Origin of the sequence: Bradyrhizobium genosp. SA-4 str. CB756 (assembly GCF_000473125.1) — a bacterium.
Taxonomy (GTDB): domain Bacteria; phylum Pseudomonadota; class Alphaproteobacteria; order Rhizobiales; family Xanthobacteraceae; genus Bradyrhizobium; species Bradyrhizobium arachidis.
Genome location: NZ_KI421499.1, coordinates 508098 through 564005, shown reverse-complemented (window position 1 = coordinate 564005; position 55908 = coordinate 508098). Strand labels below are relative to the sequence as shown.

Here is a 55908-nt window from a genome sequence, read left to right as displayed (position 1 = left end):
CGGAGCAGCGCGAGGCGGTGGAGACGCTGGACGGTCCGGTCCTGGTGCTGGCCGGCGCCGGCACCGGCAAGACGCGCGTGCTGACGACGCGCATCGCCCACATCCTGAGCCAGGGCCGCGCCCGGCCCGCCGAGATCCTGTCGGTGACCTTCACCAACAAGGCCGCGCGCGAGATGAAGCACCGGCTCGGCCAGATGCTCGGCCATGCCGTGGAAGGCATGCCATGGCTCGGCACCTTCCACTCCATCGGCGGGCGCATCCTGCGCTTCCATGCCGAGCTGGCGCAGCTCAAGTCGAACTTCACGGTGCTCGATGTCGACGACCAGGTACGGCTGCTCAAGCAGCTGCTCCAGGCCGAGAACATCGACGACAAGCGCTGGCCCGCACGCATGCTCGCCGGCCTGATCGACGGCTGGAAGAACCGCGGCCTGATGCCCTCGCAGGTCCCCTCGGGCGAGGCCGCTGTCTTCGCCAACGGCAAGGGCGGCAAGCTCTATGCGAGCTATCAGGAGCGGCTGAAGATCTTGAATGCCGCCGATTTCGGCGACCTGCTGCTGGAGAACATCCGCATCTTCCGCGAGCACCCGGATATCTTGCGGCAGTACCAGCAGCGCTTCAAATTCATCCTGGTGGACGAGTATCAGGATACGAACGTCGCACAGTATCTGTGGCTGCGGCTCTTGTCGCAGGCGCCTTCTTTCACCTCTCCCCGCGTGCGGGGAGAGGTTGCATCGCGAAGCGATGCGGGTGAGGGGGACTCTCCGCAGACCGAGCTCGTGGAGACTCCCCCTCATCCCGACCTTCTCCCCGCAAGCGGGGAGAAGGAGAAGACGAAAAACATCTGCTGCGTCGGTGACGATGACCAGTCGATCTATGGCTGGCGCGGCGCCGAGGTCGACAACATCCTGCGCTTCGAGCACGATTTCCCGGGCGCAAAAGTCATTCGCCTCGAGCGCAACTACCGCTCGACCGGTCACATCCTTGCCGCCGCCTCCCATCTGATCGCGCACAATGAAGGCCGGCTCGGCAAGACGCTGCGCACCGAGGACCAGGACGGCGAGAAGGTCACGGTGACGGGCTCGTGGGATTCCGAAGAGGAAGCCCGCGGCATCGGCGAGGAGATCGAGCAGATCCAGCGCAAGGGCGAGAAGCTCAACGAGATCGCGATCCTGGTGCGCGCCTCCTACCAGATGCGCGAATTCGAAGACCGCTTCGTCACGCTCGGCCTGCCCTATCGCGTCATCGGCGGCCCGCGCTTCTATGAGCGCGCCGAAATCCGCGACGCGCTGGCTTACTTGCGCGTCATCAACTCGCCGGCCGACGACCTCGCTTTCGAGCGCATCGTCAACGTGCCTAAGCGCGGGCTCGGCGACGCCACCATTCAGATGCTGCACGACCACGCCCGCAAGCGCCGCATCCCGCTGTTCGAGGCGGCGCGCGCGGTGGTCGAGACCGACGAGCTGAAGCCGAAGGCGCGCGGAAGCTTGCGCGACGTCGTCGCCCAGTTCGACCGCTGGCGCGCCCAGCGCGAGGTCACCTCGCACACCGAGCTGGCGCAGATCGTGCTCGACGAGAGCGGCTACACCGAGATGTGGCAGAAGGACCGTTCGGCCGATGCCGCCGGCCGGCTCGAGAACCTCAAGGAGTTGGTGCGCTCGATGGAGGAGTTCGAGAACCTGCAAGGGTTCCTGGAGCACATCTCGCTGGTGATGGACCGCGAGGGCGGCGCCGAGGACGACGCGGTGTCGCTGATGACGCTGCACTCGGCGAAGGGCCTCGAATTCGACAACGTGTTCCTGCCCGGCTGGGAAGAAGGCCTGTTCCCGAGCCAGCGCACGCTGGACGAACAGGGCCGCGCCGGCCTCGAAGAGGAACGCCGGCTCGGCCATGTCGGCCTCACCCGCGCCCGCCGCCGCGCCATGATCTATTTCGCCACCAATCGCCGGATCCACGGCACCTGGTCGACCACGATCCCGTCGCGCTTCCTCGACGAATTGCCCGCGGCCAATGTCGAGATCACGGAATCCAAGGGCGGCTCGGCCTGGGGCGGCGCCGGTGGCTATGGCGCCTCGCGCTTCGACGACATGGAGGCGTTCGGCTCCAGCTATTCGACGCCGGGCTGGCAGCGCGCCCAGGCCAACCGCAACCGTGGCGGCGGCCGCACTGGCGGCAGCCAAAGCGGCGGCTTCGAGGAAGAGACCGCGTCGTTCTCGTCCGCCTCGTCATCCGGCCCCGATTTCGGCAGCTTCTCCTCGCGCCGCCGCGGCCCCCTCACGATCGAGGGCGAGCTGGTCGCCAAATCGACCGGCACGACCTCGGAATTCTCGCTCGAAGACCGCGTCTTCCACCAGAAATTCGGCTACGGCCACGTCACCAAGATCGACGGCAACAAGCTCACCATCGCCTTCGACAAGGCCGGCGAGAAGAAGGTCGTGGACAGCTTTGTGCAGAGGGCGTGAGACCCTTGCACACAAGGCCATCCACTCAGCCGTTCAGGATGTTGGCGCCCTGGTCGTAAATCAGCTGGTCGACGTGCCCGGCACCCGGCGCAATTTCGAGCCGCCAGCCCAGCGCCACATCGAGGCTGCTGGCGAGCTTCGTGCAGTGTTCGAAATGCCAGAGACCACGCGCGAGGCGGTGAGGCCCCTGGGCCATCGCCTCGTCCCAGCGCGGCAGGTCGTGAGCATCAGGGTCGTTGTCGGCATCGCCCAGCAGGATGACGAGCGAGCGCCCCAGATATTTCTGTAAATGACTTGGGCTGAGGCCAATCCCTCCCATGCCGTCGGGATAATCCTTGGCGAGATTCGGCAGCATGTAGCATCCGCAATTGGCGGCAACGGCAAGGTCGACCGAAGCGGCCTCGTTGAGCGCGAGATAGCGCAGGACGAACTGAGCCCCCGCGGAATTGCCGAACAGTCCGAAGGTCTCCCGGCTGGACCCGATCGCATCCCGGACATAGTGAAACAGCCGGTCGATGACCCCGAAATTCCAATGATCGCGCGGCTGGACCGTATTGTCCGGCGGCGGGAGTCGCACGCCACCGAAATTGTATGCGGGGATGCCCGGGAACTGCTCGGGATCGAACTCCGGCACCAGCACGATTTGCCCGTTGCGCTCGGCCTGAGGAGCGAGCAGATCGCGAAACGCCGCGGCAGCGCGATCGACGCCATGCATCGCCACGATAATGCGTGTGTGCGCATTGCGCGATCGGGGGCAGAACGAAAAGACTCGCATCGTGCGTGGCGAGGGGACGGCACCATCATCACAAAACACGAATGAGCCGGCGCCTTCAGCCAGAGTCAATTTGGTCAATTGCTTGCCTCCTGAGATGCGGTATTCATAATTGAACGAAACCGGGCGGCACAACCATCGAGGCCACCAGTCCTGCCATGCCTCACTACGTCGCCATCATCGAAGACGCCGGTCCGGACGACGCCGTCAGCCTGTGGTTTCCCGATCTGCCCGGCTGCATTTCCGGCGGCGATGATGCCGACGAGGCCCTGGAGAATGCGCCCGAGGCGCTCGCCTTCTATGCGCAGGAGCTGATTGAGGACGGCCGCGAGCTTCCCCCGCCGAGAACGCTGGACGAACTCAAGGCCGATCCGGAGTTCGCCGAGGACCTCAGGAAACACACGGCCGTCCTGATCGAATGGCCACCCCTCACTGAGGCCACGGAGTGAGGACTGTTCGCCGCACTCGCCGGACTCTCGACCGTTCCGGGGCGAACAGCCCTTGACCACCGCGAACTTCCCCGTATCAGATGCACATATGGTCCGGGGCTCCATCACACTGATCTTGCTGGCATTGGGGATGCCGTCGCTTGCGGCGGCGGAGACCATGAGCTTTGGCGATTCGATCGGAAAGCTGGCGGCGAGCTGCGGCGCCGAAATCGTCGCCAATTGCCGCGGCGTCAACCCGGATTCGACCCGGCTGAAGGAGTGCCTGTCGCGCAACCGCGACGTGCTCTCCCAGCAATGCGCGAGTGACTATCTCAGCGTCTTCGACGCCATCCAGAAACGCATCGCCGCGCGCGTCACCGTGGCGAACGCCTGCCAGCGCGAGATCGTCAAGGTCTGCGGCGGCTCGACCAAGGAGACCAGCAAGTCGGTCCCCTGCCTGGTCTCGACGCCCAAGGGCATCAGCAACAACTGCCTGAAGGCCGTCGACGACGCGGGGTATCGCTGATGCGCGCGCCCTGGCTCTCCACCGCCGGAATCGGCATCGCGCTCGGTCTCGCCTTGCTCGCGGACCCAGCCCACGCGCAGACGGCGGCAGCGCCGACCCGCGACGACATCGTCGCCAAGCTCAACCATTTCGAGGAGGCGCCCGAGGTTGATCTCCCTGCGCTGAAGCAGCAGGTGATGGAGCGCGCCAAGGCCAGGATCAAGAACGATCCGGGTCCGGTGAACCGGCCGCCGATCGCGCCCGATCTCGCCAAGCTGCCCGCCTTCAATGCGCAGATCCAGTTCGACGCCGACACGCCGATCATCCAGCCGGCGTCCTACCAGACCGTCGGCCGCATCGCCGACGCGCTGGTTCATTCCTCGTTGCTGCCCTACACCTTCCTGATCGTCGGCCATGTCGAATCCAACCAGAAGACCCGCGAGGCCAACGCGATCCTGAGCCAGCGCCGGGCGGATGCAATCCGCGACGTGCTGGTGAACACGTTCAAGATATCGACCAAGCGACTGCATCCGATCGGCCTCGGCGAGGAGCAGTTTCTCGACCGGGCCAAGCCGACCTCGGCGGTGAACGGCCAGCTGCAAATCCTGACCTTCGCCAAGGTGCCGGAGGAAGCGCCCGCGCATCCGGCGGCAGCGCCTGCGCCTGCGGCGAAAAAGCCCGCCAAGAAGCGCTGAGGATGCACCTCTCGGCGCCTGGCGGAACCCCTTGAAGTTCTTCCGTTTTGTGACCTGTCTCACAGCGCGACAACACGGTTTTGCGCGACGATAGGGCCGGTTTGTGCACCGCCCTGTCAGGTGCTATAGCCTGTTCTCGCCCTTCCCAACCCCACGATGCACGAGACCGAGATGGCCAGTTATTTTCAACGCCAACTGGCGGACTACGTCGAATATCATCGCGATCCCTGGAACTGCGCGATGCACGTGGTCGGTATCCTGCTGCTGTTCACCGGCGCCGTGCTGCCGCTGACTCTCGTGCATTTCTCCGTGTTTGGGGTCGAGGTGAGCCTGGCGGTGATCCTGGCACTGCCGGTGCTGGTCTACTGGCTGATGCTGGACGCCGGGATCGGGCTCGGCATCCTCGCCGCGATGATCGTGCTGCTTTCGGTCGCAACCGCGATCGGCAATCAGGTCTCGATCGTCATGATGTGGTCGATTTTTGCGGCGCTGATCGGCTTTGGCGTCGCATCCCAGATCGTCGGCCACAAGGTTTTCGAGGAACGGCAGCCGTCGATGGTGGACCATCCCACGCATTTCCTGCTTGGACCGATGTTTGTCATGGCGAAATTGTTCATTGCATTGGGCTTCCGTCGCGACCTTGCCGCGATTCTGGCGCCTGTTCCGGCCAATTCCCTTTCAACCCGATAGCTCTAGAAGCGAAACGGCAAACCTTCTGCATGGCTCTCGTACTGGTTACCGGTGGCAGCGGCTTCATCGGACATCACCTCGTAGAAGCGCTCCGCGCCCGTGGGCAGCGGGTACGCGTTCTCGATGTCCGTGCGCCGGCCGCGGCGAACGCCGACGTTGAATATGTCCATGGCTCGGTGCTGGACGGCGCCGCGGTCGACGCTGCCGTCGCGGGCGTCGATCAGGTCTATCACCTCGCCGGCCTGCCCGGCATGTGGGTTGCCAACAAGCAGGATTTTCACGACGTCAATTGCCGCGGCACCGAGGTGGTGCTCGCAGCCGCGATGAAGCGCGGCGTGTCGCGCTTCCTGCACTGCTCGACGGAATCGATCCTGTTCCCCTATTCCGACCTGGGCGGCATTGCCGCCGAGGAGGCGCTGCAGCCGGCCGATGCGATGCCCGGCGCCTATACGCGCTCGAAGTCGCTCGCCGAGCATTTTGCGGCGAAGGCCGCAGCCAGCGGCTTCCCGCTGGTCATCGGCACGCCGACCATGCCGATCGGCGCCGCCGACCACAATCTGACGCCGCCGACCGCGATGCTCTGGTACTTCCTCCAGAAGAAGGTGCAGCCGCATCTCAACTTCCTGGTCAATCTGGTCGACGTCCGCGACGTCGCCATGGGCCTCGTGCTGACCATGGAGCGCGGCCGCCTCGGCCAGCGCTACATTCTCGGCGGCGACTGCGTCCCGCTCGGCCGCATCCTGCGGATGATGTCGGCGATGAGCGGCCGCCGGCAGTTTCCGATCGTCGTGCCCGGCAAGATCGCCGAGCTCTCCGCGATCATGCTCGAATCCATCTCCGACCACATCACGCGCCGGCCGCCGAACGGCACTGCCGAGGGCGTGCGCATCGCGCTCGCCGCGAGCGATCTTTCGATCGGGAAAGCCCGTAACGAGCTCGGCTATTCGCCACGCCCGATCGAGCCGGTGCTGCGCGAAACCATCACCCATCTGCTCGCCCGCAACGGCCAGCAGCCCTCCGGCGCCATCGAGCATCACGCGCTGTCCTCGCGCGCGGGCTGAAGCCGCCGCCCAACGCAAAGAACCTTCATGTCCTTCGATTTCAGCAAGCTTCTCTCCGTGGCCTGGGGTGGCTGGACCACGACCTGGCCGACCGAACTCCTGGCCCTAATCTGGCTCGCCTTTCTCGCCAGCTGGGTCGGCGCCTCGTTCTGGCAGGGGCAGACCAAGAAGCAGGTCATGACGCTGGAGTCGCAGCGCTATCGCCTGCCGATCCTGATCGGCGGCATCCTGTACACGCCGTTCATTGCGGAGGTCTTGGGCTGGAAGCCGCTCTGGGTGCTCGGCAACGCCGGCATCTACATCGCCGCGGTCCTCTCGGCCGCCGGCATCGCCTTCGCCTGGTGGGGCCGGCTGCATCTCGGAAAATTCTGGTCCAACACCATCACCCACAAGGAAGATCACCGCGTTATCGACACCGGCCCCTATGGCATCGTGCGTCACCCGATCTACACCGGTTTGATCTTCGGCATGCTCGTCACCGGCTTCGCGATCGGCAGCGTAACGACGATCCTCGGCGCCATCCTGATCTCGCTCGGCATGTGGCAGAAGGGCCGGATGGAAGAGGTGTTCCTGTCGAAGGAGCTCGGCGAGGACGCCTACGGCGCCTATTGCCGCCGTGTGCCGATGATCATCCCGTTCACGTCGCCGCGGTGAGCGCGGCTTCGGCTTCCGCCTCCCGCTTTCTCAGTGCAACGCTGCTACTAGCCCCGTCATCCTGAGGTGCGAGGCTTGCGATGCGGATGCATCGCGAGCCGAGCCTCGAAGGATGCACGGCCGAGATGCAGCCGGGCCGTCCATCCTTCGAGGCTCCCCATGCGGCGCCGTGCGCCACATGGCTCGCACCTCAGGATGACGGGGATGCGTCGCGAGCCCGGAACATTCCGCCACGGAACCGCCCCTCCACTCGTCCGTTAGCCCTCGACACCTGCACCAGAAGCAGAGCATCGAGCCGAGCATCAAACCATGTCGGACGCCTACGATTATTTCCGCGCGCATGCGATCGCCGCCGTCCGTAAGGCGCGGGCGCTGCCGCCCGGGCGTTCCAAGCAGAAGCAGCGCACGGTGGCGCGGGTCTATCATCTGCTGTCCCGCGAGGCTGCGCTCGCGCCCAACGTCCATCACCTCGATGACTTTCGCGCGGCGCGGCGGCTGGAGCGGCAGATCGGCCGCTGATCTTCTCTCCATGCAAAATTGGCCGGCTGCCATTCCGCGGGAATAGATGTCCGTCGAGTTCCCTGGCGGTTGACCTTTTTACCGCCAACCAGTTGGATGCGCGCGCAACGAGGCACGACGACATTTCATCGTTGATCTGGAGAGGTCGGCGATCAGGCCTGAGCCCGCGCGGGGTTTTTGGCGATCGGCGTTGGACGGTGCCGCAGGATTCGACAGGGGCGTCTCATGACTTTTTCCAGCATCTTCGCGCAGTTCGTCGCGTTACTCGGCGGCATCGCGCTGCAATGGCGCAAACTGTCGGGCACCGAGCCCGCGCCGGCCTGGGGCCAGACGCCCGCCATTCCCGAAGCCAAGCCGCAAGGCGCGATCCCGACCCTGAAGATGCCGACCGCGCGCGGCTGGAGCGAGGGCCACAAGCCGACCGTCGCGCCCGGCCTCAAGGTCAACGCATTCGCGAGCGGCCTCGACCATCCGCGCTGGATCGAGGTGCTGCCCAATGGCGACGTGCTGATCGCCGAAGCGACGCAGATCGCAGGTCCCCCGCGCAGCGTGTTTCACTACGCGATGCAGGCGACGATGCGGCGCGCCGCCGCGCTCGGCGTGTCCGCCAATCGCATCACGCTGCTGCGCGACAAGGACGGCGACGGCGTCGCCGAAGTCCGCGGCGCCTTCATGGAGAATCTCAACCAGCCGTTCGGCATGGCGCTGGTCGGCGACACCTTCTACGTCGGTAACACCGACGGCGTGATGGCCTTCCCTTATGTCGCCAACGCCGACCGCATCACCGCGCCGGGCAAGCGGCTCACCACGTTCAAGCCGAGCGGCCACTGGACGCGCAGCCTGCTTGCAAGCCCCGACGGCAAGAAGCTCTATGCCGGCGTCGGCTCGCTCAGCAACATCGCCGAGATGGGCATGGAAGTCGAGGAAGGCCGCGCCGCGGTCTACGAGCTCGATCTCGCCGCCGGCACGCATCGCATCTTTGGTGCGGGCCTGCGCAATCCCGTGGGCCTTGCGTGGGAGCCGAACACGGGCGTGCTCTGGACCGTCGTCAACGAGCGCGACGGCCTCGGCGACGAGACGCCGCCCGATTACCTGACCTCGGTGCGCGACGGTGGCTTCTATGGCTGGCCCTATTGCTACTGGGGCAAGACGGTGGACGACCGCGTGCCGCAGGATCCGGCGATGGTGGCCAAGGCGCTGCAGCCGGACTACGCGCTCGGCGGCCACACGGCTTCGCTCGGCCTGTGCTGGATGCCCGCAGGGACCCTGCCCGGCTTCGGAGACGGCATGGTGATCGGCCAGCACGGCTCGTGGAATCGCAGCACGCTGTCCGGCTACAAGCTGGTGTTCATCCCGTTCGCGAACGGCAAGCCGTCCGGCCCCGGTCGCGACATCCTGTCGGGATTCCTGTCGCCGGACGAGAAGGAATCCTACGGCCGTCCGGTCGGCGTCGTGATCGGCCCCGACAAGAAGTCGCTGCTGATGGCCGACGACGTCGGCAACGTGATCTGGCGCGTGACGGGGGCGTAAGACGAGATAGGCGCCACGGGCTAGGTGCACCTCTCCCGCTTGCGGGAGAGGTCGGCGCAACGCGCCGGGTGAGGCTTTTCTTCTTCGTTGCGGAGACACCCTCTCCCCAACCCTCCCCCGCAAGCGGGGGAGGGAGCGCACCACCACCGGCGCTATGAAGCCTCACCCCATTACGTCCCCACGCACAGCGTGGCGCGCTGCTTGCGCAGCAGCGCGATCACGGACAGCGCGGTGATCATTCCCGTCTTGGGGTTCTCGGACGGAACGTTCTCGATGCCCATCGAGAACCGCGCCGAATCCGCCTCCACCTCGATGCGGTGAACATTGCGCGTCACGGTGGGGTCGGCCCAGACCTGCATCTGAGTGCGATCGGGCCCGATGCCCGCCAGCGACAGCGCAACAGCGACATTGACGTTCGCGGGGAAGCCCTTCGCCGCCTCGCGCGCGCTGCCCTCGAACAGTTTCAGCGGCTCGCGCAGATTGTCGATGTCGATGTTGTTCTGAACGATGAACGGTGCGCCCTTCAGACCGTCGATCGGCTTGCGCGTCACCATCTTCACCGAATGGATGGTGCCGACCGCGGCGGCGTTGACGGCATCGAGGCCGATCAGTGCGCCGGTCGGCACGAGGATGCGGCCGCCATTGGCGCGGGCAAGATCAACGAGGTCGAAATTGTCGAGCAGGCCACCGACGCTGACCACGACCGCGGCTTTGCCCCGCTTCACCGCGGGCTCGACGATGGAGCGCAGATGATTGCTCGGCGCGCATTCGACCACGATGTCGGCGGCGTCGCCGAGCTGGTCGATGGGCATGACTTTCGGTGGGCGGCGCAAACTGCCCAGAAAGGCCTGATGCTTGGCGGGATCGCGCACGGCCACCGCGGACAGCGCCAATCCTTCGATGCCCTGATCCAGCGCGGTCGCGATCTTGGTGCCGATCGAGCCCAATCCGGCGATGGCAACCTGCAACTCGTTCGGCGCTTTCGGTTCAGTCATCGCATCCACCTTTGGTCCAAGCCTACGTCATAGCCCCTCACGCTTCCCGCGCATAGCTGCGCAGGCGCGCCTCCAGCACCGCCAGCATGGCATCGCGGGCCGGGTCGCGCGAGCCGCGCAGCCAGGCGGCGGCAAGCGGCAGGCGGCCGACCGGGCCGGTCTTCCTCAGTCGCAGCGGCACGAAGCGCACGCCTGAGACCGCCATCCGCGTGGTCCAGCGCGGCACGATGGCAACGCCGAGCCTGGTTGCCACCAAGTTGATGATGGTCTGCTTCTCGTCGGCGACCTGCACGATGCGCGGCGTCAACCCGGCCTGCTCGAACAGCTTGATCGTGAGGTCGTGGCTGTGCGGCCGCGAACGGCGGTCCGGCACCAGCATCGCCTCGTCGGCGATGTCGGCGAGCGTGATCGATTTGCGCGCGGCCAACGCATGCCGCTGCGGGAACGCAACGATGGCGGTCTCCTGGAGCAGATCGCGGAATTCGAGCCGCTTGTCCGCACGATCGGGCGGACGGACGAAGGCGAGATCGAGCGCGCCGGTCAAAATCTTCGGCAGCAGCCGGACGGTCTTGTCCTCCAGCAGCTGCACCGCAATTTCCGGATGCCTGGCGCGGAAATCACGCAAGAGCGGCGGCAAGAGCCCGGCTGCCGCACTGTCGATGGCGCCAACCCGCAGCCGCCGCGCGGCTCCCGCACGCGGGCGGTTGCGCAAATTGCTTTCGACCGCCTCGACCCTGGCGAGGATGGCGCGGGCATCGCGCAGCAGCGTCGTGCCGTCATCTGTCAGCGACACCGCGCGCGTCGTCCGCGCGAACAGCCGCGTGCCGAGGTCTTCCTCCAGCAGCCTGATCTGCCGGCCGAGCGCCGAGGGCAGCATCTGGAGCTGCTGCGCCGCGCGGCCGAAATGCAGCTGCTCGGCCGCCGCCACGAAGCATCGAAGCTGATGCAATTCCATTCGCCGTCCTCTCGTCCACACGGCCATGACGCCGTGGAAGCACGCCCGGCGAGGATTATATCATTTTTTTGTATAAACCAGCGCCAATTGAGTATGCCTCCTGCCCCCGCCTAGGCTTGCTGCTGGCATCGACCTTCCGGGTCCGCCGACACAACAACAAACCGGAACCTGAGGAGGCCAGGGTGGCGAGCGAGATTCAGACGCGCGTGCTGCGCAAGATCACCTGGCGCATCGTTCCCTTCATCATGCTGCTGTACTTCGTGGCCTTCATCGACCGCGTCAACATCGGCTTTGCCTCGCTGACGATGAACAAGGACATCGGCCTGTCGCCCGCGGTCTACGGCTTTGGAGCCGGCATCTTCTTCTGGGGCTATTTCCTGTTCGAGGTGCCCTCCAACATCATCCTGCACAAGGTCGGTGCGCGGATATGGATCGCGCGGGTCATGATCACCTGGGGTCTCGTCTCGGCCGCAATGGCGTTCGTGCAAGGGGCGACCAGCTTCTACATCCTGCGCTTCCTGCTCGGCGTCGCCGAGGCCGGCTTCTTCCCCGGCATCATCCTCTATCTCTCCTACTGGTTCCCGGCGCGCCAGCGCGCCGCGGTGACCGCGCTGTTCATGGCGGCCGCGCCGCTCTCGACGGTGCTGGGCTCGCCAATCTCAGGCGCGCTGCTGGAGATGGACGGTCTGCTCGGCTTCAAGGGCTGGCAATGGCTGTTCGTGCTCGAGGCGTTGCCGGCCGTGCTGCTCGGCTTCGTCGTGCTGGGCTTTCTCACCGATCGCCCCGAGAAAGCAAAATGGCTTGCCGAGGACGAGCGTCGCTGGCTGGTCGAGACCATGAATGCGGAGACCACCAGCAAGGCCGCGACCGCAAGCCACAGCATCTGGCGCGGGCTCGCCGATCCCCGCGTGCTGGCGCTGTCGCTGATCTATTTCGGCACCTCGGCCGGCCTCTACACGCTCGGCGTCTGGGCGCCGCAGATCATCAAGCAGTTCGGCCTGTCCTCGCTCCAGGTCGGTTTCCTCAACGCATTGCCGGCAACCGCCGCCGTCGTCGCCATGATCCTGTGGGCCCGGCATTCGGACCGCACCGGCGAGCGCACCTGGCACGTCGTGTGGGCCTGCCTGATTGCGGCCGCGGGCCTCGCCTATGCCGGACTTGCCGCGGGCGTCGTCGCCGTGCTGCTCGCGCTGACGCTCGTCAACATCGGCATCTCCTCGGCCAAGCCGCCGCTGTGGAGCATGCCGACGCTGTTCCTGTCCGGCCCCGCGGCTGCCGCCGGCATCGCCACCATCAACTCGATCGGCAATCTCGGCGGCTTCGTCGGCCCCGCCATGATCGGCTGGATCAAGGACCAGACCGGCAGCTTTGTCGGCGGGCTCTATTTCGTCAGCGGCCTGCTCGTTCTCTCCGCAGCCCTCACTTTGCTATTGTCGCGCGCAAAGACTGCGCCCGTCGAACCCGTCCCGCAATCCCACTGACACCCCAAACGGAGCATCTTCATGCGCACCCATTCGATCGCAGCCATTCCCGCCGACGGCATCGGCCCCGAGGTGATCTCGGCCGGCGTCCGCGTGCTGGAGGCTCTCGCAAAACGCAGCGGCGACCTCGCCTTCAACGTCAAAACGTTCGACTGGGGCTCGGACTATTACAAGAAGCACGGCGTGATGATGCCGGCCGATGGCCTCGCCGAGCTGAAGAAGTTCGACGCGATCTATTTCGGCGCGGTCGGCGCGCCCGACGTGCCCGACCACATCACGCTGTGGGGCCTGCGCCTGCCGATCTGCCAGGGCTTTGACCAATATGCCAATGTGCGGCCGACCAAGATTTTGCCGGGCGTCGCCTCGCCGCTGCGCAATGTCGGCGTCGGCGATCTCGACTGGGTGATCGTGCGCGAGAATTCGGAAGGCGAATATGCCGGCATGGGCGGCCGCGCCCACAAGGGACTGCCGGAAGAGGTCGGCACGGAAGTCGCCGTGTTCACCCGCGTCGGCATCACCCGCATCATGCGCTATGCGTTCCAGCTGGCGCAGTCGCGGCCGCGCAAACTGCTCACCGTCGTGACCAAGTCGAACGCGCAGCGCCACGGTATGGTGATGTGGGACGAGATCGCCGCCGAGGTCGCGACCGAATTCCCCGACGTGACCTGGGACAAGATGCTGGTCGACGCCATGACGGTGCGCATGACGCTGCATCCGAAGAGCCTCGACACCATCGTTGCGACCAATCTGCACGCCGACATCCTCTCGGACCTTGCCGGCGCGCTGGCAGGGAGCCTCGGCGTGGCGCCGACCGGCAACATCGATCCGCAGCGCCGCTTCCCCTCGATGTTCGAGCCGATCCATGGCTCGGCCTTCGACATCACCGGCAAGGGCATTGCCAATCCGGTCGCGACGTTCTGGACCGGCGCGCAGATGCTCGAGCATCTCGGCGAGAAAGACGCGGCTGTGCGGTTGATGAAGGCGGTCGAGCGCGTCTGCGCGGCCGGCGTGCTGACGCCCGATGTCGGCGGCAAGGCGACGACGAAGGAAGTCACGGATGCCGTGATCGATGCGATCCACGGCTCGAACGTGTAGCGGACTGAGGAGCCGGCGGTCGAACCGACATCCGACGCCAGGCTGGCCGAGGGGGGCTCCGCGCGCGGGAGCGTCGAGCCCCCTCCATCAACTTCGCGATCCTCTATTCCGCGAACTCAAACGACCTCCCGCGGCCTCGCCTCACTTGACGCCATGGCGGGCGAAGTCATCGCCGATCTTGGCCTCGATGATCCTCGCTGCCGAGATGTCGCTGTCGCCGCCGGTTTGGTCACCCTGCCTGAGCTTGGCAAGTCCACGCCCATAAAGCGCGCTTGCCAGCTTCGGCTCGACGCGCAACGCCGCATTATAGTCGTCGATGGCCGCGGCGAGTTGGCCCATCTTCAGATGGATCAGCGCACGCGAGTCGTAGGCCGCGGCACTGTCCGATCCCGACTGGAGCGCCCTGTTGCAGTCGTCGAGCCCGGCCTCGAGATTGCCGAGGGCGGCCCGTATCCAGCAACGTCCGCTCCAGGCAAGATTCGAATTCGGGTCGAGACGAATCGCCTCGTCGAAGTCGCGCGCGGCGCGCTCGTACTCGTTCATCTTAATGTAGGCTTCGGCTCGGTTGACGAAGGCACCGCCATAGTTGGGATTGAGCTTGATGGCCTCGTCGAAAGCCTTCACCGCGACGTCATACGCCCCCTTCTTCAGATAGGCCACGCCGCGATTGTTGACCGGTTTGACGTAACCCGAGGCGAGCTCGATCGCCTGATCGAAATCCTTGATCGCGAGGTCGTACTCCGCCGTCACGACGTAAGCATTGCCGCGATTGTTGTAGGCGACGGCCAGCGCGTCCGCATTGGCCTCACCCGAACCAATGAGCGCCGTGCAGCCGACGATCCTGGCTTGAGGCGGAACGTCCGCGCCGTTGCACAGTTCGATGCTCTTGAGATTGCTGTTTTCCTGCGGCTGTCGCGCCGCTGCCGGTGAGCCGACCAACAGCAAAACGAGGATGGTCGCCGCGCCGTCGATGAGAGCGCCCCTCATACTCATGTCCGTAACGGCTCCCACTGCAATGGATGACGCAGCGCGGAATCGCTTCAGCATCCTCGGCAGATGGTCAGCTTGCGATTGGCTGCGTCTGCGGGCTGCTGCGGCGGGGCGGCTGCACGCTTCTTCAGCGCCTTGCTCTTGCCCTCTTCGATCAGAGTGGAGAATCTGGTGGAACCATCATCCTGGATTTCGATGTGCGGCGTGGTGCCTCGGATTCCCATGGTCGCGACGGGCGTATCCACCTTCATGTCGCCGGTCTTGGCGACCTTGCCGGCAACAAACGTGGCCGTTCCCTTGGTCAGATTGAAAAACGTCGCATTCGACTTCCCCTCCGGCTCGTACACATACTCGTCCAACGTCATGAGAGCGTTGCTGGACAGATTGAACGACGAGCCGTCGGTGAAGTTGATGCTGACCCGGCTGTCGACCTCGGTTCGCACCACGTCGCCCAGATATACGACATCGCCAACCTTGGTTTGGCCGGCCTGATCGCCAAGGCTCGCCTGGACCACGACCGCACCCTTGTGCTCGATCGTGACCACGCCGGTGACGCGGATGACCTTACCGATGAGTTTTGGCGCAACATCCTGGACGGCGGGCTTCACAGAATCGACTTGCGCTTGCGCGGGCCCAGAGAGGGTACTTGCAAATACCCAAACGAAACCGGTCGCGAAAGCTGCAATCGTCTGTCTGCACATGACCCGCCATCTCCGAGAAGATCTCGTTCGCATGGCCGCGCGATGGGCTCTTTGAACCTCGGCGGCGCCCGCACGTCGTGCATCGCGGAATCTACCACCTGAAGCGGCCCCATGGACCAGCCTACAAATGGAGTACTCCTTTTGCGTTTTCCACCGTCGCGCCGGGGCGCTTAAGCTCGCAGGAAGGGGGGCCCTGCTCCTGGCTGGCCCCGCAGGGATCGAGTTTCAAAACGTTTTCGGCGTGCAGGGCCCAATCAGCCGACGCCAGTGCATTCTGTTTCTGTGGCGTAGGCAAGACCAACAAGACTGCGGCATCGCGCTGAGCCAGAATTGTCCAGCAGGCGAGGCCCAATGTTGGTTGCGTCCGGCGTTGAACTCTCGGATGAGGCCGTCGCGATCCCGCCTCACCAAATCATCGGCATCGTTCAGACGGCGATTGGTCGCACAACTCTCACGCGAGACAACTCCGCGGCAATACAGGTCAGCGTTGGCGCCCCTGTCTGTCATGGTGACACAATCGAGACTGCCGCGGACGGACAGGTCGGAATTCTGCTCGTCGACGGCACCGTCTTCAATCTCGCCGGCGGAGCCCGGATCGAGGTGAGCGATTTCGTCTACGATCCCAACGACACCGTGCGCGCGATCGTGCTTGCGGTGACCAGAGGAAGCTTTTCCTTCGCAGCCGGCCGGCTGGGCAGCGGCGGCACTCTGACGGTCGACACGCCGTTGGGAAGCCTTCGCGGCCGCTCCTATTCGAGCGGTTTCGGAATACTGACGCTTGCGGCGCTGACCTTCTCGATGATGCCGGACGCAAACGCCGCGGACCCCGACGCCACATTCCTGGATGACGACAAGATCAATTACAAAGACCTTCAGCACGGCTCCTTCGAGCTCATCACCAAGGAGGCGGTGCCGCGACACATCATCGTCGAAGATCCCGGCGAGACCATCGTCCTGAACAGGATCGGCTCCTCGGTCAGGGTCGATCAGGTCGCCAATAGTGCTACGCGAATGGAGGAGTTGCAGTCGGCGCAACAGGACGTGCTCGCCAATCTCACGCGGGGGCCGACGGGATCGAGCACACCTCCTTTCGGCGATTCACTCTCGATTCAGCATATCAATTTCACGTCGCATGACTCGACTAGGCCGCAAGACCCGCTTCCGCCGCTGCCGCCGTTCGACATCCCTGTTCCCATCATCATACATACGCCGCCGTCTCTGGGCCTGCCCGCCGGACCGGTCGAAGTCGACACGATCCATTTCGACCAGTTCACCACGGCGAGCGGTACTTTCACGGCCAACAGTTCCGAGACCGGCGCCGTACTGGCCTTCGGCCTCAGCGGGGGAACAGCCGGCAGCACGACACTGAATGGGGTGACCTACAATCTTTCGCAGGCGGGTCCCTTTGGCACCCTTTTCCTGAACAGCACGTCCGGCGCCTACGCCTTCGTTCCGAACAACGATGCAATCAACGCCCTGCAATCGCCGACGACGACGAGCTTCCTCATCACAGTTTCGGACGGCTCGCTCTCGGTGGGTCAGGCCTTCACGATCAACATCAACGGCGCCAACGACGCGGCTATCATCTCAGGCAACGTCAATGGCACGGTGGCGGAGGCAGGCGGTGCCACCAATGCGGCGCCTGGCGCGCCAACGGCAACCGGCACGCTCACGGATGTGGACGTCGACAACCTGCCCAATACGTTCGCGGCGGTCAGTTCGCCGACCATGAGCACGGGTGGCTATGGCTTCTTCACGATCACGGCAGCCGGCGTGTGGACCTACATGCTCGACAACACCAATCATGCGGTCCAGGCCCTCAATGTCGGGGACACCCTGACCGATACCTTGACGGTGACCAGCATCGACGGCACCCCGCAAGTCGTCACGATCACGATCCATGGCAGCAACGACGCCGCCATCATCTCCGGCACCGCCGCCGGTGCTGTTATCGAAGGCAGCTGCACCTCGCCCGGTACGTCGATCGCGACGGGCATGCTTGCCGATGTCGACGTCGACAATCCGTCCAACACCTTCGTGGCGGCCGGCTCGCCGACGGCGAGCGTGGGCGGCTACGGCAGCTTTACGATGACAGCCGCCGGCGTGTGGACCTACACACTCGACAATGCCAACACCAAGGTACAGGCGCTCAACAACGGCCAGACGCTGACCGACAGCTTCACGGTAACCACGATCGATGGCACCGCACAGGTGGTGACGATCACCATCAACGGCAGCAACGATGCGGCCGTCATTTCCGGACAGACGGCCGGCTGCGTGATCGAGGCCGGGGGCATCGCCAACGGGAAGCCCGGGACGCCGGTCGCCTGCGGTACACTGACCGACACCGATCCCGACAATCCGTCGAACACCTTCGTCGCGGTGAGCTCGCCCAAGCCGAGCGCAGGCGGCTTCGGCACCTTCACGATGACGGCGTGTGGCACGTGGACCTACACGCTCGACAACTGCAACAGCACCGTGCAGGCGCTGAATGCCTGCGGCACGCTGACCGACACATTCACTGTGACGACCATCGACGGTACGCCGCAGGTGGTGACCATCAAGATCTTCGGCACGAATGACGCCGCAATCATTTGTGGCACCACGACAGGCTCGGTGCTCGAGGCGGGCGCAATCTCACCCGGCAGGCCAGTCGCGGTTGGCACGCTCACCGATACCGATGTCGACAATCCGGCCAACAGCTTCACCGCCGTGACCTCGCCGACTGCAAGCGACTGCGGCTACGGCACCTTCACGATGAGCGCCACCGGCGTATGGACCTATACGCTCGACAACTGCAACAGCGTGGTCAACGCACTCGATACCTGCGATACTCTCAGCGATCATTTCACGGTGACAAGCATCGACGGCACCAAGCAAGAGGTGACGATCTCGATCCATGGCGCCAGCGACTGCGACACCAACGACTTCGACAATCTGGCCACAGGGACGACCGTGGTATCGGATCCTCCGTTCGTCGGCGGGCCCCCCGGACACGATAGCATCGCTGACACGACGGCCGAGACCCTCCCCGTCGACCAGATCTCCGCGGCTCAAGCAGCCGACGCGAACCATAGCCTTGATGCCGGTCAAAGCCGGACCGGGCCGAGCGAGCATCCCGGCTCTTCCGACTCGGCCGGGACTGCGACACCCGGCCTCTTGGAAGTAGCGAGCGTTTCGCCATTGGCGGACTTCAAGTTCGTCTTTGAGCAAATTGGAAAAGACGACAGCAACCATTCGATGTCGATCAGTCCGATCAGCACTGCAACCGAAAGTCATTCGGGACTGGAAGTTCCTTTCAGCACACCGGACGGCTTCCACTTTGCATCCGCCCAACACACCAACAGCGGCAAGGCTGCCGAGGCGCCTGGCGATGCGAGCGCCGCCGATACCGGGGGCGCGCTTGATACTCAGCTGCATTCCAAGGCCAACGGCGCGTCTGGCTCAGAAGCAAATCCGCACGCAGCAGACAATTTTAAATTCCTGAATCCGGGTCACGAGAAATCGAGCACCGCCGTCGTGGACGATCTTCCGTCACCGCCCGATCAGCACGGACACGCGGGAGAGACCAAGGGACATGCTGACGCGGCGCCAATGACCGAGGCTTCGCATACGGACAATGGTGCTCACAACGGACACGTCGACCATCCTGTGCAGCACGATCTCATCGTGTGAGGCTGGCCGCGCAGCAAGCCCCGGATCCGCAGCGATGCTACCGCCGGCCTGGCGGCGCAGCCATGGCAGCGGCAGGCTCGGGCGGCGTCAGGTGGCGCGGGACGATGATGGTCTGGCCGGGCGTGAGCTGCGCGTTCTCGGCCAGCGAGTTGCTCTGCGCGAGCGTCCACAGCGGCACGCGGTTGGCTGCGGCGATGCTCTCCAGGGTGTCGCCGCGGCGTACCGGCACGCGCACCCCGCTGTCCCATAATTCGACCAGCGTATCGCCCGGCACGAGATAGCGCAGCGGCACGGCATCGGCCTGGGTCTGCGGCGGAATGCGCGGCAGCTGCGTCACCATCTCGATGATCTGGCGATGGATGTCGTCCGACTTCTCGATGTTGATATGCGAGACGCGCGCGTTTTCCTTAAGGTCGTAGCTCGCATAGTGACCGCGATAGCCGGGCACCGCCACGACGTCGCCGCCGCCGAGCACGCTGTCGGACATGAAGATGTTGATGAAGCGCTCGACATTGAGTGGCACGTCGCCGGTCGCATGCGCGGGGTCGATGGCGACCACGAGGCTGATCGGGATGTTCTCCTTGGCCGCCATCTCGGAGATCACGATCGAGCACAGCCCGCCCATGGAATGGCCGATCAGCACGATCGGTGCGGGGCTCTCCTTGTAGCTGGCGATGGCGCGGTTGCCGATCAGCCGGCAGATGGTGAATTCGTAGACGTCCGCCGAGAAGCCGGCCTTGGTCAGCTTCTCGCTGAGCCGGTCCATGCCGGTCGAGAAGATCGGGCCCATAGCGCCGCGGAACAGGTAGATTTTCGGCGGCGGCAGCGGCTCGAAGGGCGCGGCAGGCGGAGCGACGGGTACGGCAGGGGCCGCCGCCGGCTTCGACTTGGCCGGGGACGCCGCAGCCACGACGGGATACAAGGCGAGCAGCGCAAACGCTGCCAGCACGACAACTCGCCTCAAATCGATCATCAGATCAGCCGTCCCACCACAGGAGGTATTACGCCCCTCCCCACGGGGGCTTAGTGACCACCGATTGGGTGGATTTTGGGGCATGGAACCTCAACTGAACGGAGCCCATGGCTGGGCTTCGCAGGCATCCAGGATCACCGAACTCTGGATGCCCTTGTAGGCATCATCGTCGAAAAAGACCGAATAGGCGGGCGACCTGCCGCCCGCCGACCCGCGCTGCCTCAGGCAGACGAAATACGATCCCGGCCCGTGGTCGCTCTGGCGGACGTCGGTTGTCTCGAGTCCGCCGGTCAGCTTGACCTCGGCGGCCGCTTTCTTGACGCCCTCCTGCAACGCCTTGGCGCCCGGCGGACGCGGAGGATGATAGGCAGGAGGCAGATTCGCGCTCGTTGCGCATCCCGCGAGCAACAGCGTCAGGACGGCGGACAAGGCCGCCAGAGACCGGCGCCTCATCCCTGGGTCAGGAAGAGATAGAGGCAGCCCGCGACGGTCGGCAGAAACGCGACCAGGGCCGTCATCCAGAAGCCGGACTCGAGCATCGCCTCCTGATCATCCGTCTCGCCGGCCACACGCCGATCCGCGACCGTGCGGCTCCACGCTTCGTCAGCCGTGAACAGGGGGACGCTCCTCGCTCGCGCATCGTGGCGCGCTGCGCTTTGGCGCAAAGCGCGCTCGGAAGGGCGTGTCGTTCCGGATGTCAGCATGTGATGTCTCTGATCGGCTATCGATGTGTTGAGCTCGGAGATCAGCGCGCAGCCGCATTACTGCGTCAGCGGCTGCTCTGAACCCGGCCCGGGCGGCGACGCCGGGTCTGGACTGTTGGCCGGACTGTCCTTGGCGCCGGAATCCGTCCAGGCCGGCGGCAGGCCGAGCCCCTGCCCCGCAAGGCCGGTCAGGCCTGGAAAGCGCCCGAACGCCTCGCACGCGACGTATTTCGGTGCGCCGCCGAGCCGCACGGGAATGCTCTCCATCGGCGGCAGGGCAGCGATACCACCGAACGGCGACTCTCCGGTCGTGACCAGCTTGGCGAAGTCCGCGCCGAAATCGGCGGCGAGATCGTAGGCATCGCCTTCGTTGGCGACGCGCGCGGAATTCGAGATGGAATTGGCGCTGCGCGCCCACACCATGGCTGCTTTCTGAAATCCGGCGAAGTCGCGCGCTTCCGCTTCGACCGACAGACTGCCGAGGCCGACCGGAAGCCGCGGCACCGGCACGGGTACGCCGGGAAGCGCGACGGTCTTGGCGATCGACAGGGCTTTCGACGCGCCGGAGGCAGTCGCGCTGGTCGGCGTGGCATGCGTCACCGTCGCCTGAACCGTGAGGTCGGCGTCGTCATCGTTGGAGACGATACGGAAGCGCTCGCTCAAGCGGAGACAAAGTTCGCGGCTGACGGCGTTGGCGACGAGGCGGCGCTCTTTGTCGTTCAGCGCAACGCCAGGGCGCGCAGGAAACGCGGTCGATGCGATCCGGATCGTCTTCGCCGCGAGCAAGTCCTTCTTGTTCATCCGGATCTGCGACCGCGTCACCAGTCCGTTCGCATCCGACATCCGGTCGTAGCTCCTGAGCGAGCCGGCCCGTTCGAGCGGCGCGGTCGCGCAGCCACCGAGCGCCAGCGCGACGCTCATCAGGGCCGTCCGTGGCAAGCGCATGGTCCCATTCCCGCATCGACGGCTTATTAGAGAGATTGCTCTAATAATCACTCTCACGCCTCGCAACACTCGGTCAACATAAATAGATGGAACTCTCTAATTTTGATTTTCTCGTGGCAAATCGTCGTGCTAAACGGGGCGAGTGTGAATGGAGATGTCCGATTTGAGGAAAGTCGATCCCGTCAAGCATGAGCAGAAGCGCCAGGAGATCCTCGGCGCGGCGATCCGCTGCTTCATCAGGGACGGCTTCCGCGGCGCCAGCACGACGGACATCTGCACCGAGGCCGGCATCAGTCCCGGCCACCTCTACCATTACTTTCCGAGCAAGGAGGCGATCATCGAGGCGATGATCGATCTGGGCGTTGCGCATGCGGCGGAGCGGTTTGAGAGGATTCTCGCGGCCGACGACGTAATCGAGGCGCTGCTCGTCGACATCGAGGACAACAGCCTGCGCTTTCGTCCCGCCCAAATCCTCAATCTGGATGGCCTCGCCGAGGCAGGCCGCAATCCGGACTTCGCCAAGATCATCGAACGGCACACCGCGGCGGTCCGCCGCATGTGGAGCGACTTCCTGCGCCACGCGCAACAGCAGGGGCGGGTCGATCCAGGGCTGGATCCGGATGCGACGGCGAACATCCTGATCGCCCTCATCGACGGATCCCGCGCCCTGCCGATCCGCAATCCCAAGCTGGATATCAAGCAGAGCGCGGCGCATCTGCGCACGATGCTCCTCCGCTTCCTGCGGCCAGCCGCGGCGCAGAGCACCGCGAGCAAGCCGCGCAGTCAAGGGACCAGTCGTCCGCTCAAGCTGGTCAGGAAGCGACCATAGGGCATCCCCTGCGGCGCGGCCTGCCGCAGCTGCGCGTCGCCGTCACGGCCGGCTCTTGAGCCTGTCGCGATGCGCGGCCTGCTTGGCGCGGTTGCCGCAAATCGCCATGCTGCACCATCGCCGCGCGCGCCTGCGGGTGTGGTCGGCGAACAGCATCGTGCAGTTATGGCCCTCGCACGCCTTCACGTCGGAAAAGTCTTCGTCGCAGACGAACTTTGCCATCGCTTCGCCGATAGGCAACAGCAGGGACTCCGGTGATCGCCAGCGCCGCGTCCTCTGCAGCGCAAGGCCTTCCTCACCATGGCGAGGCCCGACTTGCAGGAACGTCTCATCGCGCTCCAGGATGCCGTTCAACGGGCCAAGCTCGTGCAGCGCCTTCGCCGTCAGCGGCCGGCCCGCATGCTCCAGAACAAAGCCCCTGAACCACTCGCGCAAGGCGCGGACCTGATCGGCGACCTCGTCGAGGTCGGCCGGTCTGGCGCGCGCCGTCAGCGCATCCAGCTCCTCCGGCGGCACCAGCTTCGCCTGCGCCAGCCAGTCGATCAGGCCATCGCCATCGTCGAGCCAATCGACGGGTGTATCGACTGGCGTCGCCACCGAGTTGAGGAAATCGAGGCCGAGCGAGTCGGCGAGGAACATCGCGGGTGGTCTGTCCATGAGCGGTCCTTGGCCTGTCGTGAGAAGGCAACCCTACGTAACCAGTAAAATAGCCATTGACAAGTTACTATCGACTTTCATAACCTGAATAAGACGATTTAACAGGTTACGTAAAATGGAGAGGGTCATGACCCCGACGACCTACCGCACCGCAGACGTCGACGGCTTCAAGGTGTTCTATCGCGAGGTCGGCCTCAAGGGCGCGCCGAAGCTTTTGCTGCTGCACGGCTTTCCGAGCGCCGGTCACATGTTCCGCGACCTGATCCCGCTGCTCGCGGACAAATATCATATCGTCGCGCCCGACCTTCCCGGCTTCGGCCAGTCCGACATGCCGCCGCGCCAGGACTTCGTCTACAATTTCGAGAACATCGCGCATGTGATCGAGCGCTTCACCGAGGTGATCGGCTTTGACCGCTTCGCCATCTACGTCTTCGACTATGGCGCACCGACCGGCTTCCGGCTCGCGCTCAGCCATCCCGAACGGATCACGGCGATCATCTCGCAGAACGGCAACGCCTATGAGGACGGCCTCAGCGACGGTTGGACTCCGATCAAGGCCTATTGGCAGGACCCCTCGCCGGCGAACCGCGAGGCGCTGCGCGCCTTCCTCACGCCGGAGGCGACGCGCTGGCAGTACACCCATGGCGTCCCCGATCCGTCCCTGGTGTCGCCGGACGGCCAGAACCTCGACAATTTCTATTTGGCGCGCCCGGGCTCGGACGACGTGCAGCTCGACCTGTTCGGCGACTACAAGAGCAACGTCGCGCTCTATCCGCTATTCCAGAGCTATTTCCGCACGCGCAAGCCGCCGTTCCTGGCGGTGTGGGGTAAGAACGATCCGTTCTTCATCCCGCCGGGGGCCGAAGCCTTCAAGGGCGACAATCCCAACGCGGTGGTTCAGTTCTTCGACACCGGCCATTTCGCGCTGGAAACGCATGCGCGAGAGATCGCGGAGAGCATTCGCTCGTTCTTGAAATGACGGGACATGCGCGCCGCGGCCTGTAGCAGCATTGCGGCGCCGCCCTAAAGCGGCAGCATCCGGTTCAAGAGCTCGAGCAGCGTGCGCTGCTCGGTCTCGGTGAGCGGCACCAGCATCCTCTTGTTGTAGGGCTCCGTCAGCTTTGTCCCCTCCTCAATCAGCTTTGCGCCCTTCGGCGTGAGCACGAGCTCGACGGCGCGACGATCGGACTTCGAGCGGTTGCGCTTGATGAAGCCGGACGATTCCAGCTCGTTCAGGATCTTGATCAGGTTCGGCAGGCGCAGCCGCAGCAAGCTGGCGAGGCTGCTCGGCGGCACGCCGGGATTGTCGCGGATGACGGCGAAGATCGCATAGGTCGCCGGCGTCAGGCCGAGTGCGGCGAACTCCTCATAGAAGCCCTCGAAGAACTTCAGCTGCGCGAGGCGCAGCATGAAGCCAGGCGTGCGCTGCAGCGCGCGCAGGTCCAGCGAACTTTCCGGCTGCGACGCGGATTTCGCTCCGGGTTTCCGAGTCTTCGAGCTCATGATTCTCAATCCAAATTCTCAATCCAAGGCTGGGCCGAATTGACACTCTCAAAAATAGCTATAAAATATAACTATTATTCAGCGGCACCAAGACCGCCTATGGGAGGGACAGAATGAACAGCAAATTCCTGCACAAATTGTGCATTTTGGCCGCGACGCTGACCGCCATGCCGGCATTCGCCCAGGACGTGGTGAAGATCGGCATCCTCAACGACCAGTCCGGTCCGTTCGCGAGCTATCAGGGCATCGGCTCGGTCGTCGCTGCCAAGATGGCGGTCGAGGATTACGGCGGTAAGGCCGCCGGCAAGCCGGTCGAGGTCGTCGCGGCCGACCACCAGAACAAGACCGACATCGGAATCGGCATCGCCCGGCGCTGGTACGAGAACGAGAGCGTCGATGCGATCTTCGACATTCCGAACTCGTCGATCGCGCTTGCGGTAGCCGGCATGAGCGCCGAGAAGAACAAGGTGTTCGTCGGATCGGGCGCCGGCACGGTGCTCCTGACCGGCGAGAAGTGCACGCCGAACACCGTGCACTGGACCTACGACACCTATGCCTACGGGCGCGGTCTCGGCAAGGCGATCGTACAGCAGGGCGGCAAGAAGTGGTTCTTCATCACCGCCGATTACGCCTTCGGTCATGATCTGGAGAAGCAGGCCGCGGAGGCCGTGAAAGCCTCCGGCGGCGAGGTGCTCGGCAGCGTGCGGCATCCGCTGGGAACGGCCGACTACGCCTCGTTCCTGCTGCAGGCGCAGGCTTCCGGCGCGAACGTCGTCGGCTTCGCCAATGCCGGCGACGACACCATCACGTCGATGAAGCAGGCCGCCGAGTTCGGGCTGACCAAGGACCACAAGCTGGTCGGGTTGATCCTCGGCATGAACGGCCTTCCCGCGCTCGGCCTGAAGTTTGCGCAGGGCGCGCAGATCATGAATCCGTTCTACTGGGATCTCAACGACGGCACGCGCGCCTTCGCAAAGCGCTTCGCCGAACGGATTCCGTCGAAGGCCTATCCCAACGACATGCAGGCCGGCGTCTATGCCTCGGTCATTCACTACCTCAAGGCGGTCGACAAGGCCGGCGGCGCCAAGGACGGCAAGGCCGTCGTCGCCGCGATGAAGGAGATGCCGACCGACGATCCGCTGTTCGGCAAGGGCTATATCCGCAAGGACGGACGCAAGATCCATCCGCTCTACCTGCTCCAGGTCAAGTCGCCCGAGGAATCGACGTCGAGCTGGGACCTGCTCAAGGTCGTCGCCACGATCAAGGGCGAGGACGCATTCCGCGCCGAGAGCGAAGGCCAGTGCCCTCTGACGAAGCAATAGCAGCGGGGCTGACCATGAGCGGCATTGCATCCAGTCCGGCCGATCCGTTTGCGCCTGACTTCCTGATGGAGCCCTATCCTGCCTATGAGGAGTTGCGCGCGCTCGGACCTGCGTTCGAATTGGAGCGATACGGCGTGTGGGCGATGGCCGGATATGCCGAGGTCGAGCCGGCCCTGAAGGACTGGCAGACGTTCATCAGCGGCGAAGGCGTCGGGCTCCACGGGATGAATCCGGCGCTGCCACGACCGCTGACGCTCCAGATCGATCCTCCCGACCACGACAAGGGCCGCCGGGTGCTCGGCCGCACGCTCTCTCCCGGCGTCGCAAGGAAGCTGCGCGAGACGTTCCAGCGGGAGGCGGAGAAGAAGGTTGCGGAGTTGATCGACAAAGGCACGTTCGATGCCGTGACCGATCTTGCCGAAGCCTATCCGATGAAGGTGTTTCCGGATGCGATCGGCATCCGGCCGGACGGCCGCGAGAAGCTCCTGGCGTGGAGCACGTTCGTGTTCAACAGCTTCGGGCCGGAGAACGAGATAGCCGCGGCGTCACGGCAGGAAGGTCTCGCCGCGCAGAGCTGGATCATGGAATGTTGTGCGCGGGATGCGCTACGGCCCGACAGCCTCGGCATGATGATCTACCAGGCGGCTGACGAGGGCGAGATCACCGAGCACGAGGCAACGCATCTGGTGCGGCCGTTCCTCACCGCAGGGATCGACACCACCGTCAACGGCATCGGCAACACCCTGCTCGCGCTCGCAACGCATCCGGATGAATACCGCAAGCTTCATCACAAGCCTGAGCTGGCGCGCAACGCGTTCGAGGAAGGCCTGCGCTACGATTCACCGGTGCAGACGTTCTTCCGCACCACCTCGCGCGAGGTCGAGACCGGCGGCGGCGTGATTCCGGCGCACCGCAAGGTGCTGCTGTTCATGGCCTCCGCCAACCGCGATCCCGCGCGATGGGACAGGCCCGATCAGTTCGACGTCGAGCGGGTTGCGACCGGACATGTCGGCTTCGGCGCCGGCATCCACGCCTGCGTCGGCCAGATGATCGCGCGCCTGGAGGGCGAATTGATCTTCGGCGAGCTCGCAAGGCGCGTGAAGACCATCGAGCTCACGGCAGAGCCGAAACGCAGGCTCAACAATTCCCTGCGCGGGCTGGAGAGCATGCCGGTCCGGGTGACGGCGGCCTAGGCCGCGTCACACGATCCGGCATGAGCGTGTGTCAGTTCCTCGCCGGAGCCGCAGCCGCCGCCGAGCGCGCGGGCCGCGGCCCGCCGGGTTCGGCGACCGGAGCCGCCGGGGCACGCGAGCGCGCAATCGCGGCATCGATCTCGGCGATGACGCGGCGCTGGATCGCCTCGCTCTTGTCGATCGAGATGTGGCCGACGCCGGTGCCGCGGACGTCGACATTGTCGAGCTTGCCGCGCAGGCCCGCCGCGGCCCGAACCGGCTCGCCGGGACCGTCGCCGATATAGATGTTGATGTAGCGCTCGGCACCGGTCGAGAGCCTAGTCTTGAACACGGAGTCGAGGCCGATCGCGAGCTTCACGGGAACGCCGAGCTGGTTGAGCTTGGCGATCATGTCGGGCAGCGCGGTCGCGCCGGAGGAATGGCCGACCAGGATGATGGTCTTGAGGCGGCCGGCCCTGTAGGCGGTCGCGGCTTCATCGGCAAGCGAGGACCAGGACACGAAGTTGGCGACGGTCACCGGGATCCCCTGCGCCTGGAGCCGGGCGCCGATGGTGTCGAGCCCGAGCGAGAAGATGTTGAGCACGCCGCGGAGCAGGTAGACATGCGTGGTCGCGACCTGGGCCTGGCTCGGGGCCGCCCGGGCGGTGGTCGGGCTGATGGCAACAGCTGACAGCAGGAGCAGGCAGAGCGCCCACACGCGGAGGGCGGACAATTGGCTGGCGCCGGCGGTGTGACGGCCGTTCGGTCTCATCGATGTTTTCCCTGGGGACGATACGCTTTGCGATTGGCCGGAATCGTAGCCACGGCCCGCTCGCAGACGCAACAAAGAGGCGCGTGAGCGGCGATCTTAGCGGCAAGCCGTGACCATCGCGCAACACTTGCCGGGAACCTGCCACTCAACCACCTGTTTTGAGGCCATTTTTCTCCGGGCAATTGCGACCGGGCAAGGGCATTCCTATCTCAGGGCACCGCTGACCCGCCTCCCGGCGGGTTCCAGCTTCCTTCCCCAGCCTTTGCCCCTCAGCCTTGCGGCCATCATGTCCTCCATCATTTCCGTCGCCAATCTGTCGAAGACCTATGGGTCCGGCTTCAAGGCGCTCAAGAACGTCAATCTCGACATCAAGCGCGGCGAGATCTTTGCGCTGCTCGGGCCGAACGGCGCGGGCAAGACCACGCTGATCTCGATCATCTGCGGCATCGCCAATCCCAGCGAAGGCAAGGTTCTGGTCGGCGGCGAGAACATCCAGACCTCCTACCGCAAGGCGCGCTCGCTGATCGGCCTGGTGCCGCAGGAACTGCACACCGACGCGTTCGAGAGCGTGTGGGCGACGGTGAGCTTCTCCCGCGGCCTGTTCGGCAAGCCGAAGAACCCCGCCCATATCGAGAAGGTGCTGAAGGACCTCTCGCTGTGGGACAAGAAGGACAACAAGATCATCACGCTTTCCGGCGGCATGAAGCGCCGCGTGATGATCGCCAAAGCGCTGTCGCACGAGCCCCAGGTCCTGTTCCTGGACGAGCCCACCGCCGGAGTCGACGTCGAGCTACGCAAGGGCATGTGGGAGGTGGTGCGCACCCTCCAGCAATCCGGCGTCACCATCATCCTGACCACCCATTACATCGAGGAAGCCGAGGAGATGGCCGACCGCATCGGCGTCATCAACAAGGGCGAGATCGTGCTGGTCGAGGACAAGACGACCTTGATGCAGAAGCTCGGCAAGAAGCGGCTGACGGTGCATCTGCAAGGCAAGATTGCCTCGCTGCCGGAGAGCCTCGCGCATTACGAACTCGACCTCTGCGACGGCGGCGCGACGCTGGTCTACGACTACGACACCAAGGGCGAGCGCACCGGCATCACCAGCCTGCTCAGCGACCTCCGCACCGCCGGCATCCGCTTCAACGATCTCGACACGACGCAATCGTCGCTCGAGGACATCTTCGTCGACCTCGTGAGGACGTCATGAACCACCGCGCCATCCGCGCCATCTACCTGTTCGAAATGGCGCGCACCTGGCGCACGCTGCTGCAAAGCATCGTCTCGCCGGTGGTCTCGACCTCGCTCTATTTCGTGGTGTTCGGCGCGGCGATCGGCTCGCGCATCAGCCAGGTCGAGGGCGTCAGCTACGGCACCTTCATCGTGCCGGGCCTGATCATGCTCTCGGTGCTGACGCAGAGCATCGCCAACGCTTCGTTCGGTATCTACTTCCCGAAATTCACCGGCACGATCTACGAGATTCTGTCGGCGCCGATCTCCTATTTCGAGATCGTGCTCGGCTATGTCGGCGCCGCCGCGACCAAGTCAATCATCCTGGGCCTGATCATCCTGGCGACAGCCGGCCTGTTCGTGCCGCTGCACATCCATCATCCGATCTGGATGCTGGCCTTCCTGGTGATGACGGCGGTGACGTTCAGCCTGTTCGGCTTCATCATCGGCATCTGGGCCGACGGCTTCGAGAAGCTGCAGATGATCCCGATGCTGGTGGTGACGCCGCTGACCTTCCTCGGCGGCAGCTTCTATTCCATCGACATGCTGCCGGCGGGCTGGCGCACGGTCGCGATGCTCAATCCGGTCGTCTATCTGATCTCGGGCTTCCGCTGGAGTTTTTACGAGATCGCTGACGTCAGCGTGTCCGTCAGCATCGGCATGACAGTGGCGTTCCTGGTGGTCTGCCTCGCCATCATCTGGTGGATTTTCCGCACCGGCTACCGGCTGAAGAACTAACCTCTTCCGTCATTCCGGGGCGCCCGTAGGGCGAGCCCCGGAATGACGGCCGTGAACTCACCGATAGCAGTGGAAGCGGTGATAGCCGTCGTAATAGCCGCGGCAGTGGCGATAGTGACGGTGGGGAATGCCGAACACGCCTTCCACCGCGCCGACGGCGCCGCCGACGCCGGCGCCGACCGCGCCACCTACGACGCCGCCCACGGGGCCGGCGATGCGGTTACCTTCATACGAACCTTCCTGCGCGCCGCGCACGATGCCCTGGGCGTGGCCGGCGTGCGGCAGCGCCAACAGCGCGAGCAGGATGGCGGCAGCTGCGAACAGCAGGCGGGCAGGCAGACCGGCCGGCAGGGCTGCGGCGGCGATACGGGCTTTGTTCATCTTCGATCCCAAGGGGTGTTCGGCGGCGGACGCCGCCTGTCGCGGCAGGCGACAATCAACGTTCGAAGCGGCCAAATGGTTGCGCCTTTGTGACGAATTGTCGGCGTTGTGAATGCCCGTCCGCTCGCGAAAATGTCAGCATCGCAGCTCACCACGTGGCACAAAGCGGCCTTGCTTACATCACGCATCACGTTAACGATGGCTGGGCAGGCCGCTGGAACGAAAGCCGGATTGCAGGCATATTGCACGCCGGGGGACGGAGAGCCGCGGTGCTATTGTTTGAGCATGATCTTTCGGAAAACCGCTACACACTTTTCCGGATCATGCTCTAGCGTGAACAGGCCGGAGGCCAGACGTCAGATGCGTTCATATTTAATCGCGTTCACTTCCCTGATGCTTTTGAGCGCGGGCACCGCGCACGCCAAGGTCGACATCACCGTCGACAAGGACAATCAGCAGATGACCGTCGTCGTCGACGGCGTGACCCGCTATCACTGGCCGGTGTCGACGGGCATCCCCTCGCGCGAGACGCCGAGCGGCGCCTTCCGCGCCTTCCGCATGGAAGAGGATCACTTCTCCAAGGAGTTCGACGACGCGCCGATGCCGCATTCGATCTTCTTCACCAAGGTCGGACACGCCATTCACGGCACCGACTCGGTCGGCCGTCTCGGCTCGCCGGCCTCGCATGGCTGCGTCCGGCTGTCGCGCCAGAACGCCTCGACGCTCTACGCGCTGGTGCAGCAGCAGGGCGTGCTCAACACCACGGTGACGTTGACCGGCTCGGCGCAAGTGGCGCTGGCGCGCAACCCGCGCGGCCGCAATGCCAATGCGGTCGCTCGCGCCCAGCAGCCGGCCGAAGAGCAATACGCCACCTCAGGCGATCCCGTGAATCTGGCGCCGCCGGCGCAACCCGCCCGCCGCTACATGCCGCAGGACGACAACTACATCTATCCGGCCGACGGCAGCGACACCGGCGCACGCTATCCGGCCCCGCGCTCTGCCGGCCGCCCGCTCTATGACGCGCAGGTTTATCAGCAGCAGCAGCCGCAGCAGTATTACAATCAGGGCTACGGCCAGCAGGGCTACTATCAGCAGCAGCCGCGGCAGTATTATCAGCCGCGCGGCTACTATCAGAACTGACGTTGTTATTTGAGCATGATCCGGGTTCGGATCATGCTCTATCTGAACGCGGCCTCGCCGCGTTCGACGATCTTCCGCGCAGCATCGACGAAGGCACGGGCGACCGGCTCGAGGATGTCGGCCCCGGTCGCAGCGAGATCGTCCGACGGAGTGTGGAACGTCCGATGGCGGCCGGCCATGCCAAGGAAATTGGCGTAGCCCGCTGCATGCACGTCGCGCAGCTCGCCGACTGCCTGCTTCTCCGTCACCAGACGTTTGGCATCGACCCTGGCGAAGGCCTCGTCGGTCAGCGCGACGGCCGATTTGCTCAGCACGAGATAGCGCTCTTCCTCAGGCCGATCGGTGCGGGCTCCTTCCGCAAAGGCGTAGCAGGCGTTCGACGAGCCGAAGTGAATCCACGCCAGCGTCTGCTTCGTCGCCGGCGCGCCGTGCTTCAGGAACAGCTCCATGCCGCCATGGCCGATCTCGTGGCCGGCGGTCGCGATGAAGACGAAATGCGCCGGCCATTTTTCCGCAGCGACGGTGCGCGCGAGCGCGAGGAAGTTGGCGATGCCGGGGCCGCGCTCGCAGACGCAGCTGTACCAGCCGGTCATCGGCGTCGAGACGACGATGGTCGGGCCGGTGCCGATCGAGGCGATGACGTTGCGGCCGGCAACATCGCGCTCGTAATGGCCCTTGACGTCAAGGGTGACAGGCGCACCTGACGCCAGCGCGCGCTCGAAGGTCGGGCGCGATCTGGCGCCGACCACGATCACCGGCACCGGCCAGGGCGTGTCCTCCTGAGTGACGTTGTAGGCAAAACGGTCGTCGGCGGGATTGCCGATCGTCAGGAGGATGCCAGTGGGCTTCTTCGCCGCCGCCTCGCTGATCGCCGCGCGATGGGCGGGGCCGAGATAGGCGCCGCGATCGAATGGCAGGTCGAGCAAGAGGATCTTCCCGGCGACATCGCCATCGCGCGCGAGCGGCGCCGTGAGATGGAAGCTCGCTTGGTCTTCCGGCGGCCACCAGAACGGTGTCGCCTCCACGCGCGTGCCGCCGGCATCGACGCTGGCCTGCTCGACGACATATTGCCGGCCGAGCACGACGGGCTGGAAGCTGACGTCAAATCCCGCCTGCTTCATCTCGCCGGCGATCCAGTCCGCGGTGGCGCGGTCGCCGGGCGAGCCGAAGCGGTGCAGGCCGAAGGAGGCGTAGCGCGTGACGTCTTCGTAAAGACGAGCCCCCGAAAGCACATCCTTGGCTGCCGCCTGCCCAACCATGAGAACCGCCATCGCTGCGATCAAGATGCGCCGCATGTCTGTCCCTCCCGGAACCGATCTTCTTTTGAGAACCAGTTTCGCTGCTTCGCGGCCGTCGTCAACCGCCTCACCGACCAACATGCCGCTGCCTAAGGCAGCAAACCGAGTCAGTCTGGGCACGAATCGAGCAGCGAGCGGCGCAAAGGCAACAGTCCCCAACCTTCAACGCCGCGGCGTTTCGGCCAAATTGACAACCTTGGGGTCGCCCGTATTGTCTTTCCAATTGTTTCTGGGAAATGACATGACTCGCGAGCAGATTTCGGATTTCTGCGTTACCGCTTTGGCCAATATCCTGCGCATCTCGAAGGATCGGGTCGACACCGGCACCAAGTTCAACCGCCTCGGCCTCGATTCGGCGATGCTGGTCTATCTCATGATGGAGCTCGAGGAGAAGCTCGACCTCGAACTGTCGACGGACGACTTTTACGACCATCCGACCGTCGAGGCCCTGTCGCGATTTCTCGCCGACAAGCGCGCGATCCGCACCGCCGCCTGACGGCGGCTGAACCCGGCGCAGCCCAATGGACAGCTTCCGCTCGCTCGTGGCGCTCCTGGCGCGGCGCGCCGCGGAGCAGGCTGACGACCGCGCCTATGTCTTCGTCTCCGATCGCGGCACGGAAGAAGCCGCCCTCACCTTCCGCCAGCTGCGTGACGCCGCAAGCGCGCTTGCGACGCGCTTGACTGCGGCCGCACGGCCCGGCGAGCGTGCCATCCTGGTGTTTCCGCCCGGCATCGAATTCATGGTGGCGTTCTTCGGCTGCCTGATGGCCGGCATCATCGCGGTGCCGATGATGATGCCGCGGCGAAACGCCGCGCGCGACGCCAGCGCCGCGATCCTCGCCAATTGCACACCGGCGCTGGCGCTGACCAGTTCGGCTTTCGCGCTTCGCGGCGATCTGCAAACGCGCTTTGCGCAGGCGAACATCCGCTGGATCGAGGTTGATCTTGCCGCCGATGCCGCGGCGGCAGTCGATCTGCCCGAGCCGACGGCCGAGGACATTGCATTCCTGCAATACACCTCAGGTTCAACCTCGGAGCCCAAGGGCGTGATGGTGAGCCACGCCAACCTGCTCGCCAATCTCGAGATGATCCGGCTCGCGCTCGGCAACACCAGACAGTCGACCTACGTCAACTGGGTGCCGCTCTATCACGACATGGGGCTGATCCTGAACGCGCTGCAGGCATTCTATGTCGGAGCTACTTGTGTGCTGATGGCGCCGAATGCCTTCATGCAGCGGCCGCTTGGCTGGCTCCGCGCGATCTCGCATTACCGTGCGGAAGTGGCGTGCAGTCCGAATTTCGGCTTCGATCTCTGCGTCAGCCGCTATCGCGCCGACCAGATGGAGGGCGTCGATCTCTCCTCGCTCAGGATCGCGCTGAACGGCGCCGAGCCGGTGCATGCGGACACCATCGAGCGGTTCGTCACGGCTTTCTCGCCCCACGGATTCGATCCGCGCGCGATTTATCCGGCCTACGGCATGGCGGAGGCGACGCTGCTGATCTCCGGCGGACGCCGCGGCGGCGGTCACGTCACGCGCAGCGTGAGCCGCGCGGCGCTCCAGGCGCATGTCGCGGAGGCGCCGTCCAGCGCGGACGACACGCAGATCGTCGTCGGCTGCGGGCGCGCGCTCGCCGGCGAACGGATCGCGATCGTGGACCCGGAGCAGCGCACGCGTCTGCCCGCCGACCGCGTCGGCGAGATCTGGGTGAATGGCGCCAACGTCGCCCGCGCCTATTGGCGCAACGGCGAAGCGAGCCGCGACGGGCTCAATGCTGAGATCTCCGGCGAGCACGGCCTGTGGCTGCGCACCGGCGATCTCGGTTTCCTCGATACAAATGGCAAGCTGTTCGTCACCGGGCGGATCAAGGACCTCATCATCATCCGCGGCATCAACCATTATCCGCAGGACATCGAGCGCACGGTGCAGTCGCTCGACGGTGCTTTGCGCGAAAACTGCGGTGCGGCCTTCTCGGTGCCGGACGAGGGCGAAGAGACGCTCGTCATCGTGCAGGAAGTCGAGCGCACTGCGCGCCACACCATCGACACCGAGGAGATCAAGGGCCGGATCCGCGAAGCCGTCGCCGACAGCCATGAGCTCTCCGCGCGCCACATCGCGCTGATCCGTCCGGGCACGCTGCCAAAAACCACCAGCGGCAAGATCCAGCGCAAGCTGGCGCGCCGGCTGTGGCTCGACGGAGGATTTGAGGAGATCGGCTGAGGCCGACTCAGAAATCGATCTTTGCGCCCTGACCGTCTCGCAGGCTCGCGGCGATGCCTTGCTCAATCCTGCGCGCGATGGCCGCGCGGTAGTGGACGAGATCCGTAAAATTGGCGGGATCACGCGTCAACGCGTTGTCGACGCGATAGTCGACCAGGTTGCTGTTTGCGCGCCCGCTGACAATGGAGCGGAAGGCTTCCCTGCAAGCCGCATGAACTGCGGCGTCGCGCGTGCCGGGAACAGGCACGATCGTGTAGAAGGTCGGGGGCATCACCAGCACGACCGCCACCTCGCGCGGAAATTTTCCGATCGCGGCGGCCAGCATGTCCGCGTACGGAAAATGATCCGTGACTTTGCCTCTGAACGGCGCCGCGTTCGCCGGCTCCGCAGCAGTCGGATGCTTCGCGCCGGGCGCCCATAGTTCTTCGTAATTCCAATAGCCATCGGCGCGGACCGGCTGGCGGGCGCCGCGAGCGATGGCGATACGTTGGAATGAGCGATCGAGCGCGGCCCAGGTGAAGAGATGGCCGAGCTGGCGCAATGTGCCGCCCTCATAAAGCCAGTACGGAAATGGGTCCTTCGACAGAGGCAAGACCGCCTGGCTGCACCAGGGCTGATCGATCGAGAAGACGAGGGCGCGGATCGTCTGGTGGTGCCGGGCAAAGAAATCGAGAATCGCGAGATCGCCGCGCGGATCGGCGCCAGGCGCGACAAGCTGAACGAAGCGCAGACCCGTCGCCTTGTCCAGTCGCGCAGGTTCGAGCAGCTGCCCGGTCGAATTGCCTAGGATGGCGGAATCAAATTGCGTGTCGCGGGCTCGGCTTACATTGGCCGTCCAGGGATTGCGGTCAGCCACGCCGCGAATGGCGAAGGGACCAAAACGGCCGCTATCGTAGGGATCGACAAGGATCACGAGGGTCGCAATCAACGCCGCGCCCAGCGCGAGCGCGCCAAAGCAGGCCACGAGGCAACGGCTCCATCCGGATGAGACGTCAGAACTGGAAGTAGACGAACTCATGGACCCCTCGTTCGCCGATCTGAATCAGCAAGGCAAGAATGCCGACACCGAGCAGGCCCGCCAGCACCACGTTCGGACGGCGGGTGAAGAAAGCCACGATGTCCTGGCTCGCCGGCAGCACGAACGCGAACAACGGCGCTGCGATCAGCGGCCACAACTGTCCACCGCGTTCGAGCGGCAGCGGCGACAACAGCCCGGAGAAGACATGCCAGGCCGCCTCCACCGATCCCGCGCGAAAGATCACGCCGGTCGCGAGCACGAACAGCACCGTGAGCGCCCAGCCGAGCCATGACGGGCAGCGCGGACCATAGCGCCGCCACAGCGAACAAACGACCTGCGCGAGTCCGTGCAGCATGCCCCACAGCACAAAGGTCCAGCTCGCGCCGTGCCACAGGCCGCACAGCGCCATCGTGATCAGCATCGCGCCGAAGAATTGCACCGGCAGAAAGCGCCGCGGCAACAGGCGCGAATTGACCAGTGGGTAAAACACGTAGTCGCGCAGGAACAGCATCAGGGTGATGTGCCAGCGCTGCCAGAAATCCTGGATGTTGGTCGAGCGCAGCGGCGCGTTGAAATTGTACGGCAGTTGCACGCCGAACAGCAGGCCAAGGCCGATCGCGATGTCCGAATAGCCGGAGAAGTCGAACAGGATCTGGAATGAGAAGCAGAAGGCGAGCCAGGCATCGCCGCTTGGAAGCGGCCCATGTGCTGCCGCCGCGTAGATCGGATCGAGCAGATGCGCGATGCTGTCGGCAATCATGATCTTCTCGAACAGGCCGAGCGCGATGAAGCTGGTCGCGATGCAGAACTGGCGCTGCCAGCCCGGCACGTAAACCTGCCTTCCGAACTGGTGCATCACCTCCGACCAGCGCGCCAGCGGCCCTGCAATCGCCTGCGGGAAGAAGGCGATGTAGAGCGCGTAGCGGTCGAGCGCGTAGAGCGGCGCCTTGCCGCGCTTCAGATCGACCAGGTACATGATGTGGTGGAAAGTGAAGAAGGAGATGCCGAGCGGCAGCCCGATGTCGAGCGCCGGCAGCGTGGTGCCGAGCACGAGGCCGACATTGGCGAGCAGGAAGTTGGCGTATTTGAACAGCGCCAGCACCGCAAGATCGAGCACGATCACCAGCGTCAGCAGGGTCTTCCATTTCACCCGCCCATAGACGACCGAGGCGAGCCAGTTGATCGCGATCGAGGCGATCAGCAGCAGGATGAAGGACGGACTGCCCCAGGCATAAAAGGCGAGCGACAGCGCGACCTGCACGCCGATGCGCAAATGCGGATAGGGATCGGCCAGGCGGTAGATCAGCAGTGCCGCCGGCAGGAAGACCAGGAGAAAGGCATAGTCGTTGAAGAGCATCGGATCAAAGCCGCGCCATCACCGGCGCTCGCGCCGGCCGATGACGCTCAGCCCGTTTCCAGATCGGGTGCGGCATCGCCCGGCTGCCGCAGCATGCGCCGCGCGATCTTCTCCTCGCTCGGCACCTTGACGTCCCAGGCGAGCCCCGCCGCTTCCAGCGCGCGGATGAAGATGAAGCCGGGATCGAACTCGAACCAGCGCAGGCCAAAGGCCGCGGAATACGGAAAGGCATGGTGGTTGTTGTGCCAGCCCTCACCCCAGGCGAGCCAGGCCATTACACCGAGATTGCGGCTGTTGTCGTCGCGGGTGACGAAGGGCTGCGTGCCAAAGGTGTGCATGACGGAGTTGATGGCCGAAAAGGTCTGCTCGACCACGAACATGCGCACCACGCCGCCCCACAGGAAGCCGTTCAGCGCGCCCCACGGGCTCATGGTGACGAGGCCGCCGATCGCCGCCGGCAGCACCAGGCCGAGCACGACCCAGCTGTAATAGTAGCTGTTGACGGCGACCAGCCTGCGGTCCGCCATCAAGTCTGGCACGTAGTGCGCCACGTTGGGATAATCGTGCGCGATCATCCAGGTCAGGTGCGCGTGCAGGAAACCGCGCAAGCGGCCGAGCAGGCTGTCGCCATGCAGAAGCGGCGAGTGCAGGTCGCCGTCGTGATCTGACAGTTCGTGGTGGCGCCGGTGCATCGCCGCCCAGGACAGCATCGAGCCGCGGCCGGCCATCGACCCCATGATGATCAGCATCGCGCTCACCGTCGTGGAGGTCGCAAAGGCGCGGTGGGTGAACAGGCGGTGATAGCCGACGGTGAGGCCGAGGCCGGTGATCAGCCAGAAGCCGAGGAACAGGCCGAGCTCCATGGCACCGATCGGCCGGACGAACAACAGCCCCAGCGCAGCCAGCGCGCCGAGGAAGGGCAGCACATCGAAAAGGATGAAATGCCGCCGCTGCATCTTGTGAAAATGCCGGCTGCGGATGATGCGGTGATCGCGTTTCTGTGGCACGGGCGGATTCCAATGCAATCATGAGTACATACAAGCCGGGCGGGCGCAACCCAAGCCGCCGCCTCAAGTTTCAACAGGTCCGGCCCATGGGCCCTGGGCCCCGGCGGGGGCCGGAAACCGGCAATTCCCTCACTTTTGCGAGAGAATCCCGCCTTCCGGCCGCGCGCAAACGGCCGGTCATCCAACTGTAAAAACCCCGCAATAGCTTCCGGCCCATTCATCGAGCCAGGACGGCTGGCGGAAAGTGTTGCGGCGCGCCCGGAATTTGTGCCGGGCATGATCCAAGCGATGGCCCCGCCCGCAGGATTGAGATCACCGGATGCGGAGACTGTCATGAAGCGAGGCATTGCCGTTTTCGCCTCAGCCGCGGCGCTGATGGCCTTCACCTATTTCGTTGCCGGCAAATGGGCGATCCACCACACGACCCTTGCGATGGCCGACATCCTGCGCGGCGACCGCGACGTGACCGTCGAGGTCTCGGTTCGCCGCGACCGCGAGATCCAGTCGATGGCCGAAATGATCGACCTGCCGGTCGTCATTCTCAGCCACGGCAACACGGTCAAGCACACCGAGTATTCGTTCCTGACCAACACATTCGCCGCGCGCGGCTATCTCGTCGTGAGCATCCAGCACGATCTTTCGAGCGACGATCCCATGGTGACCAAGGCCGGCGAGGAATATGTCGGCCGCCGCTCGCAATACAATCGCGGCATCGCCAACATCCTGTTCACGATCGAGCGGCTCAAACAGCTCTATCCCAATGCGGACTACCACCATTTGACTTTGGTGGGGCATTCGAACGGCGGCGACATCTCGATGTATTTCGCCAAGCTCCATCCGGAGCTGGTGAAGAAGGTCGTCACGCTCGACAATCTGCGCGTGCCCTTCGTCACCGACGGCAGGGTCAAGATCCTGTCCTTCCGCTCCAGGGATCCGCAGTTCAAGCCCGATCCCGGTGTCGTCCCTGACGACGAGACCTGCGCCAAGGCGGGCATCCAGGTGGTGAAGACCGAATTCCAGCACAACGATCTCAGCGATCGAGGCTCGGACCAGGTCAAGGGCTTCATCGAAGGCGCGGTCCACGACTTCCTCAACGAGCTCGGCGAGGACGACAGCCCGTTCAACTTGCCGCGCCTGGGGAAGCCGCGGCCAACCATCGATCAGCTGGCGGCCGCGGTGCCGGAGCGCTGAGCGTGCGGCCTTGCGCCTCTCGTGCCCCGGACGCGGCGCAGCGCGTAGCGGTGCGCTGCAGAGCCGGGGCCCATCTTTCTGGGTCCCGGCTCTGCGTCGCGTCAATTCATGCCGCGCCGCGTCCGGGACACGAGAGCCTCGATCACTCCCCGTCCCTTATCCGCCGGTACAGCGCGCCCAAAATATTGGAATAATCGTCGGTCCAGACCCGCACCCTGTCGTCGGCTTCGGTTTCCTCCCATTGCTTGGAGGATGCGATCCTGCCGACGTCGTCCGCATCGCGCGCGGAAATGACGACGTCGGTGGAGAAGATGTAATCGGAATCGCGGCCCGAATCCTCGTTGTAGACCCAGCTCTTCAAATCGTTGGCGTCGGCGATGCCGACCACGACGGGCTCCAGATCGAGATGCCGGTTGGAGACGTGCATCACCACCGCGCCGTGCGGGGCGAGCTTGTCCTTGTAGATCTTCATCGCCTCTTCGGTCGCGAGGTGAATCGGGATCGCATCCGACGAATAGGCATCGACGATGATGAGATCGTAGGCGCCGTCGGGCTCCTTCGCGAAGGTCAGGCGTGCGTCGCCGATGACCGGCTTCAGGTCCGGCAGGCAGCTCGAGATGTAACGAAAATTCTTCGGATCCCGCGCCGCATCCACCATCGACTGGTCGATCTCGAAGAACTTCCAGTCCTCCCCTCGTTCGGCGGCGCAGGCGAGCGTGCCCGAGCCGACGCCGATTGCCGCGACCTTCAGCGGGCCGCCCTTGCGCTCGCGCATCGCGGTGACGGCCTGACCGATGCCGCCGTCCTTGTGATAGTAAGTGATCGGCTCCGGCCGGCCGGCGACGGGCGTGCCGTCATTGTTGAGGAAGCGCTCGGCGCCGTGGATGGTGGTGCCGTGCATCAGCACGTGGAAATAGCCGCCGGGCGTCACCACGATCTTGTGCACGCCGAAGAAGCTGCGCACCGTGGTGACGCGGCCCTCGTCCGCGGGATAAACGCGGATCAAGGCCAGCGCCAGCGCGACGGTGGCAAAGATCTTCCAGCGGTCTGCATTGAATGCCAGCGCCAGCAGCGCGGCGAGCACGCCGACGCCGCCGGCGACCCAGACGCGGTGATCCTCGAACCAGGTCGACAGATCACCCGTGGTGGTGGACGGCACAACCAGCGCGACCGCAAGCGCGGCGAGCACCAGCCAGTACCATTTGACGACACCGGCGAGACGCTCGCTGGCGGGCGGCCGGCACAGCGCGGCAAGCGCGACCAGGATCGGATATTCGGCGATCCATGAGAAGGTGAAGGGAGCAACGAGACCGGCAAACAGCCCGCCGATCATGCCGCCGAACGACAGCGCGACATAGAAGCCGGTGAGATATTTGGCCGCCGGCCGGGTCCGCGCCAGCTCGCCATGACAGGCCATGGCGATGACGAAGAAGCAGAGCTGGTGCCCGCCGAGGGTCAGCAGCAGGTTCTGCTCGCCGCCGAATGCCAGCAGGACGATGACGCCCGCGATCGCAACCGGCTGGAGCATCAGCATCCATTTGTGGGGCAACAGCGGGCGCGACTGGAACACCACCACCCAGGTGAGCAGATACAGCGAGAGCGGCAGCACCCATAGCAGCGGCGCCGCCGCGACGTCGGTCGAGATATGCGCGGTGACGGCGATGAGCAGGCCGGACGGCACCGCGGCGAGGAAGATCCAGCGCAGCCGCGTCAGCAGACTCGGGGCCGGCGCATTGATCTCCTCGGTTTGCGCATCGACCACGGGAAGCTTCGGCGAGCGCAGCAGCAACACGCCGCAGCCGCCGATCAGCAGGATCAGCAGGCCATAGCCGGCGGTCCAGAACCGGTTCTGCGTGTGCAGCGTGAACATCGGCTCCAGCAGGAAGGGATAGGACAACAGCGCGAGGAAGCTGCCGATGTTGGAGGAGGCATAGAGGAAATAGGGATCGTGGCCGGCAGGATGGCCGGTGCGGACGAACCAGGCTTGCAGCAGCGGGTTGTTGGCGGCGAGCGCGAAGAACGGCAGGCCGATCGAGACCACGAACAGGCCGAGCAGCCAGAATGCGTAGCCCGACGCCGGCGGCTCGCCATAGGCAGAGGCGATGCCGAGCGGCAGGGTGGCGAAGGCCGCGATCAGCAGCATCAGATGCACCACGACGGGAACGATGCGGTTCCTGACCCGCATCAACAGATGCGCATAGGCATAGCCGGCAAGCAGCAGCGACTGGAAGAACACCATCGCCACCGACCACACCGCCGGCGAGCCGCCGAGCCGCGGCAGCACCATCTTCGTGAACAGCGGCTGCACCGAGAACAGCAACAGCGCGCTGACGAAGATCGCGGCGGTGTAGACCGTCAGCAGCAGCCGGTTGCGCGACGACGACGGCTGCTCCGTGGCGGCGGGTTGCACGATCGAATCCATGAAAGCTCCGGCAAAAGCGTTTTCCAGCGAAGCGGGCACCGGTTCGCGCTGGAAAACGCGTCGAATAACTCCCCCGGCGGGCGCCGGACCGCGCGCAATGGAGCACACCGCGCCTGAACGGGCAATAAAGGGGCACGTGATGTTGCAGCGGGGAATGCTTGATATAGAGATGTCATTCGGGGGCGCGTCGAAGAGGCGAACCCGGAACCTCGAGATTCTCCGGTGCGGAGCCCGCACCATAGTTCGATGCTGCGCATCGCCCCGGAATGACGCCAGGGACATCATGACCGAAACCGACGTCGTCATCATCGGCGCTGGCCATAATGGCCTCACCTGCGCGGCCTATCTCGCGATGGCAGGCCTGCGCGTGCGCGTGGTCGAGCGCCGCAAGGTGGTCGGCGGGGCCGCGGTCACCGAGGAGTTTCATCCTGGTTTCCGCAATTCGGTCGCCGCCTACACGGTGAGCCTGCTCAATCCGCAGGTGATCCGCGATTTGGGCCTCGCCGAGCAGGGCCTGCGAATCGTCGAGCGGCGCGCGCAGAATTTCCTGCCCGCACCTGATGGCAGCTATCTCCTCACCGGCGAGGGACGGACCAAAGCGTCGGTCGCACGGCTCAGCGCGCATGATGCGGAGGCGGTTGACGGCTTCTCGCGCGAGCTGGAGGACATCGCCGACGTGCTCAGGCAATTCGTGCTGCGCGCACCGCCGAACCTGCTCGACGGCTTTGGCCCGAACGCGATCCGCGAGGCCGTCAACGCATTGCAGAGCGCCAACATCCTGCGCGGCCTGACATTGGAGCAGAGCCGCAGCCTGCTTGACCTCTTCACCCGCTCGGCCGGCGAGATGCTGGACGAGCGCTTCGAGCATGATCTGGTCAAGGCGCTGTTCGGCTTCGATGCCATCGTCGGCAATTACGCCAGCCCCTACGCCGCCGGCTCGGCCTATGTGATGCTGCACCACGCCTTTGGCGAGGTGAACGGCAAGAAGGGCGTCTGGGGCCACGCCATCGGCGGCATGGGTGCGATCACGCAGGCGATGGCGCGCGCCGCGCAGAGCCGTGGTGTCGTGATCGACCTTGATGCCGGCGTGCGCGAGGTGATCGTCGAGCGCGACCGCGCCGTCGGCGTGGTGCTGGAGAACGGCACGACCATTCGCGCGAAATACGTCGCAGCCAACGTCAATCCAAAGCTGCTCTACACGCACCTGATCGCGGCCGACGCCCTGCCGGCGGAATTCCTCGCCCGTATCAGGCACTGGAAGAACGGCTCCGGCACCTTCCGCATGAATGTGGCGCTGGACCGCCTGCCCTCCTTCACGGCGCTGCCTGATGATGGCGATCACCTCACCTCCGGCATCATCATCGCGCCAAGCCTTCCCTACATGGACCGCGCGTATCTGGATGCGCGCGCGCAGGGCTGGAGCCGCGAACCGGTCATCGAGATGCTGATCCCCTCGACGCTCGACGACACGCTCGCGCCGGAAGGCAAGCACGTCGCCAGCCTGTTCTGCCAGCACGTCGCGCCGGAGCTGCCCGACGGCAAGTCCTGGGACGACCATCGCGACGAGGTCGCCGATCTCATGATCGCGACGGTGGATAACTATGCGCCGGGCTTTGCGGCAAGCGTGCTCGGCCGCCAGATCCTGTCGCCGCTCGATCTCGAACGGCAGTTCGGCCTCCTCGGCGGCGACATCTTCCACGGCGCGCTGACCTTGAATCAGCTGTTCTCGGCGCGGCCGATGCTGGGCCATGCCGATTATCGCGGCCCCCTCAAAGGCCTCTATCATTGCGGCTCGGGCGCCCATCCCGGCGGCGGCGTCACCGGCGCCCCCGGCCACAACGCGGCGCAGGCGATCCTACGGGATCATCGCAGCCTGTTCGGAAGCCGTGGATAGGTCTGTGGACGAGTTTGTGGATGGGCTGTGGAGAGGCCTGTTGGCAGGGCTGTGGTGAACCGGGCATGGTCCTTTCATACAAGCCCGGATCAGCTGTGGAAAAGGCGCGGGATAAGTAGGGTATAAGACGGTGGATGGCCCCCGAATGACGGGCGGACAGGCTGTGGACGCCGGGGAGTGTCTCGCATGATCGACGAAAAGAGAAACGCGGAAGACATCCGCTGGAGCGAGCAAATTGCCGCGTCGATCGTGGACGAGTTGCTGGTCGCGAAACTGATTGCGGAAGATCAGGCTGAATGGGCGCGCCGGATAGTCGCCCAAGACATTCATATCCAACTGGTCTCTGGCTTCAGGCCACCCAGTTCAAACTGAGGCACGACCGCGTCTTCCTGTCAGAAGCAGCCCCTAAAACGACCTCGCCCGCCGGAGGGCAATTCCCCCAGCGGGCGTTCGTCGAAATATGACTGTCCATGAAGAAAGGTGCCCCCGCTGGGAAATAGGAGGCGGAAATTACTTCAAGGAGCTGCTAATCGAACCGAACTTCTCGTTCATCGTGGTGCCGAGACCGTTCACCACGGTGATGATCGCGAGCGCAATACCGGCCGCAATCAGGCCGTATTCGATCGCGGTCGCACCCGATTCATCGGACCAGAACTTCAAAACCATGGACTTCAAGATTCGCCTCCGTTTCCATTTCAAGCTGTGTTGGTCAGCCCCAACATCCGCAAATCTACGGGGCGCAACCTGCAGTCGGGTTAATCGGCGAATTGCAAGTTGTACGGAAATTTGGAACAAAAGTTCCAAAAATTGAACCTGACGGAACCCCAGGATGCAGCCTTCCCCCACCCACCGCGCTAGCTTTTCGCTTGCCGACGAGGCCTCGGCAAAGCGCGTTGTCGATGTGCTCACCGAGGTGTTCTTCGAGGGCGATGCGGCGGTCGCGGCGTTCGAGCGGCCGGACGGACGATGGGACGTCACGCTGCATTTCGCCGACGCGCCGGATCAGGAATTGTTGCGCGAACTCGTTGCAACTTCAGCAGGAAATGAGATCGCCGCGACTCTCGTCTTCGATACGGTCGAAGCCAAGGACTGGGTCAAGGCGAGCCTGGAAGATCTCGTCCCGGTGCCGGCCGGACGCTTCGTGGTGCACGGCAGCCACGACCGCGACCGCGTCGCGCCGAACAAGCTCAAGATCGAGATCGAGGCGGCGCTCGCCTTCGGCACCGGCCACCATGGCACCACCCGCGGCTGTTTACTGTTGCTTGACCATGTCCTGAAGAGTTCCGGGCCACGGAACATTCTCGACCTCGGCACCGGGACCGGCGTGCTCGCCATCGCGGCGGCGAAGGCGCTGCATCGCGCGGTACTGGCCTCCGATATCGACCCGCCCTCGGTGCGGGTGGCGGCCGAGAACGCGGCGCTGAACGAAGTCGGCACCTGCGTCCGGGTGATCCGCGCGACCGGCTTTGCCGCACCCGATTTTGCCAAATCCGGCCCGTTCGACCTGGTGCTGGCCAACATCCTTGCCAATCCGTTAAGGCAACTGGCCGGGCCGATGGCGCGGCACCTGGCGCCCGGCGCCCGCGTCATCCTCTCCGGCCTGCTCACGCACCAGGCTCCCGCCGTGATCGCCGCCTACCGCGCGCGCGACCTCGTGCCGCTCAGGCATCTACGGATCGAGGGCTGGAGCAGCTTGTTGCTGCGGAAGGTGGGGTAAGCGAGATGACGTAGGGTGGGCACAGCGAAAGCGTGCCCACCATCTGTCGCCGCTGGAGAAAGATCGTGGGCACGGCGCTTCGCGCCTTTGCCCACCCTACGAAACTTCGCCCGGCTTCTCGTCCCGTTGCATCGCGCCCTCGCCCTGCAAGGCGCGCCTGGCGCGGCGTTCGGCGAAACGATCGATCAATTGGCTGATGAGGCCGCGCGGCTTCTCAGGCTGGGTTTCGGCCGGGGCGCGGCGGACCGGCGGCGTGATCTTCTCAAACGTGAACGCTGGCATCGTGTGTCCCCTCGCCGTTGAGATGAACCACTTGCTCGAATTTCCCTGTTATCCGGACGAAGCGCAACTGCTGCATCCTGTACTCCACTCAATTCGAATGGCAGATTTTCAAGCACAGTCCATGCCAGATGCGGCGCAATTGCGTCCGCATTGCGGACCGATCCCCATGGTCCTAGATTGAGCCCATCATGTTCGAAGCACACTTCCAGACATTCGAGGAACCTGAAGCCGGCGTCGCATTGACGGCGCGCCTGGCCGCGCTCCGTGAAGAGCTCGCCCGCCGCAAGCTGACCGGCTTCATCGTTCCGCGCGCTGACCAGCAGCAGAACGAATATGTGGCCCCGTCGGAGGAGCGCCTCGCCTGGCTGACCGGCTTTACCGGCTCGGCAGGCTTGGCCGTGGTGCTGACGCACGAGGCCGCGGTGTTCGTCGACGGCCGCTACACCATCCAGGCCGCCAAGCAGGTCGACGCCAAAGCCTGGGCGGTGGAGTCTCTGGTCGATCCGCCCCCGGAGAGCTGGGTGTCGGCGCACCTGAAGGCGGGCGATCGCCTAGGATTTGATCCGTGGCTGCACACTTCTGCGGCAGCCGAGCGCCTCGCGGCGGCCTGCGCCAAGGCCGGCGCCGAGCTGGTCGCCGTCGACAGCAATCCGGTCGATGCGATCTGGCAGGACCGGCCGCAGCCGCCGCTCGCGCCCGTCGCCGTCCACGGCCTGCAATATGCGGGGACCGCCGAGGCTGCGAAGCTCGCGCAGATCAGGAGCGAGATCGACAAGCTCGGGGTCGACGCGCTGGTGCTGTCCGACAGCCATGCGGTGGCCTGGACCTTCAACATCCGCGGCGCCGACGTCGCCCATACGCCGCTGCCGCTGTCCTATGCGCTGGTGCCGAAGGACGGCCGTCCCACCATCTTCATCGACCACCGCAAGCTCTCGAATCTCTCGCGCGATCATCTCGAGCAGTCCGCCGATGTGCGCGAGCCCGACGCGATGGCGCCGACGCTGATGGCGCTGGCCAAGAGCGGCGCGGCGATCGCGCTCGACAATGCCACCGCCGCCGACGCGCTGAGCCGATTGATCGCGAGCGCCGGCGGCAAGCCGGTGCGCGGCAACGATCCGATCGCGCTGCTCAAGGCAGTCAAGAACGCGACCGAGATTACCGGCACGAAAACGGCCCATGTCCGCGACGCCGTGGCGCTGGCACGCTTCCTCGCCTGGGTCGACCGGGAGGCCGGAAGCGGCAAGCTCACCGAGATCGACGCCGTCGAGGCGCTGGAGACCTTCCGGCGCGACACCGGCGCGCTGAAGGACGTGTCGTTCCCGACCATCTCCGGAACGGGGCCGAACGGCGCCATCGTGCATTACCGCGTCACCCGCAAGAGCAACCGGCGCATCGCGCCGGGCGATCTCCTGCTGATCGATTCCGGCGCGCAATATGAAGACGGCACCACCGATGTCACCCGCACCATGGCGGTGGGCGAGCCGACCGACGAGATGCGCGACCGCTTCACCCGCGTGCTGCGCGGCCATATCGCGATCGCGCGCGCCGTGTTTCCCGATGGCACCACCGGCGCGCAGCTCGACACGCTGGCGCGGCAATATCTCTGGTCCGCCGGCGTCGATTTCGAGCACGGCACCGGCCACGGCGTCGGCAGCTATCTCAGTGTGCATGAAGGGCCGGCGCGCATTTCCAAGCTCGGCACGACGCCGCTGAAGCGCGGCATGATCCTCTCCAACGAGCCCGGCTACTACAAGACCGACGGCTTCGGCATCCGCATCGAGAACCTCGAGCTCGTCGTCGCCGCCGACATCAAGGGCGCCGAGAAGCCGATGAACGCGTTCGAGACGCTGACGCTGGCGCCGATCGATCGCCGGCTGATCGATGTGGCGATGCTGAGCCGTGACGAGCTCGACTGGCTCAACGCCTATCATGCGCGCGTGCGGGCCGAGGTGCGACCGGCACTGGACGAGGCGACGAAGGCGTGGCTCGACCAGGCGACGGCGGAGCTGAAGGCGTAGCGCGCGTGCCGGAGCACGACGCATAGCTCTACGCGATTTGCGCAACGCTCCCGCTTCACCACAGCTGTCATGCCCCGCGAAGGCGGGGCATCCAGTACTCTGCGGCCGCTCGATTCAATCACGACTGCCTCTGGAATACTGGATTCCCCGCCTTCGCGGGGAATGACAGCGAAGATGCGGCACGAACGCACAACATCTCGACACGCGCGCCCCGTAGAATAACGGCCTGCGCACGGTCTCATCACCACCGTCCCGAAATCCGAATAGCCGCATTCCGAAACGCCGATATCCGTCTTGCGTGAGCACGCTACAGTCGATTCGACTTCGAAAGACGGACGACAATGCACGGCATGATCAGCAGGCCGCCGGATGCGGCAACGAAGAACATCGCGACCTCGCGCGTGGTGTTGCTGTTGCTGGTCGTCATGACCGGGATCGCGCCGATATCGCTCTACATCCTGGTTCCGGCACTGCCGGTGCTGGCGACGACGTTCGGGCGCGACATCTCGATCGCGCAGATGACGGTGTCGCTCTACATGGTCGGCATCGCGATGTCGCAGCTCATCATGGGGCCGCTGTCCGACAAGTTCGGCCGGCGTCCGGTGCTGCTTGGAGGCCTCGCGCTGATGGTCGCAGCGAGCATCGCCTGCATCTTCGCCGAGACCCTGCCGCAACTGATCGCAGCGCGCTTCTTCCAGGCACTGGGCGGCGCCTCCGGCATGGTGATCAGCCGTGCCATCATCCGAGACATCTACGAGCGCGACCGCGTTGCCTCCATGATCAGCCTCGTGGTTGCCGCCCTGATGATCGGCCAGATGGTCTCGCCGCTCACCGGCGGCCTGATCGAGACCGCGTTCGGCTGGCGCGCCATCTTCTACGCCGTCACGATCGGCGCGATCGCGGTCGCCGTCGGCATCGCGATCGCATTGCCGGAGACGCGCCGCGACCGCGCAGTCGGCAGCGGCGGCTTTCGCAGCGACGTCGGCACCCTGATCAAGAGCCGCGCATTCATCGGCTATGTGATGTGCCAGGTACTGGCGTCGCAGATCATCTTCACCTTCGCCGGTGGCGGCCCCTATATCGTGGTCACGCAGATGGGCCGGACCAGCGCAGAATACGGCGCCTGGTTCGCTACGACCGGCTTTGCCTATCTCGTCGGCAATTTGCTCTGCGTGCGCTTTGCGCCGCGGCACTCGCTGGAGAAACTGATCTGGTTCGGTCTCGGCCTGCAGCTGTGCGGCAGCCTGCTGAACCTGCTGTTCAGTTTCACCGGCTGGAACGAGGCACCGGCCTGGCTATTCGGCACGCAGATGATCGTGATGGTCGGCAATGCCTTCGTGATGGCGAACTCGGCCGCAGGTGCCATCAGCATCCGCCCCGAAGCAGCCGGCACCGCATCAGGCGCGATGGGCTTCCTCCAGCAGGGCATCGGCGCGCTGATGTCGCAATTCGGCGCCTATCTCGGCGGCCATTCAACAACGACGCTACCGCTGACCTCGGCAGTGCTGGCGATCTCGCTGCTCTGTGCTTGCATGATGATCTTCGTCGTCCCCCGCCGCGAGGTGGTGGTGAGCGAGACGCTGATCGAGCAGGCGGAAGAGGAAGAAAGCGGAATGATGTAGCCGTCGCTGTGGGCGACGGCAGTCACAACACCCTCGGTGTCATCCCCCGCGAAGGCGGGGGGATCCAGTACGCCGCGGCTTGTCCGCATCCTCGCGCTGTCTTTGGAATACTGGATCGCCCGGTCAAGCCGGGCGATGACATCGGAGTAGGTGGAGAGTGAATTGCAATCACTCCCCGATCAGCTTCAGCCACTCGTCCTCGGTCAGCACCTTGACGCCGTGCTTGTTGGCCTCCGCGAGCTTCGAGCCGGCGCCGGGGCCGGCGACGACGAGATCGGTCTTCTTCGACACCGAGCCCGACACTTTCGCGCCCAGACGCTCCGCGGTGGCCTTGGCCTCGTCGCGCGTCATCTTCTCCAGCGAGCCGGTGAACACCACCGTCTTGCCGGCGACGGCGGAGTTGCTCTTCGGCTTCTCGGCGTCGACGATCTCGACCTCTTTCGTCAGCCGCTCGACGATGCCGCGGTTGTGGCTTTCGCCGAAATAATCGGCGATGCTCTTGATCACGGTGTCGCCGATCTGGTCGAGCGCGTCCATGTCCGTCATCGCCTCCTCGTCGCCCTTGGCGACCTTGAGGCAGGCGTCGTGGAAGGCATCCCAGGAGCCGTAGCCGCGTGCCAGCGCCAGCGCCGTGGTCTCGCCGACATGGCGCATGCCGAGCGCATAGACGAAACGCTCCAGTGCGATTTTGCGCCGGCTCTCGATCGCGCCGAACAGATTGCGCACCGAGGTCGCGCCGTAGCCTTCGATCTCCTCGAGCTTCAGCTTCGAATTGCGCTTCTCCAGCGTGAAGATGTCGGCGGGCTCCTTGACCCATCCTTCATCGAAGAAATACTGGAGCTGCTTCTCCCCGAGCCCATCGATGTCGAACGCGCGCCGCGAGACGAACAGCTTGAGATGCTCGATCTTCTGATAGGGGCAGGCGAACTCGCCGGTACAGCGGGCGCGCGAGCCCTCTTCGCCCGCCGCCGTCTCCTCGCGCGTGACGTCGGTGTGCAGCGGGCACGGGCACTTCTTGGGAAAGTGGAATTCCCTGGCGGTCTTCGGCCGCTTGTCGAGGACGACATCGACCACCTGCGGAATGACGTCGCCAGCGCGCTGGATCACGACGGTGTCGCCGATCCGGATGTCGCGGCCCTCGCGAAGCACCTCGCCCTTGTTGCCGATGCCCTTGATGTAGTCCTCGTTGTGCAGGGTGACGTTCTGCACGATCACGCCGCCGACGCCGACCGGTTCGAGCTTGCCGACCGGCGTGAACGAGCCGGTACGCCCGACCTGGATCTCGATGTCGCGCAGCACCGTCATGGCGCGCTCGGCCGGGAATTTGTGCGCGATGCCCCAACGGGGCGTGCGCGAGACGAAGCCGAGCCGCTCCTGCCAGTCGATGCGGTCGACCTTGTAGACGACGCCGTCGATGTCGTAGTCGAGCCGCGCGCGTTGCTCCTCGATGGAATGATGGAAGGCGAGCATCTCCTCGACCGAGTGACACAGCTTGGTCAGCGGATTGGTCTTGAAGCCGCAGCGCTCGAACCAGCCGATCATGCCGCTCTGCGTGCCCTCGGGCATCGCGCTCATCTCGCCCCAGGCATAGGCGAAGAAGCCCAGGGGACGCGAGGCGGTGATGGTCGGGTCCTTCTGCCGCAGCGAGCCCGCGGCCGAGTTGCGCGGGTTGGCGAAGATGGTGTCGCCCGCCGCCTTCTGCCGCTCGTTGAGCGCCAGGAACGCCTTCTTGGTCATGTAGACCTCGCCGCGCACCTCGCAGATGTCGGGGACGTTGCGGCCCTTCAGCTTCTGCGGCACGTCTTCGAGCGTGCGGATGTTGGCGGTGACGTCCTCGCCTTCCGCGCCGTCGCCGCGCGTCGCCGCGGTGACGAGATCGCCGCCCTCGTAGCGCAGCGACATCGACAGGCCGTCGATCTTCGGCTCGGCGGAGAAATCGACCTTGCCGTCGTCGAGCTTCAGGAAGCGCACGATGCGGCCGACGAAGTCGCGCACGTCCTCTTCGGCAAAGGCATTGTCGAGCGACAACATGGGAAGGGAGTGACGCACCTTCGTGAAGCGTCCCGACGGCGCAGCCCCGACCTTCTGCGAGGGCGAGTCCGCGCTGACGAATTCCGGAAAGCGTTTCTCGATAGCGTTGAAGCGTTGGCGCAGCGCGTCGTATTCGGCGTCGGTGACGCTGGGCGCGTCCTCTTGATAATAGCGGCGATCGTGCTCCTCGAGCTCGAGCGCGAGCCGCATGTGCTCGACCTTGGCCTGCGCCTTGGTGAGCTCGGTGACGTCGCGAAGCGGCCTTGCTTTGGATTTTGCTGCTCTTGCCATTGTACTTAGAGTTGTGCTCCGTCGTTCCGGGATGGTCCGAAGGACCAGACCCGGAACCTCGAGATTCCGGGTTCGCACTTCGTGCGCCCCGGAATGACGAAGTCGTGGGAGGGGCTCATGGCGTATTACGTCTATATTCTAGCAAGCCGACGAGATGGGGCAATCTATGTCGGCATCACCAATGACCTCGTGCGTCGCGTCTACGAGCATCGAATCAAGGCCGTCCGGGGCTTCACGGCCAAATACAACATCACGCAGCTAGTTTGGTTCGAGGTCTACGACGATCCGATCTCGGCGATCTCACGCGAGAAAGAACTCAAGAAGTGGAAGCGGGCCTGGAAAATCCAGCTGATCGAGAAGGACAATCCAGACTGGAATGATCTGTACGAGTCGATCTGCAAATAAGGAGTCCTTCCGGGATGGTCCGAAGGACCAGACCCGGAATCTCAAGATTCCGGGTTCGATGCTTTGCATCGCCCCGGAATGACGGTGGAAACAGACTACGCCGTCGCTGCCTTGAGCAACCTCTCCGCGGCGGCCCTCGCCTCCGCGGTGATCTCCGCTCCCGCCAGCATCCGCGCGATCTCCTCGCGGCGGTGGTCGGCGGCGAGCGCATTGACGCGGGTGGCGACGCGCTTGCCCTTGTCGAGGGCGTCCTTGGAGATCAGCAAATGCTGGTCGGCGCGGGCGGCGACCTGCGGGGCGTGGGTCACGGCCATCACCTGCACCTTGCCGGCGAGGCGCGCCAGCCGCGCGCCGATGGCGTCCGCGACCGCACCGCCGACGCCGGTGTCGATCTCGTCGAAGACGAGCGTCGGCGCCGAGCCGCGGTCGGACAGCACGACCTTGAGCGCCAGCAGGAAGCGCGACAGCTCGCCACCGGAGGCGACCTTCATCAACGGCCCCGGCCTCGTGCCCGGATTGGTCTGCACCCAGAACTCGACGCGGTCGAAGCCTTGCGGGCCTGGCGCCGCCTCGTCGGTCTCGACCTGGGTCATGAACTTGGCGCGCTCGAGCTTGAGCGGGGCGAGCTCGGCGTTGACGGCCTTGTTGAGCTTCTCCGCGGATTTCTGCCGCGCCAGCGACAGCTTCTTGGCGGCAGCCGCATAACGCGAATCGGCCTCGATCGCGGCCTGCTCCAGCTTCTTGAGCTGCGAGGCGCCGGCATCGATCAGCACGACATCGGCGGCATATTTGGCAGCCAGCGCAGCCAGGCCATCGACCGGCGTCGAATATTTGCGCGAGGCCGCACGCAAAGCGAACAGCCGCTCCTCGATGCGCTCGAGCTCGGCCGGGTCGAAGTCGGTCGCGGCAAGTGCGGCCTGGAGATGCTGGTCGGCTTCCTCCAGCGCGTTGATCGCGGTGTCGATCGCCCGCACGGCAGGCTCGACCAGCGTCGGCGAGTTCACGCCGCGACGTTCCAGCCGGCGCACCGCGGCCGACAGTGCCGCAACCGGCGAATGATTGCCACCGACGGCCTCCTGCGCCTCGCGCAGATCGGAGGCGATCTTCTCGCCCTGCATCATGGTGGTGCGGCGCGAGGCCAGCGCTGTCTCCTCGCCGTCCTTGGGCGCGAGCTGCTTCAATTCGTCGGAGGCATGGCGCAGATAGTCGGCCTCGCGCGCGGCGCGCTCCATGCCGGCGCGGTGCACTTCCAGCGTGGTGTTGGCGGTGCGGCGGGCCTCCCAGAGCGCTTCGACTGCGGCGACGTCCTTCTCCAGACCGGCGAAGGCATCGAGCAGGCGGCGGTGGGTGGCGGCATCGACCAGCGCACGCTCGTCGTGCTGGCCGTGGATCTCGACCAGGGCGGCACCGACCGCCTTCAGCGTCTGCACGCTGATCGACTGGTCGTTGATGAAGGCGCGGGTGCGGCCGTCGGCGAGCTGCACCCGGCGGAGAATCATCTCGCCGGTGTCTTCCAGGCCGTTCTCGGCGAGGATTTTTGCTGCGGGGTGATTCTTGGGGACATCGAACACGGCGGTGACCTGCCCCTGCTCCGCGCCGTGACGCACGAGGCCGGCATCGCCGCGGCCGCCGAGCGCCAGCGCAAAGGCATCGAGCAGGATGGATTTGCCCGCACCGGTCTCGCCGGTCAAAACCGCAAGGCCAGTGGCGAATTCGATATCGAGCCGTTCGATCAGGACGATGTCACGGATCGACAGACGCGCCAGCATGGAACCAGATTTCCTAGCCGAGGACCTACAGACCTATCTTCTTGAAGGTCCGGCTGATCCAGGACCCCTGATTCTCGCTCGGTTCGAGACCGCCCGATTTTACAAGATTATAGGCGTCCTTGTACCAGCGGCTGTCAGGAAAATTGTGGCCGAGCACGGCGGCCGCGGTCTGCGCCTCGCCGACGATGCCGATCGCCATATAGGCCTCGGTGAGGCGGAATAGCGCCTCCTCGACGTGGCGCGTGGTCTGGTACTGCGTCACGACGGTCTTGTAGCGGTTGATCGCCGCGGTGTAGTCGCGCTTCTGCGCGTAGTAACGGCCGACATTCATTTCCTTGCCGGCGAGCTGGTCGCGCGCACCCTCGATCTTGGCCTTGGCCGAGGTCGCATATTCCGAGTTCGGATATTTGCGCACCACCTCTTCGAGCGCGGCGATCGCCTTCTCGGTGCGGGCTTGGTCGCGGCTGACGTCCGGAATCTGGTCGTAATGGGAGGCGGCGATCAGGTACTGCGCATAGGCCGCGTCCGGGCTGCCGGGATGCAGCGTGACGTAGCGGGTGGCGGCACCGATGCAGCCGTCAAAGTCGCCGCCCTGGTAGGAGGCGTAGGCCGACATCAGCAGCGATTTGCGGGCCCAGTCGGAATAAGGATGCTGGCGGTCGACCTCTTCGAACTTCTTGTTCGCCGCCTTCATGTCCTTCTTTTCGTTCATGAGGTACAAGCCCTCATTGTAGATCTTGTCGGCGGGCTCCTCGACGAAGGTGTCGTCCTTGGCGGTGAACTTGTCCCAGAGTGCGCCGGTGCCGCAGCCGGCCAGCGGCAGCGCGAGCAGGATGAAGGTGGCGGCGTGAAGCAGCCCGCGGGCGCCAGACGAGACCGAGAGATATCCGCGCGTCATACGCTGTGCCGACATGAATTTAAGACCTGACGCCCTGTGATGCGGTGCCCGCCAGCCCATGAACCCGGTCATGGGCGCGAAATGTGACCGTGGTGCCTGCCATGCGACCACGCAGGAGTAACCGAAAAACGTTCGCTAACCCACCCGATAGGCAGGCATTCCGCCCGGATTAAGGCGAAATTGCCGCAATGCTAGCGGATCATGGTTACCAGGAGTTTCCCGGGGAAAAGGCCGCCGCGCACCCGCGACAACAGGTCTGTTCAGGACACGTCCGGCCCGTAGGCCGCAGCGATCCGGCCGCCGACGATGCCGCGGCCGACTTCGCCCAGCGGACGCGCGGTGCGGCGAGCCGCCTCGCCCTCGACAACGCGCCAGGCCGTACGGTCGGCAAGCAGCGCGGTCAGGACGGCATGGTTGAGCTTGTGGCCGCCGCGAACCGAACGGTAGGCGCCGAGCAGCGGCAGGCCGGCCAGCGCGAGGTCGCCAATCACGTCCAGCACCTTGTGGCGGGCGCATTCGTCGGCGTAGCGCAGGCCTTCGGTGTTGAGCAGCCGCTCCTCGTCGAACACGACGGTGTTGTCGAAGGAGGCGCCGAGGGCGTAGCCCGCGCTCCAGAGACGGGCGACATCGCACATCAGGCCGAAGGTGCGGGCGCGGCCGACTTCGCGGCGGAAACGTTCCGTGCTGAGCTCGAAGGAATAGCTCTGCTGGCCGATGACGGGATTGGTGAAGTCGATCTCGACTTCGGCACGGAATCCGTTGGCATAGGGCCGGATCTCGCCGAAGGAGTCGCCGATCTTGACCGAGATCGGCTTCAGAACCTGGATGAAGCGGCGCTGCGCCGGCTGGGTGACGATGCCGGCCTGGTCGATCGCCGCAATGAAGGCCGCCGCGCTGC

The 55908-nt window shown here is 64.9% G+C and carries 52 protein-coding genes (2 of these 52 running past the window's edge); 28 read left to right on the top strand and 24 right to left on the bottom strand.

Features of this window, described 5'->3' with window-relative positions:
* Window positions 1-2459: the 3' portion of an ATP-dependent helicase gene (locus tag BRAGE_RS0102720; RefSeq protein ID WP_027560571.1), read on the top strand. 121 nt of this gene lie to the left of the window's left edge; the window shows 2459 of its 2580 coding nt (coding positions 122-2580); its start codon lies off the left edge, out of view; its stop codon occupies window positions 2457-2459.
* A gap of 25 nt (window positions 2460-2484) precedes the next feature.
* Here BRAGE_RS0102720 and BRAGE_RS0102715 read toward each other — a convergent pair whose 3' ends face one another.
* The gene (locus tag BRAGE_RS0102715) at window positions 2485-3366 is read right to left on the bottom strand and encodes a hypothetical protein (RefSeq protein ID WP_141263087.1); all 882 of its coding nucleotides are present in this window, start codon (window positions 3364-3366) and stop codon (window positions 2485-2487) included.
* 23 nt (window positions 3367-3389) lie between these two features.
* Here BRAGE_RS0102715 and BRAGE_RS0102710 point away from each other — a divergent pair, with 23 nt between their 5' ends.
* The 8 genes from BRAGE_RS0102710 (at window position 3390) to BRAGE_RS0102675 (ending at window position 9313) form a co-directional block, all read left to right on the top strand.
* Complete coding sequence (locus BRAGE_RS0102710; RefSeq protein ID WP_027560573.1) at window positions 3390-3680, top strand: type II toxin-antitoxin system HicB family antitoxin; 291 nt, start codon at window positions 3390-3392, stop codon at window positions 3678-3680.
* Between the two features lie 88 nt (window positions 3681-3768).
* Window positions 3769-4185, top strand: a complete 417-nt coding sequence (locus tag BRAGE_RS0102705; protein WP_027560574.1) for a hypothetical protein — start codon at window positions 3769-3771, stop codon at window positions 4183-4185.
* The gene (locus BRAGE_RS0102700) at window positions 4185-4859 is read left to right on the top strand and encodes an OmpA family protein (RefSeq protein WP_027560575.1); all 675 of its coding nucleotides are present in this window, start codon (window positions 4185-4187) and stop codon (window positions 4857-4859) included. Before BRAGE_RS0102705 ends, BRAGE_RS0102700 begins: the two co-directional genes overlap by 1 nt.
* 171 nt (window positions 4860-5030) lie before the next feature.
* Complete coding sequence (locus tag BRAGE_RS0102695) at window positions 5031-5549, top strand: DUF962 domain-containing protein (RefSeq protein ID WP_027560576.1); 519 nt, start codon at window positions 5031-5033, stop codon at window positions 5547-5549.
* Window positions 5550-5578: 29 nt separating this feature from the next.
* The gene (locus BRAGE_RS0102690; protein WP_027560577.1) at window positions 5579-6610 is read left to right on the top strand and encodes an NAD-dependent epimerase/dehydratase family protein; all 1032 of its coding nucleotides are present in this window, start codon (window positions 5579-5581) and stop codon (window positions 6608-6610) included.
* A gap of 27 nt (window positions 6611-6637) precedes the next feature.
* Window positions 6638-7264, top strand: coding sequence for a methyltransferase family protein (locus BRAGE_RS0102685; RefSeq protein WP_027560578.1), 627 nt, complete (start codon window positions 6638-6640; stop codon window positions 7262-7264).
* A gap of 309 nt (window positions 7265-7573) precedes the next feature.
* On the top strand, window positions 7574-7783 hold the full coding sequence (locus tag BRAGE_RS0102680) for a hypothetical protein (protein WP_027560579.1): 210 nt from the start codon (window positions 7574-7576) through the stop codon (window positions 7781-7783).
* Window positions 7784-8008: 225 nt separating this feature from the next.
* Window positions 8009-9313, top strand: a complete 1305-nt coding sequence (locus BRAGE_RS0102675) for a PQQ-dependent sugar dehydrogenase (RefSeq protein ID WP_027560580.1) — start codon at window positions 8009-8011, stop codon at window positions 9311-9313.
* A 170-nt stretch (window positions 9314-9483) separates the two neighbouring features.
* On the opposite strand, the gene BRAGE_RS0102670 is transcribed toward BRAGE_RS0102675, so the two are convergent.
* Together BRAGE_RS0102670 and BRAGE_RS0102665 are read right to left on the bottom strand one after the other, a co-directional pair.
* Entirely contained in the window at window positions 9484-10308 is an 825-nt protein-coding gene (locus BRAGE_RS0102670; RefSeq protein WP_027560581.1) for an aspartate dehydrogenase, read from the bottom strand.
* A 37-nt stretch (window positions 10309-10345) separates the two neighbouring features.
* Entirely contained in the window at window positions 10346-11263 is a 918-nt protein-coding gene (locus BRAGE_RS0102665) for a LysR family transcriptional regulator (protein ID WP_027560582.1), read from the bottom strand.
* Window positions 11264-11445: 182 nt separating this feature from the next.
* Here BRAGE_RS0102665 and BRAGE_RS0102660 point away from each other — a divergent pair, with 182 nt between their 5' ends.
* Entirely contained in the window at window positions 11446-12744 is a 1299-nt protein-coding gene (locus BRAGE_RS0102660) for an MFS transporter (protein WP_027560583.1), read from the top strand.
* Window positions 12745-12765: 21 nt separating this feature from the next.
* Window positions 12766-13839, top strand: a complete 1074-nt coding sequence (locus BRAGE_RS0102655) for a tartrate dehydrogenase (RefSeq protein WP_027560584.1) — start codon at window positions 12766-12768, stop codon at window positions 13837-13839.
* 141 nt (window positions 13840-13980) lie between these two features.
* Here the strand turns inward: BRAGE_RS0102655 and BRAGE_RS0102650 are convergent, their stop codons facing one another.
* Window positions 13981-14826: a tetratricopeptide repeat protein gene (locus BRAGE_RS0102650; RefSeq protein ID WP_245161721.1), complete on the bottom strand. Its 846-nt coding sequence runs from the start codon at window positions 14824-14826 to the stop codon at window positions 13981-13983.
* A 53-nt stretch (window positions 14827-14879) separates the two neighbouring features.
* The gene (locus BRAGE_RS0102645) at window positions 14880-15530 is read right to left on the bottom strand and encodes a FecR family protein (protein WP_027560586.1); all 651 of its coding nucleotides are present in this window, start codon (window positions 15528-15530) and stop codon (window positions 14880-14882) included.
* 351 nt (window positions 15531-15881) lie between these two features.
* Here BRAGE_RS0102645 and BRAGE_RS0102640 point away from each other — a divergent pair, with 351 nt between their 5' ends.
* Window positions 15882-19205 carry a VCBS domain-containing protein gene (locus BRAGE_RS0102640; RefSeq protein ID WP_084334501.1) on the top strand — a complete coding sequence of 1108 codons (3324 nt, stop codon included), beginning with the start codon at window positions 15882-15884 and terminating at the stop codon, window positions 19203-19205.
* A gap of 37 nt (window positions 19206-19242) precedes the next feature.
* On the opposite strand, the gene BRAGE_RS0102635 is transcribed toward BRAGE_RS0102640, so the two are convergent.
* The 4 genes from BRAGE_RS0102635 to BRAGE_RS47640 form a co-directional block, all read right to left on the bottom strand.
* Entirely contained in the window at window positions 19243-20178 is a 936-nt protein-coding gene (locus tag BRAGE_RS0102635; protein WP_027560588.1) for a LysM peptidoglycan-binding domain-containing protein, read from the bottom strand.
* Between the two features lie 90 nt (window positions 20179-20268).
* Window positions 20269-20631, bottom strand: a complete 363-nt coding sequence (locus BRAGE_RS0102630; protein WP_231164104.1) for a hypothetical protein — start codon at window positions 20629-20631, stop codon at window positions 20269-20271.
* Entirely contained in the window at window positions 20628-20882 is a 255-nt protein-coding gene (locus tag BRAGE_RS0102625; RefSeq protein WP_027560590.1) for a hypothetical protein, read from the bottom strand. Before BRAGE_RS0102625 ends, BRAGE_RS0102630 begins: the two co-directional genes overlap by 4 nt.
* Window positions 20883-20939: 57 nt before the next feature.
* Window positions 20940-21803, bottom strand: coding sequence for a DUF3313 domain-containing protein (locus BRAGE_RS47640; RefSeq protein ID WP_027560591.1), 864 nt, complete (start codon window positions 21801-21803; stop codon window positions 20940-20942).
* A 172-nt stretch (window positions 21804-21975) separates the two neighbouring features.
* Between BRAGE_RS47640 and BRAGE_RS0102615 the strand changes: the two genes are divergently transcribed.
* Window positions 21976-22656 (top strand): TetR/AcrR family transcriptional regulator, encoded by a 681-nt coding sequence (locus BRAGE_RS0102615; RefSeq protein WP_027560592.1) that lies wholly within the window; start codon window positions 21976-21978, stop codon window positions 22654-22656.
* 42 nt (window positions 22657-22698) lie between these two features.
* On the opposite strand, the gene BRAGE_RS0102610 is transcribed toward BRAGE_RS0102615, so the two are convergent.
* A complete protein-coding gene (locus BRAGE_RS0102610) occupies window positions 22699-23313 on the bottom strand; it encodes a CGNR zinc finger domain-containing protein (protein WP_027560593.1) in 615 nt (204 codons plus the stop codon).
* Window positions 23314-23440: 127 nt separating this feature from the next.
* On the opposite strand from BRAGE_RS0102610, the gene BRAGE_RS0102605 reads away from it, so the two are divergent.
* The gene (locus tag BRAGE_RS0102605) at window positions 23441-24292 is read left to right on the top strand and encodes an alpha/beta fold hydrolase (protein WP_027560594.1); all 852 of its coding nucleotides are present in this window, start codon (window positions 23441-23443) and stop codon (window positions 24290-24292) included.
* Between the two features lie 44 nt (window positions 24293-24336).
* Here BRAGE_RS0102605 and BRAGE_RS0102600 read toward each other — a convergent pair whose 3' ends face one another.
* A complete protein-coding gene (locus BRAGE_RS0102600; protein ID WP_027560595.1) occupies window positions 24337-24816 on the bottom strand; it encodes a MarR family winged helix-turn-helix transcriptional regulator in 480 nt (159 codons plus the stop codon).
* Between the two features lie 113 nt (window positions 24817-24929).
* On the opposite strand from BRAGE_RS0102600, the gene BRAGE_RS0102595 reads away from it, so the two are divergent.
* A complete protein-coding gene (locus BRAGE_RS0102595) occupies window positions 24930-26138 on the top strand; it encodes an ABC transporter substrate-binding protein (protein ID WP_027560596.1) in 1209 nt (402 codons plus the stop codon).
* Between the two features lie 14 nt (window positions 26139-26152).
* Complete coding sequence (locus BRAGE_RS0102590) at window positions 26153-27331, top strand: cytochrome P450 (protein ID WP_027560597.1); 1179 nt, start codon at window positions 26153-26155, stop codon at window positions 27329-27331.
* Window positions 27332-27362: 31 nt separating this feature from the next.
* Here the strand turns inward: BRAGE_RS0102590 and BRAGE_RS0102585 are convergent, their stop codons facing one another.
* Window positions 27363-28082 (bottom strand): hypothetical protein, encoded by a 720-nt coding sequence (locus tag BRAGE_RS0102585; protein ID WP_027560598.1) that lies wholly within the window; start codon window positions 28080-28082, stop codon window positions 27363-27365.
* 286 nt (window positions 28083-28368) lie between these two features.
* Here BRAGE_RS0102585 and BRAGE_RS0102580 point away from each other — a divergent pair, with 286 nt between their 5' ends.
* The gene (locus tag BRAGE_RS0102580; protein WP_027560599.1) at window positions 28369-29292 is read left to right on the top strand and encodes an ABC transporter ATP-binding protein; all 924 of its coding nucleotides are present in this window, start codon (window positions 28369-28371) and stop codon (window positions 29290-29292) included.
* The gene (locus BRAGE_RS0102575; RefSeq protein WP_027560600.1) at window positions 29289-30050 is read left to right on the top strand and encodes an ABC transporter permease; all 762 of its coding nucleotides are present in this window, start codon (window positions 29289-29291) and stop codon (window positions 30048-30050) included. Before BRAGE_RS0102580 ends, BRAGE_RS0102575 begins: the two co-directional genes overlap by 4 nt.
* Window positions 30051-30107: 57 nt before the next feature.
* Here BRAGE_RS0102575 and BRAGE_RS0102570 read toward each other — a convergent pair whose 3' ends face one another.
* Window positions 30108-30431: a hypothetical protein gene (locus BRAGE_RS0102570; protein WP_027560601.1), complete on the bottom strand. Its 324-nt coding sequence runs from the start codon at window positions 30429-30431 to the stop codon at window positions 30108-30110.
* 360 nt (window positions 30432-30791) lie between these two features.
* Here BRAGE_RS0102570 and BRAGE_RS0102565 point away from each other — a divergent pair, with 360 nt between their 5' ends.
* Complete coding sequence (locus BRAGE_RS0102565) at window positions 30792-31571, top strand: L,D-transpeptidase (protein ID WP_027560602.1); 780 nt, start codon at window positions 30792-30794, stop codon at window positions 31569-31571.
* Between the two features lie 38 nt (window positions 31572-31609).
* On the opposite strand, the gene BRAGE_RS0102560 is transcribed toward BRAGE_RS0102565, so the two are convergent.
* Window positions 31610-32866, bottom strand: coding sequence for a hypothetical protein (locus tag BRAGE_RS0102560; protein ID WP_027560603.1), 1257 nt, complete (start codon window positions 32864-32866; stop codon window positions 31610-31612).
* A 244-nt stretch (window positions 32867-33110) separates the two neighbouring features.
* On the opposite strand from BRAGE_RS0102560, the gene BRAGE_RS0102555 reads away from it, so the two are divergent.
* Both BRAGE_RS0102555 and BRAGE_RS0102550 read left to right on the top strand, forming a co-directional pair.
* Entirely contained in the window at window positions 33111-33365 is a 255-nt protein-coding gene (locus BRAGE_RS0102555) for an acyl carrier protein (protein WP_027560604.1), read from the top strand.
* Window positions 33366-33390: 25 nt separating this feature from the next.
* The gene (locus BRAGE_RS0102550) at window positions 33391-35088 is read left to right on the top strand and encodes a fatty acyl-AMP ligase (RefSeq protein WP_027560605.1); all 1698 of its coding nucleotides are present in this window, start codon (window positions 33391-33393) and stop codon (window positions 35086-35088) included.
* 7 nt (window positions 35089-35095) lie between these two features.
* Here BRAGE_RS0102550 and BRAGE_RS0102545 read toward each other — a convergent pair whose 3' ends face one another.
* From BRAGE_RS0102545 to BRAGE_RS0102535, 3 genes are read right to left on the bottom strand one after another with little or no spacing between them, the layout of a single operon-like run.
* Window positions 35096-36052 carry a hypothetical protein gene (locus BRAGE_RS0102545; protein ID WP_051377664.1) on the bottom strand — a complete coding sequence of 319 codons (957 nt, stop codon included), beginning with the start codon at window positions 36050-36052 and terminating at the stop codon, window positions 35096-35098.
* Window positions 36053-36080: 28 nt separating this feature from the next.
* Entirely contained in the window at window positions 36081-37463 is a 1383-nt protein-coding gene (locus BRAGE_RS0102540; protein WP_027560607.1) for an MBOAT family O-acyltransferase, read from the bottom strand.
* Window positions 37464-37510: 47 nt separating this feature from the next.
* Window positions 37511-38470 (bottom strand): acyl-CoA desaturase, encoded by a 960-nt coding sequence (locus BRAGE_RS0102535; protein WP_231164105.1) that lies wholly within the window; start codon window positions 38468-38470, stop codon window positions 37511-37513.
* A gap of 333 nt (window positions 38471-38803) precedes the next feature.
* On the opposite strand from BRAGE_RS0102535, the gene BRAGE_RS0102530 reads away from it, so the two are divergent.
* Complete coding sequence (locus tag BRAGE_RS0102530; protein ID WP_027560609.1) at window positions 38804-39661, top strand: alpha/beta fold hydrolase; 858 nt, start codon at window positions 38804-38806, stop codon at window positions 39659-39661.
* A gap of 142 nt (window positions 39662-39803) precedes the next feature.
* Here the strand turns inward: BRAGE_RS0102530 and BRAGE_RS0102525 are convergent, their stop codons facing one another.
* Entirely contained in the window at window positions 39804-42083 is a 2280-nt protein-coding gene (locus BRAGE_RS0102525; protein ID WP_027560610.1) for a fused MFS/spermidine synthase, read from the bottom strand.
* Window positions 42084-42366: 283 nt separating this feature from the next.
* Between BRAGE_RS0102525 and BRAGE_RS0102520 the strand changes: the two genes are divergently transcribed.
* Complete coding sequence (locus BRAGE_RS0102520) at window positions 42367-43977, top strand: phytoene desaturase family protein (RefSeq protein ID WP_027560611.1); 1611 nt, start codon at window positions 42367-42369, stop codon at window positions 43975-43977.
* A gap of 186 nt (window positions 43978-44163) precedes the next feature.
* Complete coding sequence (locus tag BRAGE_RS0102515; RefSeq protein WP_028146180.1) at window positions 44164-44349, top strand: hypothetical protein; 186 nt, start codon at window positions 44164-44166, stop codon at window positions 44347-44349.
* A 138-nt stretch (window positions 44350-44487) separates the two neighbouring features.
* Here the strand turns inward: BRAGE_RS0102515 and BRAGE_RS0102510 are convergent, their stop codons facing one another.
* The gene (locus BRAGE_RS0102510) at window positions 44488-44643 is read right to left on the bottom strand and encodes a Flp family type IVb pilin (RefSeq protein WP_092212661.1); all 156 of its coding nucleotides are present in this window, start codon (window positions 44641-44643) and stop codon (window positions 44488-44490) included.
* A 163-nt stretch (window positions 44644-44806) separates the two neighbouring features.
* Here BRAGE_RS0102510 and BRAGE_RS0102505 point away from each other — a divergent pair, with 163 nt between their 5' ends.
* Window positions 44807-45694, top strand: a complete 888-nt coding sequence (locus BRAGE_RS0102505; protein WP_027560614.1) for a 50S ribosomal protein L11 methyltransferase — start codon at window positions 44807-44809, stop codon at window positions 45692-45694.
* 96 nt (window positions 45695-45790) lie between these two features.
* Here the strand turns inward: BRAGE_RS0102505 and BRAGE_RS0102500 are convergent, their stop codons facing one another.
* On the bottom strand, window positions 45791-45976 hold the full coding sequence (locus tag BRAGE_RS0102500; protein WP_027560615.1) for a hypothetical protein: 186 nt from the start codon (window positions 45974-45976) through the stop codon (window positions 45791-45793).
* Between the two features lie 188 nt (window positions 45977-46164).
* On the opposite strand from BRAGE_RS0102500, the gene BRAGE_RS0102495 reads away from it, so the two are divergent.
* Together BRAGE_RS0102495 and BRAGE_RS0102490 are read left to right on the top strand one after the other, a co-directional pair.
* On the top strand, window positions 46165-47994 hold the full coding sequence (locus BRAGE_RS0102495) for an aminopeptidase P family protein (protein ID WP_027560616.1): 1830 nt from the start codon (window positions 46165-46167) through the stop codon (window positions 47992-47994).
* Between the two features lie 341 nt (window positions 47995-48335).
* Entirely contained in the window at window positions 48336-49616 is a 1281-nt protein-coding gene (locus BRAGE_RS0102490; RefSeq protein ID WP_027560617.1) for a multidrug effflux MFS transporter, read from the top strand.
* A gap of 168 nt (window positions 49617-49784) precedes the next feature.
* Here BRAGE_RS0102490 and ligA read toward each other — a convergent pair whose 3' ends face one another.
* On the bottom strand, window positions 49785-51938 hold the full coding sequence (ligA, locus tag BRAGE_RS0102485; protein WP_027560618.1) for an NAD-dependent DNA ligase LigA: 2154 nt from the start codon (window positions 51936-51938) through the stop codon (window positions 49785-49787).
* A gap of 117 nt (window positions 51939-52055) precedes the next feature.
* Between ligA and BRAGE_RS0102480 the strand changes: the two genes are divergently transcribed.
* Complete coding sequence (locus BRAGE_RS0102480) at window positions 52056-52343, top strand: GIY-YIG nuclease family protein (RefSeq protein WP_027560619.1); 288 nt, start codon at window positions 52056-52058, stop codon at window positions 52341-52343.
* Window positions 52344-52438: 95 nt separating this feature from the next.
* On the opposite strand, the gene recN is transcribed toward BRAGE_RS0102480, so the two are convergent.
* The 3 genes from recN to lpxC all read right to left on the bottom strand — a co-directional run.
* Complete coding sequence (recN, locus tag BRAGE_RS0102475; RefSeq protein WP_027560620.1) at window positions 52439-54112, bottom strand: DNA repair protein RecN; 1674 nt, start codon at window positions 54110-54112, stop codon at window positions 52439-52441.
* 25 nt (window positions 54113-54137) lie between these two features.
* Entirely contained in the window at window positions 54138-55025 is an 888-nt protein-coding gene (locus BRAGE_RS0102470; protein WP_027560621.1) for an outer membrane protein assembly factor BamD, read from the bottom strand.
* Window positions 55026-55270: 245 nt separating this feature from the next.
* On the bottom strand, window positions 55271-55908 hold the 3' portion of the coding sequence (gene lpxC / locus BRAGE_RS0102465; RefSeq protein ID WP_027560622.1) for a UDP-3-O-acyl-N-acetylglucosamine deacetylase. Its footprint extends 325 nt past the window's final position; 638 of the gene's 963 nt are visible here — the last part of the coding sequence; its start codon lies off the right edge, out of view — the gene reads right to left on this strand; the stop codon is at window positions 55271-55273.

Bases quoted from the DNA above. Each gene is read 5' to 3' on its own strand.
- BRAGE_RS0102670 (WP_027560581.1), bottom strand. From the start codon at position 10,308: ATGACTGAACCGAAAGCGCCGAACGAGTTGCAGGTTGCCATCGCCGGA.
- BRAGE_RS0102490 (WP_027560617.1), top strand. From the start codon at position 48,336: ATGCACGGCATGATCAGCAGGCCGCCGGATGCGGCAACGAAGAACATC.
- BRAGE_RS0102590 (WP_027560597.1), top strand. From the start codon at position 26,153: ATGAGCGGCATTGCATCCAGTCCGGCCGATCCGTTTGCGCCTGACTTC.
- BRAGE_RS0102630 (WP_231164104.1), bottom strand. From the start codon at position 20,631: ATGAGGCGCCGGTCTCTGGCGGCCTTGTCCGCCGTCCTGACGCTGTTG.
- BRAGE_RS0102550 (WP_027560605.1), top strand. From the start codon at position 33,391: ATGGACAGCTTCCGCTCGCTCGTGGCGCTCCTGGCGCGGCGCGCCGCG.
- BRAGE_RS0102645 (WP_027560586.1), bottom strand. From the start codon at position 15,530: ATGTGCAGACAGACGATTGCAGCTTTCGCGACCGGTTTCGTTTGGGTA.
- BRAGE_RS0102695 (WP_027560576.1), top strand. From the start codon at position 5,031: ATGGCCAGTTATTTTCAACGCCAACTGGCGGACTACGTCGAATATCAT.
- BRAGE_RS0102540 (WP_027560607.1), bottom strand. From the start codon at position 37,463: ATGCTCTTCAACGACTATGCCTTTCTCCTGGTCTTCCTGCCGGCGGCA.
- BRAGE_RS47640 (WP_027560591.1), bottom strand. From the start codon at position 21,803: ATGAGCGTCGCGCTGGCGCTCGGTGGCTGCGCGACCGCGCCGCTCGAA.
- BRAGE_RS0102655 (WP_027560584.1), top strand. From the start codon at position 12,766: ATGCGCACCCATTCGATCGCAGCCATTCCCGCCGACGGCATCGGCCCC.
- BRAGE_RS0102500 (WP_027560615.1), bottom strand. From the start codon at position 45,976: ATGCCAGCGTTCACGTTTGAGAAGATCACGCCGCCGGTCCGCCGCGCC.
- BRAGE_RS0102710 (WP_027560573.1), top strand. From the start codon at position 3,390: ATGCCTCACTACGTCGCCATCATCGAAGACGCCGGTCCGGACGACGCC.
- BRAGE_RS0102605 (WP_027560594.1), top strand. From the start codon at position 23,441: ATGACCCCGACGACCTACCGCACCGCAGACGTCGACGGCTTCAAGGTG.
- BRAGE_RS0102690 (WP_027560577.1), top strand. From the start codon at position 5,579: ATGGCTCTCGTACTGGTTACCGGTGGCAGCGGCTTCATCGGACATCAC.
- BRAGE_RS0102635 (WP_027560588.1), bottom strand. From the start codon at position 20,178: ATGATCGATTTGAGGCGAGTTGTCGTGCTGGCAGCGTTTGCGCTGCTC.
- BRAGE_RS0102570 (WP_027560601.1), bottom strand. From the start codon at position 30,431: ATGAACAAAGCCCGTATCGCCGCCGCAGCCCTGCCGGCCGGTCTGCCT.
- BRAGE_RS0102625 (WP_027560590.1), bottom strand. From the start codon at position 20,882: ATGCTGACATCCGGAACGACACGCCCTTCCGAGCGCGCTTTGCGCCAA.
- BRAGE_RS0102615 (WP_027560592.1), top strand. From the start codon at position 21,976: ATGGAGATGTCCGATTTGAGGAAAGTCGATCCCGTCAAGCATGAGCAG.
- BRAGE_RS0102665 (WP_027560582.1), bottom strand. From the start codon at position 11,263: ATGGAATTGCATCAGCTTCGATGCTTCGTGGCGGCGGCCGAGCAGCTG.
- BRAGE_RS0102585 (WP_027560598.1), bottom strand. From the start codon at position 28,082: ATGAGACCGAACGGCCGTCACACCGCCGGCGCCAGCCAATTGTCCGCC.
- BRAGE_RS0102520 (WP_027560611.1), top strand. From the start codon at position 42,367: ATGACCGAAACCGACGTCGTCATCATCGGCGCTGGCCATAATGGCCTC.
- BRAGE_RS0102470 (WP_027560621.1), bottom strand. From the start codon at position 55,025: ATGTCGGCACAGCGTATGACGCGCGGATATCTCTCGGTCTCGTCTGGC.
- BRAGE_RS0102505 (WP_027560614.1), top strand. From the start codon at position 44,807: ATGCAGCCTTCCCCCACCCACCGCGCTAGCTTTTCGCTTGCCGACGAG.
- BRAGE_RS0102555 (WP_027560604.1), top strand. From the start codon at position 33,111: ATGACTCGCGAGCAGATTTCGGATTTCTGCGTTACCGCTTTGGCCAAT.
- BRAGE_RS0102480 (WP_027560619.1), top strand. From the start codon at position 52,056: ATGGCGTATTACGTCTATATTCTAGCAAGCCGACGAGATGGGGCAATC.
- BRAGE_RS0102675 (WP_027560580.1), top strand. From the start codon at position 8,009: ATGACTTTTTCCAGCATCTTCGCGCAGTTCGTCGCGTTACTCGGCGGC.
- BRAGE_RS0102680 (WP_027560579.1), top strand. From the start codon at position 7,574: ATGTCGGACGCCTACGATTATTTCCGCGCGCATGCGATCGCCGCCGTC.
- BRAGE_RS0102595 (WP_027560596.1), top strand. From the start codon at position 24,930: ATGAACAGCAAATTCCTGCACAAATTGTGCATTTTGGCCGCGACGCTG.
- BRAGE_RS0102640 (WP_084334501.1), top strand. From the start codon at position 15,882: ATGTTGGTTGCGTCCGGCGTTGAACTCTCGGATGAGGCCGTCGCGATC.
- BRAGE_RS0102525 (WP_027560610.1), bottom strand. From the start codon at position 42,083: ATGGATTCGATCGTGCAACCCGCCGCCACGGAGCAGCCGTCGTCGTCG.
- BRAGE_RS0102580 (WP_027560599.1), top strand. From the start codon at position 28,369: ATGTCCTCCATCATTTCCGTCGCCAATCTGTCGAAGACCTATGGGTCC.
- BRAGE_RS0102515 (WP_028146180.1), top strand. From the start codon at position 44,164: ATGATCGACGAAAAGAGAAACGCGGAAGACATCCGCTGGAGCGAGCAA.
- BRAGE_RS0102705 (WP_027560574.1), top strand. From the start codon at position 3,769: ATGGTCCGGGGCTCCATCACACTGATCTTGCTGGCATTGGGGATGCCG.
- ligA (WP_027560618.1), bottom strand. From the start codon at position 51,938: ATGGCAAGAGCAGCAAAATCCAAAGCAAGGCCGCTTCGCGACGTCACC.
- BRAGE_RS0102700 (WP_027560575.1), top strand. From the start codon at position 4,185: ATGCGCGCGCCCTGGCTCTCCACCGCCGGAATCGGCATCGCGCTCGGT.
- BRAGE_RS0102600 (WP_027560595.1), bottom strand. From the start codon at position 24,816: ATGAGCTCGAAGACTCGGAAACCCGGAGCGAAATCCGCGTCGCAGCCG.
- BRAGE_RS0102685 (WP_027560578.1), top strand. From the start codon at position 6,638: ATGTCCTTCGATTTCAGCAAGCTTCTCTCCGTGGCCTGGGGTGGCTGG.
- BRAGE_RS0102575 (WP_027560600.1), top strand. From the start codon at position 29,289: ATGAACCACCGCGCCATCCGCGCCATCTACCTGTTCGAAATGGCGCGC.
- recN (WP_027560620.1), bottom strand. From the start codon at position 54,112: ATGCTGGCGCGTCTGTCGATCCGTGACATCGTCCTGATCGAACGGCTC.
- BRAGE_RS0102560 (WP_027560603.1), bottom strand. From the start codon at position 32,866: ATGCGGCGCATCTTGATCGCAGCGATGGCGGTTCTCATGGTTGGGCAG.
- BRAGE_RS0102565 (WP_027560602.1), top strand. From the start codon at position 30,792: ATGCGTTCATATTTAATCGCGTTCACTTCCCTGATGCTTTTGAGCGCG.
- BRAGE_RS0102495 (WP_027560616.1), top strand. From the start codon at position 46,165: ATGTTCGAAGCACACTTCCAGACATTCGAGGAACCTGAAGCCGGCGTC.
- BRAGE_RS0102610 (WP_027560593.1), bottom strand. From the start codon at position 23,313: ATGGACAGACCACCCGCGATGTTCCTCGCCGACTCGCTCGGCCTCGAT.
- BRAGE_RS0102510 (WP_092212661.1), bottom strand. From the start codon at position 44,643: ATGGTTTTGAAGTTCTGGTCCGATGAATCGGGTGCGACCGCGATCGAA.
- BRAGE_RS0102530 (WP_027560609.1), top strand. From the start codon at position 38,804: ATGAAGCGAGGCATTGCCGTTTTCGCCTCAGCCGCGGCGCTGATGGCC.
- BRAGE_RS0102650 (WP_245161721.1), bottom strand. From the start codon at position 14,826: ATGAGGGGCGCTCTCATCGACGGCGCGGCGACCATCCTCGTTTTGCTG.